At 33.4% G+C, this 50,523-nt stretch carries 37 protein-coding genes (1 of these 37 cut by a window edge); 14 read left to right on the top strand and 23 right to left on the bottom strand.

The annotated features are described in order from the left end of the window. Positions 1-229: 229 nt before the first annotated feature. Positions 230-3,658, bottom strand: coding sequence for a hypothetical protein (locus Q0912_RS04885; protein ID WP_299112628.1), 3,429 nt, complete (start codon positions 3,656-3,658; stop codon positions 230-232). Positions 3,659-3,825: 167 nt separating this feature from the next. On the opposite strand from Q0912_RS04885, the gene Q0912_RS04880 reads away from it, so the two are divergent. The 3 genes from Q0912_RS04880 (at position 3,826) to Q0912_RS04870 (ending at position 6,688) form a co-directional block, all read left to right on the top strand. Beyond that, positions 3,826-4,587, top strand: a complete 762-nt coding sequence (locus tag Q0912_RS04880; protein WP_299112627.1) for an exodeoxyribonuclease III — start codon at positions 3,826-3,828, stop codon at positions 4,585-4,587. Positions 4,588-4,597: 10 nt separating this feature from the next. Next, a complete protein-coding gene (locus Q0912_RS04875; protein ID WP_299112626.1) occupies positions 4,598-5,557 on the top strand; it encodes an OmpA family protein in 960 nt (319 codons plus the stop codon). A 93-nt stretch (positions 5,558-5,650) separates the two neighbouring features. Continuing rightward, a complete protein-coding gene (locus Q0912_RS04870) occupies positions 5,651-6,688 on the top strand; it encodes an aldo/keto reductase (protein ID WP_299112625.1) in 1,038 nt (345 codons plus the stop codon). Between the two features lie 65 nt (positions 6,689-6,753). Here the strand turns inward: Q0912_RS04870 and Q0912_RS04865 are convergent, their stop codons facing one another. Together Q0912_RS04865 and Q0912_RS04860 are read right to left on the bottom strand one after the other, a co-directional pair. Next, a complete protein-coding gene (locus tag Q0912_RS04865) occupies positions 6,754-8,298 on the bottom strand; it encodes a ribonuclease E/G (protein WP_299112624.1) in 1,545 nt (514 codons plus the stop codon). Between the two features lie 361 nt (positions 8,299-8,659). Then, positions 8,660-8,950: an HU family DNA-binding protein gene (locus Q0912_RS04860; protein ID WP_185788003.1), complete on the bottom strand. Its 291-nt coding sequence runs from the start codon at positions 8,948-8,950 to the stop codon at positions 8,660-8,662. A 134-nt stretch (positions 8,951-9,084) separates the two neighbouring features. On the opposite strand from Q0912_RS04860, the gene mutY reads away from it, so the two are divergent. The 4 genes from mutY to gldD all read left to right on the top strand — a co-directional run bounded on the left by mutY (position 9,085) and on the right by gldD (position 12,561). Continuing rightward, complete coding sequence (mutY, locus tag Q0912_RS04855) at positions 9,085-10,134, top strand: A/G-specific adenine glycosylase (RefSeq protein ID WP_299112623.1); 1,050 nt, start codon at positions 9,085-9,087, stop codon at positions 10,132-10,134. A 72-nt stretch (positions 10,135-10,206) separates the two neighbouring features. Continuing rightward, entirely contained in the window at positions 10,207-10,653 is a 447-nt protein-coding gene (gene ssb / locus Q0912_RS04850) for a single-stranded DNA-binding protein (protein WP_299112622.1), read from the top strand. 22 nt (positions 10,654-10,675) lie between these two features. Continuing rightward, complete coding sequence (locus Q0912_RS04845) at positions 10,676-11,995, top strand: gliding motility-associated protein GldE (RefSeq protein WP_299112621.1); 1,320 nt, start codon at positions 10,676-10,678, stop codon at positions 11,993-11,995. Continuing rightward, positions 11,992-12,561 carry a gliding motility lipoprotein GldD gene (gene gldD, locus Q0912_RS04840; protein WP_299112620.1) on the top strand — a complete coding sequence of 190 codons (570 nt, stop codon included), beginning with the start codon at positions 11,992-11,994 and terminating at the stop codon, positions 12,559-12,561. Before Q0912_RS04845 ends, gldD begins: the two co-directional genes overlap by 4 nt. 74 nt (positions 12,562-12,635) lie before the next feature. Here gldD and Q0912_RS04835 read toward each other — a convergent pair whose 3' ends face one another. The 9 genes from Q0912_RS04835 to uvrC form a co-directional block, all read right to left on the bottom strand. Next, the gene (locus tag Q0912_RS04835; protein WP_299112619.1) at positions 12,636-15,230 is read right to left on the bottom strand and encodes a carboxypeptidase-like regulatory domain-containing protein; all 2,595 of its coding nucleotides are present in this window, start codon (positions 15,228-15,230) and stop codon (positions 12,636-12,638) included. A gap of 163 nt (positions 15,231-15,393) precedes the next feature. Beyond that, complete coding sequence (gene pgi / locus Q0912_RS04830) at positions 15,394-17,040, bottom strand: glucose-6-phosphate isomerase (protein ID WP_299112618.1); 1,647 nt, start codon at positions 17,038-17,040, stop codon at positions 15,394-15,396. Beyond that, positions 17,040-18,359, bottom strand: coding sequence for a peptidoglycan DD-metalloendopeptidase family protein (locus Q0912_RS04825; protein WP_299112616.1), 1,320 nt, complete (start codon positions 18,357-18,359; stop codon positions 17,040-17,042). The genes pgi and Q0912_RS04825 overlap by 1 nt, the downstream gene beginning before the upstream one ends. Positions 18,360-18,371: 12 nt before the next feature. Next, a complete protein-coding gene (locus tag Q0912_RS04820) occupies positions 18,372-19,304 on the bottom strand; it encodes a tryptophan 2,3-dioxygenase family protein (protein WP_299112615.1) in 933 nt (310 codons plus the stop codon). Between the two features lie 9 nt (positions 19,305-19,313). Continuing rightward, positions 19,314-20,102, bottom strand: coding sequence for a DUF3108 domain-containing protein (locus Q0912_RS04815; protein ID WP_299112613.1), 789 nt, complete (start codon positions 20,100-20,102; stop codon positions 19,314-19,316). Positions 20,103-20,383: 281 nt separating this feature from the next. Further along, positions 20,384-21,544 carry a 4-hydroxyphenylpyruvate dioxygenase gene (hppD, locus tag Q0912_RS04810; RefSeq protein WP_299112611.1) on the bottom strand — a complete coding sequence of 387 codons (1,161 nt, stop codon included), beginning with the start codon at positions 21,542-21,544 and terminating at the stop codon, positions 20,384-20,386. A gap of 91 nt (positions 21,545-21,635) precedes the next feature. After that, the gene (locus Q0912_RS04805) at positions 21,636-22,793 is read right to left on the bottom strand and encodes a homogentisate 1,2-dioxygenase (RefSeq protein WP_299112609.1); all 1,158 of its coding nucleotides are present in this window, start codon (positions 22,791-22,793) and stop codon (positions 21,636-21,638) included. 230 nt (positions 22,794-23,023) lie between these two features. Further along, positions 23,024-25,171, bottom strand: a complete 2,148-nt coding sequence (locus tag Q0912_RS04800; protein WP_299112607.1) for a patatin-like phospholipase family protein — start codon at positions 25,169-25,171, stop codon at positions 23,024-23,026. A 121-nt stretch (positions 25,172-25,292) separates the two neighbouring features. Next, positions 25,293-27,086 (bottom strand): excinuclease ABC subunit UvrC, encoded by a 1,794-nt coding sequence (gene uvrC / locus Q0912_RS04795; protein ID WP_299112605.1) that lies wholly within the window; start codon positions 27,084-27,086, stop codon positions 25,293-25,295. Positions 27,087-27,179: 93 nt separating this feature from the next. Between uvrC and rimK the strand changes: the two genes are divergently transcribed. Genes rimK through Q0912_RS04780 form a run of 3 tightly spaced genes read left to right on the top strand, consistent with a single transcriptional unit; the run spans position 27,180 to position 29,631 of the window. Next, complete coding sequence (gene rimK, locus Q0912_RS04790) at positions 27,180-28,055, top strand: 30S ribosomal protein S6--L-glutamate ligase (RefSeq protein WP_299112603.1); 876 nt, start codon at positions 27,180-27,182, stop codon at positions 28,053-28,055. A gap of 47 nt (positions 28,056-28,102) precedes the next feature. Beyond that, positions 28,103-29,068, top strand: a complete 966-nt coding sequence (locus Q0912_RS04785) for a succinylglutamate desuccinylase/aspartoacylase family protein (protein WP_299112601.1) — start codon at positions 28,103-28,105, stop codon at positions 29,066-29,068. Then, the gene (locus Q0912_RS04780) at positions 29,068-29,631 is read left to right on the top strand and encodes a 5-formyltetrahydrofolate cyclo-ligase (protein WP_299112599.1); all 564 of its coding nucleotides are present in this window, start codon (positions 29,068-29,070) and stop codon (positions 29,629-29,631) included. Before Q0912_RS04785 ends, Q0912_RS04780 begins: the two co-directional genes overlap by 1 nt. Here the strand turns inward: Q0912_RS04780 and Q0912_RS04775 are convergent. From Q0912_RS04775 to panC, 11 genes are all read right to left on the bottom strand, one after another. After that, positions 29,585-30,250: a lipoprotein signal peptidase gene (locus Q0912_RS04775; RefSeq protein WP_299112597.1), complete on the bottom strand. Its 666-nt coding sequence runs from the start codon at positions 30,248-30,250 to the stop codon at positions 29,585-29,587. The two genes, Q0912_RS04780 and Q0912_RS04775, sit on opposite strands and share 47 nt — an antisense overlap. A 99-nt stretch (positions 30,251-30,349) precedes the next feature. Further along, positions 30,350-30,733 carry a TraR/DksA C4-type zinc finger protein gene (locus Q0912_RS04770; RefSeq protein WP_299112594.1) on the bottom strand — a complete coding sequence of 128 codons (384 nt, stop codon included), beginning with the start codon at positions 30,731-30,733 and terminating at the stop codon, positions 30,350-30,352. Positions 30,734-30,737: 4 nt separating this feature from the next. Further along, positions 30,738-34,142, bottom strand: coding sequence for an isoleucine--tRNA ligase (gene ileS / locus Q0912_RS04765; protein ID WP_299112592.1), 3,405 nt, complete (start codon positions 34,140-34,142; stop codon positions 30,738-30,740). 187 nt (positions 34,143-34,329) lie between these two features. Beyond that, a complete protein-coding gene (locus Q0912_RS04760; RefSeq protein WP_299112590.1) occupies positions 34,330-34,902 on the bottom strand; it encodes a Crp/Fnr family transcriptional regulator in 573 nt (190 codons plus the stop codon). 179 nt (positions 34,903-35,081) lie between these two features. Beyond that, complete coding sequence (locus Q0912_RS04755; protein WP_299112588.1) at positions 35,082-39,017, bottom strand: LamG-like jellyroll fold domain-containing protein; 3,936 nt, start codon at positions 39,015-39,017, stop codon at positions 35,082-35,084. 390 nt (positions 39,018-39,407) lie between these two features. Continuing rightward, positions 39,408-40,766, bottom strand: coding sequence for a DNA repair protein RadA (gene radA / locus Q0912_RS04750; RefSeq protein WP_299112587.1), 1,359 nt, complete (start codon positions 40,764-40,766; stop codon positions 39,408-39,410). A gap of 200 nt (positions 40,767-40,966) precedes the next feature. Then, the gene (locus tag Q0912_RS04745; protein ID WP_299112584.1) at positions 40,967-42,148 is read right to left on the bottom strand and encodes an alpha/beta hydrolase-fold protein; all 1,182 of its coding nucleotides are present in this window, start codon (positions 42,146-42,148) and stop codon (positions 40,967-40,969) included. Between the two features lie 78 nt (positions 42,149-42,226). Continuing rightward, on the bottom strand, positions 42,227-43,375 hold the full coding sequence (locus tag Q0912_RS04740) for an alpha/beta hydrolase-fold protein (RefSeq protein WP_299112582.1): 1,149 nt from the start codon (positions 43,373-43,375) through the stop codon (positions 42,227-42,229). 43 nt (positions 43,376-43,418) lie between these two features. After that, positions 43,419-44,378 (bottom strand): lysylphosphatidylglycerol synthase transmembrane domain-containing protein, encoded by a 960-nt coding sequence (locus Q0912_RS04735; protein ID WP_299112580.1) that lies wholly within the window; start codon positions 44,376-44,378, stop codon positions 43,419-43,421. Positions 44,379-44,382: 4 nt separating this feature from the next. Then, on the bottom strand, positions 44,383-44,733 hold the full coding sequence (panD, locus tag Q0912_RS04730) for an aspartate 1-decarboxylase (protein ID WP_299112577.1): 351 nt from the start codon (positions 44,731-44,733) through the stop codon (positions 44,383-44,385). 13 nt (positions 44,734-44,746) lie between these two features. Then, on the bottom strand, positions 44,747-45,598 hold the full coding sequence (panC, locus tag Q0912_RS04725; protein WP_299112574.1) for a pantoate--beta-alanine ligase: 852 nt from the start codon (positions 45,596-45,598) through the stop codon (positions 44,747-44,749). A 110-nt stretch (positions 45,599-45,708) separates the two neighbouring features. Between panC and Q0912_RS04720 the strand changes: the two genes are divergently transcribed. From Q0912_RS04720 to Q0912_RS04705, 4 genes are all read left to right on the top strand, one after another. After that, entirely contained in the window at positions 45,709-46,521 is an 813-nt protein-coding gene (locus tag Q0912_RS04720) for a glycogen/starch synthase (RefSeq protein ID WP_299112571.1), read from the top strand. A 7-nt stretch (positions 46,522-46,528) separates the two neighbouring features. Beyond that, positions 46,529-48,214, top strand: a complete 1,686-nt coding sequence (locus Q0912_RS04715; protein ID WP_299112569.1) for a DUF4270 domain-containing protein — start codon at positions 46,529-46,531, stop codon at positions 48,212-48,214. 11 nt (positions 48,215-48,225) lie between these two features. Then, positions 48,226-50,073: a glutamine--fructose-6-phosphate transaminase (isomerizing) gene (glmS, locus tag Q0912_RS04710; RefSeq protein WP_299112566.1), complete on the top strand. Its 1,848-nt coding sequence runs from the start codon at positions 48,226-48,228 to the stop codon at positions 50,071-50,073. Between the two features lie 172 nt (positions 50,074-50,245). After that, positions 50,246-50,523, top strand: the 5' portion of a protein-coding gene (locus Q0912_RS04705) for a TonB-dependent receptor (RefSeq protein ID WP_299112563.1). The gene runs 2,548 nt beyond the window's last position; only the first 278 of its 2,826 coding nucleotides appear in the window; the start codon lies at positions 50,246-50,248; the stop codon falls past the right edge of the window.

Genomic DNA, 50,523 nt, shown 5'->3' with positions numbered 1-50,523 from the left:
AAATAAATTATAGTATCTGTAAATTAAAGTGGTTAAGTATGGTGAAGGTGATTTGGAGTATTCACTTACTAAAGATATAAAATAATTTTTAATGTAAGAAAAATCTTTTAATAAAAATATAATTAATTGCTAAACAATTTTTTAAATCATACGATAATGTACGTAAAAACAAATAAGTATCATTATATAATGAGTTAAATACTCCTCTTTAAAATCAACTCTACAAACTCTAAAAATAAGCTTTCAACTGAATTGTACCTGTATGGATTACCTCTGAGGTTTCTGTTTTACGTCCAAAATAATTTAAATTCAAATCCAGAAACTTTGTTAGTTTCTTTTGTGCTAACAAACTCCATGTGTAGTTTTTTCCAGGTTGTAAACCTTCCAGCATTTGGTAAGCCACAGGTGTGTTGGGGTCTCCTTCATATTCGTTCTGAAAAAAATTAAACTCACCTGTCAATGCAATTTTTTGAGCATTGTTATACGTAAAGGACACTCCATAATTATTTTGGGATAAGGTTTCGAGACCAGCTATGGTATTGCGCTTTGAAGTGTATTGGTAAAACACATCGAATTGTGCATTTTCGCTAAATAAGTACGATAGTTTTGGTTGAAAGCGTTCTTCTTCAATATTAAAATTTCGATTGGTAAAGTTCTCACTAATACTTTCATCAGTGCCAAAACTAGCCAGTGCATTAGCTAACCACATCTTGGCAAACTTATGGTTAAAATTCAACTGATGATTGGTTAACTTATTCTCCTGAAATCCTATAGATAGCAAGTTTCTACTTGTATTCGTTAAAAATGTGTACGATGTGGTATAGCGTTGTTTACCTCGGTTATAAAACAACACATTTCGTACACTATTGTTTAAAGCCAACTGATTTTCCTCATCTTCCTTAAAAGGGTTAAGGCTAAAATTATTCCCCTCTCTACGCACTTTTCTATCAATTAAATATGAGGTTTGGTTATAAAAATGCGAAAAGAATTTCTTCGTTTTATTTTCAGATTTATTCCATTGAATAGGATTAATGGTCAATGTCTGGCTCAGTCTATTTTGATGTGTCCTTACAAAGATCTGATTAGGTAATAATACTCTAATGTAACTGCCTTGGTCGGCAAATTGGGCAAGTTCAAACTCATTGAGTTCTTGTATGCCATTTTCATTATAATCTATCCAGGTGTACGCTCCTTGACCCGCTTCAACCTCAACATAGGTAAAATCTTGTTGTGGTAAGGTCCCGGAATTAGTTTCAAAACTGGTATTCCACATCACAAGATTATTAAAGAATTTTTGGTTGTAATTTAATCTACTATTTAAACTTTGCTCATCCTCAGTAGACTGATCTTCGGCTTTTAAATCTCTAAAATTTACAAACAACTGCAGATTGGTATTTTTATTCTGAATCAATCGCGATTTTAAATAATATGTGTTAGAGGTATTGACGCGTTCTACTAAATTATTCCGTAAGCTATCATTAAAACGTTTGATGTATCCGACTTCAGCAAAAACTTTTGTACTGTCGCCAATACCTACAAAAGCCTCGTAAGCTGTAAACTTTTGACTTAATGGTGTTAAGGAGTCTGTGGCAATTACAGTTTGCTCGTTATCTTCTATCGCAAACTTTGCACCTGCCCATTTATTCCCTTTACCATACACAACACGATTAAATGACCTTAAAAAGGTAGAACGGTTTATGGTACTTTCACTATTTAAAAAACTAGAGTTAGAAAATATATTAAAATTACCCAAACGCAAATTTGCTGTTACGTTATGGCGATTTCCTTTAAAATTATCTGCATAGTCTAAGTATTCGAAATTATACGCTGCTGTTCCTTTTTTAGAGTGTGCCAATTGTAATCCTGAGGTCAATAACACCTGATCACCAAAATTAAAATTGCCTTGGTCATCTCTATCATCATCTAAGTTCCAGTCGCGATTAAATTCTGCTCTGTATAATCGTTGAATGGTTCTAAAATTCTTCTGAATAAAATCAGCATCAACCAAAGCCGATAAATTCCATAGGCTATCTGTTTTTATGAGTTTTTGATTTACTCTTAGTTTTCCTGCAAAGCCATCATTATCGTCATCATCTATGCCAGAAAAGAGATTAAGATCATTCTTGCTTCCTGCCAATTCAAAAAATACATCTGTTTTTTCAGTTGGTTTATAACGACCATTTAAAACCGCTATTTGCAAACGTTCTGGTGCAACCAACTGCGTAATAGGCTCGTAATTTCCTTGCGGTACACCTGCAATTGGTGGTACATATTCAAAAATATTACTCACGGCATTACTATTCATCAAAACATAGTTACCTTGATTAGCACCAACTAAAGAAAAACTTACGCTAAACAATTCATCATCGGGATTTTGAGAAAACACAAACACTTCTTCCCCATCAATAATCTCTTGTCGGTATAGAATTCTATTTTCAGAAAATGACTCTGACGTTGCAGATGGAGCAACCATCAAACTCCTATCATCTCCTGCATTAGCTAAAATTTGCGTTTGCTCTGATGATAAATTTTGTTGTAAGGGTTGGTTTTTAGCATCACTTTCAGAATACACAGAAACATTTAGACTTAGTTTTTCGGACTTATAGGAACTACCGCCAAACACAGTAAATCGCGAATAGTTACGTTCGCTAAATTGGTAATCCACTGTGATTCGCATTTCGGAAGTGATAGGATAGGTAGAATTAAAAATAATTTCACCAGCATTGTAATCGATGATGTAATCTCTGTTCTCACCACGCTCTAAAGGGATACCATTAACATAGACGGTTTCACTTCCTGAGACAATAAGCACAAAGAGTTCATTGTTAGGACCACGTAATTTATAAGGCCCTTGGTTACCTTCTTGCGCTGTAAATTGCGTGGTTGTAAATTGTCCCCTTACCAGTGCACCTGAGGCAAAAACATTAGTTTTTTCACTCAAATTGGCATTGACCAGCAGGCCTTGTACACGCTTAGAAAAGTTAGCAAAATAACTATTGGCATTTACCAAATCAACATCACCAGCACGTATATTCCAGTTCTCACTAAAAAGCTCTATAAACACCTGATCGAATTCATCCAAACGTTGCGAATATCCACTTTCTTGTAACGGAATATTAGCATCTTGTATCGATGCTCTTAGAGACACCTTATCGCTCAATTTACCAGAAATCTGTAAATCGAGTTCACTATTTAATACAGAGTTTTGATTATTACCAATCGTTACACCTCTTGAGATGCTTCCAGATGTAGTTAAGCCATCAAAAGGTGTAAAGGTATTTTGCTTTTTAGTGTTTTCGAGTTTATATAAAGCTTCCGTACCAGAACCCGATCGATCTACAATCACATTATCATCTAATTGCTTATAAATTTTAGTTAGAAATTTTGGATAGCTTAGGTATTCAACTTCAATAGTATCTAATTTAATAGAGTGATTAAAACGTAGAATAGCTTTAGAAAAGTCGATTGTATATGCGGTAGAATCTAAAACTTTACCATCTTTTGTTTTTATAACAAATTTTGAAGGATTAATACTTACAGAATCTATTTGTATAGAATCTTTAACTGCAAAACGCTTTTTTTTATAGTTACTAGAATTCTCTTGAGAAAACCCCAAAAAAGAACATAAAACTAATACCAATTGTAACGCTTGCTTCATCTAGAATAATAACTGCCTAAACCCTAAAATATTTTAAAGTTAAAACAGGCTTAAAATAATAGTGTAAAAGTAGGTTATTATTTAATTTAGCAGAACACTGAAAGTTTAATTAAAAAGAGCAGCTCACTGGCGTTTATATGAAGTGAGTTCTGTAGATTAAAAATTGTATGAAAATAACATCTTATAACGTTAACGGTATTAGAGCTGCCGTAAATAAAGGCTTTATTGATTGGTTAAAAGCTACAAATCCGGATGTAATTTGTTTACAAGAAATTAAAGCTATGAAAGAACAGCTCGACCTTAGTTTGTTTAAAGATGCAGGCTATGCCTATAATTATTGGTTTAGTGCACAGAAAAAAGGGTATAGCGGAGTTGCCATACTATCAAAGACAGAACCAAACCATATTGAATTTGGTACTGGTATCGCATCTATGGATTTTGAAGGTAGGAACATTAGAGCAGATTTTGACGATGTCTCTGTAATGAGTATGTATTTACCTTCTGGAACTAATGATGCCAGGTTAGCCCATAAGTTTGAGTATATGGATCTAATCCATAGCTATTTAAATAATCTTCAAAAGGAAAAGCCAAACTTAGTGGTTTGTGGCGATTATAATATTTGTCATGAAGCCATAGACATTCACAACCCAAAAATGAAAGGGGTTTCCGGGTTTTTACCAGAAGAGCGTGAATGGTTAGGAAACTTTATTAACAGTGGCTTTATTGATAGTTACCGTTATCTACACCCTGAAAAACAAGAGTTTTCGTGGTGGAGCTATAGAGCTAATGCCAGAGCAAATAATAAAGGCTGGCGTTTAGACTACGCGATGGCAAGTACACCTTTGCAAGAAAATATTAAACGAAGCGTTATACTCACTGAAGCAGTACACAGCGATCATTGTCCAATTTTATTAGAACTAGAATTTTAAAACATAAATCATGATTAAACGACTTTTATTAATCACCTTAACATTAAGTTTATTTACATCTTGTGTTTCAAAAAAAATCTACACAGATCTTGAAGACAAGTATGCTAACCTTAAAAAAGAAAACCGGTCCTTAACAGATGAGTTAGAGACACTTTCTAATGATAAAACAAAGCTCTCTAATGACTTAAATAGCTTACAATCTGCCTATGATAGTGCTGTAAAGGAACGAGACCAACTACGTTCGGACTATGCTGCTACTAAAACAAATCTAGATAATCTTAAGGCCTCGTACGAAGCACTAGAAAAGAATAGCTCTACCGAAATTGCAAAGAACTCTAAAAAGAACCGAGAGCTTTTAGCTAAACTTGAAGCCAAAGAACAAGCTTTAGCTACAGAAAGTGAACGCCTTAATAACCTTAAAAAAGAATTAGAAAACCGTTCTAAACGTGTTGCTGAACTCGAAAGTGTTATAGCAGCAAAAGATGCGAACATGCGTGCTTTAAAAGATGCTATTTCTAAAGCCTTGACCAATTTTGAAGGTAAAGGTTTAACTGTTGAGCAACGCAATGGAAAAGTCTATGTCTCAATGGAAAACAAATTATTATTTCAGTCTGGTAGTTGGTCTGTTGGAACCGAAGGTCGTAAAGCTGTACAGCAATTGGGAAGTGTACTGGCAGAAAATCCTGATATAGCTATTTTAATTGAAGGTCATACTGATGATGATCCATATAAAGGTAATGCGCAACTAAGCGGTAATTGGGATTTATCTACAAAACGTGCTACCGCAATTGTAAATATTTTAAGAGAGAATGCTTCTATTAATCCTGAAAACTTAACTGCTGCAGGTCGTGGTGAATATGCTCCTATAGCAAGTAATGAAACAGCAGAAGGCAAAGCAAAAAACAGACGTATAGAAGTGATTTTAACGCCTAAATTAGATGAGATTTCTAAGCTGTTGAGTGAGATATAATTTTAATGTCATTGTAAGCTGTCAAGCAGAGCAATCTCTTTAAAAAAATAAAAGTTTAATTTAATACGATTCCCTCTTTAGTGGGAAGTGAACATGAAATATACTACGCTACCACATACAGATATAAAAGTTAGCAAACTATGTCTAGGCACTATGACTTGGGGAAATCAAAACACGCAAGACGAAGGTTTTGCACAAATGGATTTAGCCATAGACAAAGGCATCAACTTCTTTGATGTTGCAGAATTATATCCAGTACCAGCTACAGCAGAGACCTATGCAGAAACCGAACGAATTATTGGTAACTGGTTTACAAAAACAGGAAACAGAGATAAGGTCGTTTTAGCGACTAAAATTGCAGGCCCAGGTGATTACACAGCACATATTAGAACCACTGGATTTAGCAAAGTGGCACTTAATGAAGCCGTTGACAATAGTCTAAAACGCTTACAGACCGATTATATTGATTTGTATCAGTTACATTGGCCAGAAAGAGAAACACTACTCTTTGGCACAAGAGACTATGTACACAATCCAAATGATAAATGGGAAGATAATTTTAATGAAATTCTTCATAACCTAGATGAAATCATTAAATCTGGTAAAATAAGACATGTTGGTATTTCTAACGAAGGAGCCTGGGGAACAATGAGATATTTAGAAGAAGCTAAATACAATAACTTGCCTCGTATGATTACCATTCAAAATGCTTATTCATTATTATGCCGTCCATTTGAAGGTGCTTTAGCAGAAATTGCTCACAGAGAAAGTATTGGTTTGTTAGCGTATTCTCCTATGGCTTTTGGTGTGTTATCTGGAAAATATATAAAAGGCACAGCCGCAGATAATGCACGTTTAAAATTATTTCCAAGGTTTGCTCGATATAGTGGAACCCAAGCTACAGAAGCCACAAAACGCTATTTAAAAATTGCAGAAGACCATAACATGGCTTTGGCACAAATGGCTTTGGCTTTTGTAAATGAACGACCGTTTTTAACTAGTAATATTATTGGAGCAACTAATTTAGAGCAATTAGAAGAAAACATTGATAGCATTAATATTTCGTTATCAGAAGAAGTGATGAAAGCTATTAATGCAGTGCATGCCGAGATTCCTAATCCTGCGCCTTAATAAGTTAAGTTTTAAAAATCAAAAAGCCCAATCGAGATTTCAATTGGGCTTTTTTCTAATAGATATTATTTGATTTTGTTACCATCTTTGTCAAAGAAATGGTATTCAAGATAAGTGTAAGCATCTCTAGGTAAAACTTTTACCCATTTTTTGTGTTCAAAGAACCACTTTGTACGTACTGACGGATACCCTTTGGTTAAAAAGGCCGCTATAAAAGGATGTGCATTTAAGGTTATCTTTTTATAGTCTTTCTTTAAAATCCTTTCGAGGTCTTGCTTAATGCGAGACACCACTTTAATTGGCGCTTCGATTTCGTCTCCTCCCACTAAATTAGGATTCTCTTCTTTAGTTTTTATATTGCGCTCTGGCCTAACGCGCTGTCTGGTAATTTGCACTAAACCAAACTTACTCGGCGGCAATATCTTGTGCTTTGCTTTGTCGTCTTTCATCTCATCTCTGAGATAGTTGTAAAGCTTTTTACGGTTTTCTGCGCGTCCCATATCGATAAAATCGACAACGATTATACCACCCATATCACGCAAGCGTAATTGGCGTGCAATCTCTGCAGCAGAAATCATATTAACTTCTAAGGCCGTATCTTCTTGGCTTTTTTCTTTGTTAGAACGGTTACCGCTATTTACATCAATAACATGCATAGCTTCTGTATGTTCTATAACCAAATACGCTCCTTTAGCCATAGAAACGGTTTTGCCAAACGATGTTTTTATTTGGCGTTCTATACCAAATTTTTCAAAAATTGGCACTCCGTTTTTGTAATACTTTACAATAGACTCTTTTTTCGGTGCAATCTGTTGCACGTAATCTTTTACTTGTAGGTACAATTCCTCATCATCTACAACAATACCAGAAAATGAATCATTAAAAATATCCCTTAAAATTGAGGATGCTTTGTTCATTTCTCCCAATACTTTAGTCGGGTGATGTGCTTTGTACAATTTTTTACACATTGCTGTCCATCTGCTCAGCAAATTCTGTAAATCACTATCGAGCTCGGCAACTTTTTTGCCTTCAGCTACTGTACGAATAATAACACCAAATCCTTTAGGTGTGATACTTTTAACAAGTCTTTTAAGGCGGTCCTTCTCTTCTTGCGATTCAATTTTTTGAGAAATTGAAATACGGTTAGAAAACGGCACCAGAACAATGTATCTTCCAGCAATAGATAATTCTGAACTAATGCGTGGTCCTTTAGTGGAAATTGGTTCTTTTACTACTTGTACTAAAATGGATTGATTAGATTTTAATGCATGTGCAATTTTGCCATGCTTATCTAAATCCTTTTCCATCGGAAAGTCTTTGAGATTATAATCTCTTAATTTTCCTGTGCTTACACGTTTAATGAATTTTAAAAGCGAAGGTAATTTTGGACCCAGATCATGATAGTGTAAAAAACCATCTTTCTCATAACCTACGTTAACAAACGCGGCATTTAGACCTGGCATAACTTTACGTATTTTGGCAATAAAAATATCACCTACTGCAAAGTTGTTATCCTCTTCGTCTTTATGTAATTCAATAAGTTTTCCATCTTTTAATAAGGCAAAATCAACAATATCTGAACTCGATCTTACGATTAATTCTTTGTTCATAATGTTAATTTATATCTAGCTCTTCATTGAGATAGATGGATTTTACTTAATGGGCATATTTAAACATTTTTCGTTTTAATAGAAAAAATATAAATGCGCCCAATTATTTGACACAGGATTTCTCGAAGTATTCGAGAATGTCCAACAAACTTAAGTGTACTCTATTAAATACGCTTAAATTCTATATCAAAGAACGTTTTTTAAAACTGAAAAAAGTAGCTGAAAAACTACTTTTAACAATTTATTTCTTTTTGTGACGATTAGCGCGTCTACGTTTTTTACGCTTATGCGTCGCTACCTTGTGTCTTTTTCTTTTTTTACCACTTGGCATAATAAATAATGCTTTTTAATTAATATTTTTTTAGTTCACTTCAACATTAGATTTTACACCTTCTAAAAATACTTTAGCTGGTTTAAAAGCTGGTATGTTGTGAGCTGGTATTTTAATCGTAGTATTTTTTGAAATGTTACGACCAGTTTTCTCAGCTCTTGTTTTAATAATGAAGCTTCCGAAACCTCTTAAATATACGTTATCACCACTTTCTAGAGATGATTTTACTTCTTCCATAAAAGTTTCTACCGTAGCTTGTACATCTCCTTTTTCTATTCCTAGTTTATCAGATATCTTAGCTACCAAATCGGCTTTTGTCATTGTTATTAGTTTTAGGGTTACTATAAATTCTAAGGGATGCAAATATATGTAATTTAATTTCAATATTTCAAGCGTAATTAATTAAAATTTAACGTAATAAAGATTTAATTTTGCTTTAATTATTTAAAAGTTAAATGGATTTTAAAAACAAACTAACTTATTGGTATTCAATTAATAAGCGAGAATTACCTTGGAGAAAGACAAAAAATCCATACTATATTTGGCTTTCAGAAATAATTTTACAGCAAACTCAGGTTAAACAAGGCTTACCTTATTATGAAGCTTTTGTTGAGCGGTATCCTACAGTTTTTGATCTGGCAAATGCTTCTGAACAAGACATTTTAAAACTATGGCAAGGTTTAGGGTATTACTCCAGAGCCAGAAACCTTCATACCACAGCAAAACATATTGCTTTTGAGTTAGATGGAGAATTTCCAGATAATTACAAAGATTTATTAAAGCTTAAAGGGGTAGGCGATTACACAGCTAGTGCCATAGCTTCTATAGCTTTTAATGAAGTTACTGCAGTAGTAGATGGTAATGTTTATAGGGTATTATCGCGTTTTTATGGTATTGACACTCCTATTAACTCAACTGTAGGGATTAAAGCTTTTAAAGCTTTGGCTACATCTTCAATTGACAAAAAAGACCCTGCGACATTTAACCAAGCTATTATGGAGTTTGGTGCTAAACAATGTAAACCCAGAAGTCCTGATTGCTCAGTATGCCCATTAAAAGATAGTTGTGTTGCGTTGCAAAAGAATTTAGTAAACGTGCTACCTGTAAAGTTGAAAAAAACTAAAGTTACCACTAAGTATTTCAATTTTTTAGTTTGTATTGATCAAAACAAAAACACCCTCTTAGAAAAACGTATAGGTAAAGGAATATGGCAAAACTTATATCAATTTCCATTAATTGAATCTGAAAAAAGCTTAAGTGCTGATGAGTTTCAACTATTAGATCTAAAAAGCACAGCATTAAGTAATCTTAAATTTGAATATTCGCTTTACAACGAAATGGATAAAGTTCATAAGCTTTCGCACCAACATCTGTACACCAAATTCTGGATTATTGAAGTTGATAAGTTGCCAAAACAGCGTATCTCTGTTGAAAGCTTGGTTGCATATCCTACTCCTGTTTTAATTAGTGATTTTATAAAGCAATTCAATTTTAACAGTATATAGAAATCACATTTTTTTATTAATTTTAAGGTTACTATCTAAAACTGTAACTTTGCAGGCTAAAACAAAATTATTATGTCAGGAACGTTAAACAAAGTAATGCTAATTGGGCATTTGGGAGATGAAGTAAAAATGCATTATTTCGATGACAAAAATTGTGTCGGTCGTTTCCCTTTGGCAACCAATGAAACTTATACCAACAAACAAACTAATGAACGTGTTTCTAATACAGAGTGGCACAATATTGTGGTAAGAAATAAAGCGGCTGAAATTTGCGAAAAATATCTTAGTAAAGGTGATAAAGTCTATATAGAAGGTCGTATTAAAACCAGAAAATGGACGGATGATAAAGGAATGGAGCGCTATTCTACCGAGATACAATGCACAGATTTTACATTCTTAACCAATAAGAACGAGCAACAGCAAGGTCAACGGCCTAACCCTGTACAACCATCACAACCTCAGCAACAACAAAATCAAAATAGTGTAGTGCCCGACGGTGATGATGATTTACCATTTTAAACTCAATTAATCTAATTTTATCTTGGACCCAGAACCCACGGTTTTAATTTCAAATTTATTAGTTACCAATACATCTTTCATTACAAGTGTTGTATTACTTTTTTTGCTTCTAGTTTGTTCTGCACTAATTTCAGGAGCTGAAGTAGCGCTATTTTCGTTAACTAAATCTAACATAGATAAAGGTTTAGAAAACAAATCTTTTGCTATGCAGGTTATCGCTACATTGTTAGAGCGCCCTAAAAAATTACTTGCCACCATTTTAGTTGCCAATAACTTTATAAACATAGCTATTGTATTGTTATTTGCTTATATCGGCGAAACACTTTTTAAAGATATTACGAGTACTATTCTTAGATTTATACTGGAAGTGGTTTCTGCGACGTTTTTAATCTTATTATTTGGTGAAATTATTCCAAAGATTTACGCAAGCAGAAATAGTGTGAAGTTTTCATCTTTTATGGCTAAGCCTTTAAGATTTTTAGATGTAGTATTTTCGCCCATCAGTCTGCCAATGCATTATGTAACGCTTAAAATTCAGGATAAGTTTGGCAAACAACAGTCTAACCTTAGTGTAGATCAATTGTCTCAAGCTTTAGAACTCACCAATAACCAAGATACGACACAAGAAGAGCAAAAGCTACTGCAGGGTATTGTTTCGTTTGGAAACACAGACACTAAGCAAGTAATGCGGCCAAGAATGGATTTATTTGCCTTAAGTATTGATACTCCATTTGAAACTATTATAGAGGATATTATTGATAATGGTTACTCTAGAATTCCAGTATATGAGGAAAGTATTGACACCATAAAAGGTATTCTCTATGTAAAGGATCTTTTGCCACACTTAAACAAGAAAAAATTTAACTGGACTAACTTATTACGAGACCCTTTCTTTGTTCCTGAGAACAAAAAGTTAGATGATTTAATGGTTGATTTTCAGGCAAAAAAAGTGCATCTAGCCGTTGTAGTCGATGAATATGGTGGCACTTCTGGTTTGGTTTCTTTAGAAGATATTATAGAGGAGATTGTTGGTGATATTAGCGATGAATACGATGATGACGATTTAATCTATACCAAGTTAGATAATAACAATTACAGTTTTGAAGGTAAAACACCTTTAAAGGACGTGTATAAAATCGTTGGTATAGAAGATGATGTAGAAGATTTTGAAAACCGTAAAGGAGAAGCTGAAACTTTAGCTGGCTTTGTATTGGAAATCTCTGGCGGTTTTCCAAGAATAGGTAGTAAAATAAATTTTAAAAATTACGTTTTTACTATAGAAGCTTTAGAGCGAAAGCGTATAAAGCAAATTAAACTAACTTTACTTAAGCCTAATTTATGAAACGTATAGTTATTCCTCTTTTAAGTTTTTTTATGTTGGGCTGTGGTGATGACGCCTTACCAAAACCAAAAGGGTATTTAAGGTTAGAATATCCTGCCGCTGTATATAAAAAAGCTATCATACCTCTTCCTTTTAGTTTTGACAAGAACAAACTTGCGGAGCCGATATCTAAAGTAAAAACATCGGGCAAATCTAAGGGTATTGATGTAAAGTATACCAGTTTAAAAGCCACAATTTACCTTACATACAAAGCGGTAAATAGTGATAATTTAGACAGCTTGCTACGCGATGCTCAAAACCTAACGCAAAAGCACACAATTAAAGCTGATGAAATTTCGCAAAACGAGTTTCAGAATAGTGAGCATAAGGTTTACGGTATGCTTTATGAAATTGGTGGTGATGCAGCTTCGCAATCGCAATTTTATGTTACAGATAGTATTAACCACTTTCTAAGTGGGTCTTTGTATTTTTATGCAAAGCCCAATTATGATTCTATTTATCCAGCCTCAGAATATTTAAAGAAAGATATTAAGCAGATTATGGAATCTATACGTTGGAAAGATTAACGGTTCTTGGATTGAGTAATAAAAAAAGCAGCCAATTGGCTGCTTTTTTTATTATATAACTTAAAGCTACTATATTAGAATTTGTAAATTAAACTTACATTATAAGTTCTACCATCGGTATTAAAGAACCCAAAACGATCTGAGTTACTTACCACTATATTATCAAAGGCATTAAAAACATTACCTCTTAAGACAAGAGAATCATTATTACCAAAGTTGTATGTGTAAGTAAGACCAAAGTCTGTTAAGCTATATGCTGCTACTTTACCAACGTTTCGTGTTTGTATAGCTGTACGATCATGCTCGTAGTTGTTACCAAAATAATTGATATTACCATCAATCGATAATGAACTTGTAATTTTAGCATTAGCGGAGAATCCAGCAGTAGTTTGTGCTATACCAGGTACTCGCACACCATCTCTATCTTCAGCCTCACTAGAACTTATTAACTCGCCTGTATCCTCATTAAATGTATCAGAAGTACTAGCTCCTTCAAACTTCCAGCTACCAGCAGATAAGAATCCGTTTAGTCTTAACCAACTTGTTGGGCGATATATAAAATCTAGCTCGGCACCTATATGCTTTTGATTAATCCCTCTTTCAAAGAAACTCACCTCTATATCATCACTCGGGTCACCAGGAGTACCATTATCAATAGTACCACCACCAGCTACATCAACTCTATTCTCCCATTGTGTATGATAGAAGTTGGCAACAGCAGTAAAGTTATCACATATTTTAAATTCGTAACCTATTTCAACACCTGTAATATCTTCATTGTCAACTTCAGGGCTTACTAATGTATTTTCTCTTCTTATGTTTTCAAATACATTATCTAAAAATGGTTGTCTAGAATAATAACCTGCGTTAATAAAGAATTTGTTAGCATCATTTATCGCATAGCTTACACCACCTTTTATGTTATAACCAACTTTATTTAAATCGTCAGAATCTCCAAGGTTATCATCTGAATAAGAAATATGTCTTCCTTCTCTTACATAGGTTTGATTAGATACTGCAGCTTGAATAAACGTAGAAAATTTATCTTTAGAATATTCTAGTTGAGTAAATAAGCCTTGGTAGGTAATTGTCTCCGAGTAATCATAATCAATTCTATCATCTTCATCAGCAAAATCAAATAAGGCAGCCCATGGGTCAGCATCGTATGTTTCAGTATAAACAACACCATCTTCTTCCCAGCCTTCTAAGCCATATAGATCAACAATTTGTCTAAAGTGATCACCTTTATAGTATCTTAAATCAGTACCTACATTAAATGATAAGTTTTCAGTAAACTCATGGTTAAAATTAGATACAATGCCGTACCAAGCATGATTATTCATAGACGCTCTTCTAATGTAACCAGGTCCATCATCACCACCCATCGAAACACCTATTGCCTCATTAGCTTGTTCAATAGCAAAATAATCTATTTGACCATCGGCTGTTCTGATTCGGCCTTCACCTCGAGGACCAGTTCCTCCACCACGTCCCCATGAGGCATATAATACAGTAGATAAACTAGACTTATCATTGATAGTCCAATCCCAGTTAAGATTCATAACAGGCTTGTGATAAAAATTACGACGTTCAGAATCTATCTCAGAAGTGTAACGTCCGTTTTCTTCACTACTAGTATAACCCCAATGTTGGTTAAACTTAGGGTCATCTTTAATTCTTTGTCTACTCTGAGACCAGCGCTGACCGTGAGCCTGAGGCGCACCAGTTAACAAGAAATTGAAATTGTGTCTTTCATTTGGCTTGTAACCCACAGAGAAAAAATAGTTTTGACCTTCACCAAATGTTCCTTCAGCCCAGCTTCTGTGCGCTTGCCAATGGTCTATTAAAAATGAAAATGCCCAGCCTTTATCATTTACACCTGTATTATACTCTGCTGTAGTTTTAAAATAGCTATCGTTACCTGCTAAAAAACGCACAGAGCCTCCTCTTTGCTTATCTGCTGCTTTGGTTACAATATTTACAGTACCACCAACAGATGAGATCGCTAATTTTGAAGCGCCTAACCCACGTTGAACCTGAATTGCGTTTGCAACATCTGCAACACCTTGCCAATTAGACCAGAATATACGACCATCTTCTTGAGAGTTTATTGGTTGACCATTTAATAGTACTGCTGTATTGGTATCATCAAAACCTCTTACAAATAATGCACTGTCACCAAAACCACCACCACCAGGAGAAACGAAGACAGATGGTGTACTTTTTAGTATCTCAGTAACTTCAACGTTACCCACACCTTTTGCTTGAATCTCTGCTTTTTTAACTGTAGCTACAGCAACTGGAGTCTTTCGGCCTTCTGCTAAATCAATAACTCCAGAACCTATAATAACAACCTCATCTAAACTATTGTCTGAGTTAAGTGCTATTGTTCCTAAATCTGCATCTCCATTAAACTGAATAGTTTTAGATTCGTATCCTACATAAGAGATTACGATCTCACCAGAATCTGATTGGGTCGTTAAAGTAAAAGTACCCTCAAAGTCTGTTGTTACACCATTTGTTGTTCCTTTTTCGAGCACATTAGCCCCAGGAAGAGGTGAGTTCATCTCTGCATCTATTACTTTACCTTTAATAGTGCTTTGAGCAAACGCTACTGTAGTGAAGAGCATCATTACAGTTGCAAATAAAAATTGGTTAAATTTTTTCATATAAAATTTAAGTTAATTGGTTTCAATATTCTCCGCAAAATTACAACTAACTATGGTTATAATATTACCTAAATGTTAAAAATTTTAACACCACTAAGTTAATTATACATTTAACAATTTTTATGCATGCATAATTAATTTTTCAGAAACTTTTTAACAAATTTTAACGATTTTTTCTATAAAAAGCTACTAAGTTTTGAGTAGAACTATCGTGTTGAGAAGAGTTTTCAGAAGAATTAAGTTCTTTTAGTATAGATTTCGCTAATTGTTTACCTAATTCTACACCAAATTGATCATAACTATAGATATTCCAAATGATACCTTGTACAAAGATTTTATGTTCGTACATAGCAATAAGCTTTCCTAAGCTTTCGGGTGTTAATTTTTGAATTAAGATTGAAGTTGTTGGTTTATTACCTTCAAATATTTTAAAAGGTAATAATTTTTCTATTTCGGCTTTTGAAAGAGATTGGTCTTTTAACTCGGATAAAACTTCCGCTTCAGTTTTACCATTCATCAAAGCTTCTGTTTGCGCAAAATAATTAGACATTAACTTATCGTGATGCTCCATATTACCATGAAGTGATTCTACAAAACCAATAAAATCTGTTGGAATCAATTTTGTACCTTGATGGATGAGCTGAAAAAAAGCATGTTGCGAGTTGGTTCCTGGCTCTCCCCAAATTAAAGTCCCTGTTTGATAATTAATTGTATTACCCGCTCTATCGACACTTTTTCCATTACTTTCCATAATACCTTGTTGCAAGTATGTAGCAAATTGGTTTAAATATTGTGTATATGGAATTATGGCTTCACTTTCGGCTTTGAAAAAATTATTATACCAAACAGTAAGTAATGCAGATACCACAGGAATATTATCTTTAAAGTCTGTAGTTTTAAAATGTTCATCCATTTTATGGGCACCCTCTAGTAAGTTTTCAAAGTTTTCGTAACCTAAGGCAAGGCTAATAGATAAACCTACTGCACTCCACAATGAAAAACGACCGCCTACCCAATCCTTCATTGGAAAAATATTGGCTTCATCAATACCAAAGGTTTTTACGCTTTCTATATTTGTAGATACCGCAACAAAATGTTTTGAAATGGCCTCTTTTGGTAAACTTTCTATGAACCAGTCTCTAATAGAATTTGCATTAGATAAGGTTTCTTGCGTAGTAAAGGTTTTGGAAACTACAACGAAAAGTGTTGTTTCCGGGTTTAAGTTTTTAATCACCTCTCTATGATGGTCACCATCTACATTGCTAACAAAATGTGTGTTAAGGTGGTTTTTGTAATATTGAAGCGAATCTACAACCATTGCTGGTCCTAGATCAGAACCACCAATACCAATATTTACAACATCAGTAATAGCTTTACCTGTAAAGCCTTTATACTCACCACTGACAACTGCTTTGGTAAATGTTTTTATTTTTTCTTTAACCTCATATACCTTAGGAATCACATTTTCCCCATCCACAAAAATGGTTTCATCTTTTGAGGTTCTAAGTGCCGTATGTAAAACTGCTCTTCCTTCAGTAGCATTAATGATATCTCCTTTAAAATATTTTGAAATAGCATCTTTTAAATCTACTTCATTAGCAAGTTGAATTAATAAATCCAAGGTTTCGGTTGTAACTCTATTTTTAGAGAAATCTACATAAAAGTCTTGCCATTTAATGGTCAAATCATTTGCTCTATTTATGTTAGAGCTAAACAATGTTTTTAGATGCTTAGACTTTATAGTCTCAAAATGTGATCGTAATTGCTCCCAAGATTTAGTTTGAGAAGGGTTTGTAGATTTTAATGCCATTATTGTATGTCGGTAATTGGGTCTTCAGTTATTGTATTTTCTGGTTCTATGTGATCCGTTTCTAAGAAAAAGATATTGTCTAATTGCTGTCTTATAGGTTTTATATATTCTAAGTATTGAGCTTTAAGACTATCTGAAATGGGCTTAGCTTCTGGTAGTTTTTGCTTAAAAGGGTCTACTTGTTTTCCGTTTTTCCAAAAACGATAACACACATGTGGACCTCCAGAATTACCAGTCATACCAACCCAACCAATAATATCCCCCTGTTTTACAAATTGTCCTTTTTTTACATTTTGTGCCTTCATATGTAAATACTGAGTAGTATAGGTATCATTATGTCTAATCTTTACATATTTACCATTTCCTCCTCGTCTGGTAGATTCAATTACTGTTCCATTTGCTGTAGCCATAATTGGAGTACCTATAGGTGCAGCAAAATCTGTCCCTTTGTGTGGTCGCACTTTATAACCATAATAAGCTATGCGTCGCTTAAGGTTGTAACGAGAAGACAAGCGTCCAAACTTTACAGGCATTTTTAAAAATGCGCGTCGTAAATTTTTTGCGTCTTCACTAAAATAGTCTACTATGTTTTTAATAGAATCTGTTTTAAACTCAAAAGCATATAATGAGTCCCCATTATGCTCAAAGTAAGCTGCTTTTACATTATGTACACCTGCATAAATACTATCGTCTATATATTTGTCTGTATAAATTACTTTAAATCTATCACCAGGTTGTAGTCTTCTAAAGTCTATAGTCCATGCATAAATATCATCAGCCATTTTATAAGCTAACACCTGACTTAAACCTTTATTCTCTAAAGTTTCGGAGATATTGTTTTCAATAATACCAGTAGCTGTTTTTTCAACATAGGTAATCGGTTTTGTTTTGGTGTAGGCCTGAATAGAATCTTTGAAATCAATTACCACATAATCTTCTAGGTTCTGTTGGTATATAAATGTAGTAGGCTTTTGAATACTATCATTTGCATCCTCTTTGGCAAAAAGAAGTGTGTAAGGCTTACCTACTTGAAGTTTTGTAGCAATATCAAAAGTATCTTTTGCTCTTTCTGCAATTTGATAGATCTTAGGGTACCCAATATTATTACGTTCTAGAATAATACCAAAAGTATCCCCTTTTTTTATAGTGTCTCTTTTAAATTCATATTGATCAAGATCAAAACCAAATTCTAGAATTTTTTCTTTTTCAACGGTTTCAGTAATTTCTTTTTTGTAAGCTTCTTCAGTTGAATTATCGTCTTTACATGCCAAAAAACAAACCGTAATTACGGTTATTGCTATTAGTCTTTTTAAGTGCATTAATGCTGCTAATTATATGTTATTTCCCCAATTTTTTAATTCTTCTTCTGTCCATAAATCCGGAAAGAAAATACGTCGCTGATACTTAGGATGCATATACTTTTTCCAATCACTACCCCCAGTAGCTTCGCCATCACCTATACCGCTCTCAATATAATGCTTTGCAGCATTATAATGTGCCATTACCCAAGTGACATTAACAGTATAATCAAAATGACGCATTGCCTTTATCAAATCTTCATCTTTTTGATCGTCTGAAGGTAATTCCTTAAAACGTGTCCAAAGATTCTTAGTATTGTATGTTTCCATAAACCTTAAGAACTCTTCCTTATATCGTTTTTCAAAATTAACTAAAAGCGTAGATTTTTTTCCTGTTTTATGATCTTTTCCAGCAGCTTGCCAATACAAGTGCTCAAAAGCATGTGTATAAGGTGTATTTCTATCTATATCTTTTCTGAATCTGTAATCTATGAGATTAATTAGTTCTGTTGATGCAAATTCAATTAGTCTATATTGAGCACTCTGAAAACCACTAGCGGGTGTTAATGTATAACGAAACTTCATATATTGCTCTACCTCCATACCTTCTCTCATAATATTAAACGAGGTCGTTAACATATCGAAATAACGACTAACGCGCATTATTTTATTTTCAAAAAAAGTAACGTCTAGGTTTTCTTTTTCTGCTACCTGGGATATTTCCCATAGTATCATTTTAAAAATAAGTTCGTTGATTTGATGATAGGCAATAAAAACCATCTCATCCGGAAGTGTAGTGCGTTGTATCTGAAGGTTTAGTAGTGCATCTGTTTGTATATAATCCCAATATGTAATCAGCTTGCTGTAAAGCAAGCCGTATAAATGGTCGTCGGTATCTTGGTCTATTTTGGTATACTTCTCTTGAAGCTGTTTTAAAATTTCGTCGTAGTTATGTTGGTCTGACATGAATTAATTTTAATGTATCGTCTTAAAAGAGTGTTTTAGTCCTTTAAAAGCTACTAAGTCTGCACGAAGCGAGCCTACGGCTAAATCAGCTTTTATTATTAGTGGTATTTTATTTTTATCGTCACTTACCCAAAGTGTTAGACTTTCTTCTTCTTTAAAAACACGTCCTGCCATAACATATGGTCTAAACTTTAAAGATTCTACTTTAACATCTGTTCCATTAATATCTACCTCAACTATTTCTTTTCCTAAATACTTAAGTTTAAATCCATAATTCTCTTCGTCAAAAAACATAGTTGTCTTTATTTCATCACCAACTTTTAGAGAAGACACATCTATACTATTTCTTAAATAATAATACATAGATACCATATCTTGTACATCTTGCTCTGTAGTATACGTTTTTACTTTTTTATGTTTCTTATTATTGACAATAGCTTTTTTCTCTTCATGATTAAAATCTATTTCTATATCTTTTGTATGACCTCCCTCGTCTATTTTTCTTATAAACTTATACGGCATACCAGTTTCTTTATCGAAATAGCTTTCGTAACGATCTTTAACTTTAAAGAACCACTTAATAGCACCTGTAGTCCAACCTTTTCCAACTACATGATAAACGGACTTTCCTTTTAAATTTGCTTCTTTTACAGTAAGTGTTGCATTACCTGCTTTTAGAAATTTACTGTAACTCATTTTAAATTTAAACCACTCACCTTCTTGAAAAGCTGATTCTTTTTGAGAATTTGGCGCTTTAAGTCCTACAAGGAAAACTAATATGGTAAATAAATATTTCATAATTTCTAGTTTGTAAATTTAAATAATGTAACGCAATTATTTTGTTACAACTATCTTAAATACAATTACTATTCCAAATCTATTAAAACATTGAAATACAAGCAAAAAACATTGTTCATTTTAAAAAAATTTCGATAAATGCTCACATTTTAATAGTTCTACGATATTATAATAGAGTAAACCAAAAGCACATAAATTCTAAGTTTGTTATTTGTGTGTAGAATTTTAGAGTTGGTTTTTATAAGCGCATTTATCAGTAGGGAGTTAAATGCGCTTCTCTTTTATAAAGTACCACGTTTTGCCTGCTCTCGTTCAATACTTTCAAACAATGCCTTAAAATTTCCTGCTCCAAAACCTTGGGCACCCATTCTTTGTATTATCTCAAAAAATAATGTTGGCCTGTCCTCAACGGGTTTAGTAAAAATTTGGAGTAAATACCCTTCTTCATCAGCATCTACTAAAATTGATAGTTTTTGAAGCTCTTTTATATCTTCTTTCATCATATCCATATGCACTCCTAATCGCTCAGGAATCATATCATAGTACGATTGCGGTGGTGGTGGCAAAAATTCGACACCTCTGGCTTTTAATTGCGCAACAGTTTTAATAATATCATCCGTAGCAACTGCTATATGCTGCACACCAGAATCTTCATAAAAATCTAAATATTCTTCAATTTGTGATTTTTTGGCTGCTTTTGCTGGTTCATTAATTGGAAATTTAATACGTCCATTACCATTACTCATTACTTTACTCATTAGCGCAGAATATTCGGTATGGATTTGTTTATCGTCAAAAGATAAAAAGTTTACAAAGCCCATAACATCCTCGTACCATTTTACCCATGTATTCATTTGTCCCCAACCGACATTACCAACCATATGGTCTATATATTTTAAACCTACTGGTTCGGGATTGTAGTCACTTTTCCATTCTACAAAATCTGGCATAAAAACTCCGTTATAGTTTTTTCGTTCTACAAACATATGTACAGTTTCACCATAGGTGTAAATTCCTGCTCTTACAACCTCTCCATGCTCATCTTTTTCAACTACAGGTTCCATATATGATTTTGCTCCTCGTTTTGTCGTTTCTTCATAAGATTTTCGTGCATCATCAACCCAAAGCGCTATCACTTTTACTCCATCTCCATGTTTAACAATATGATTATTAATTGGAGATTTACTATTTAAAGGTGTTGTAAGTACTAAACGTATTTTATCTTGCTTTAACACATAACTTACACTGTCCTTTGAGCCTGTTTCTAAGCCTTTGTAGGCATATGATTGAAATCCAAATGCGGTTTTGTAAAAGTGAGCGGATTGTTTTGCATTACCTACATAAAATTCTACATGGTCAGTTCCCAGAAGTGGAAGAAAGTCTTGTGCTCCATCGAATATTTTTTCTAAACCGTAGTTAACAGATTTTACTTCTTTTGCCATATTTTATTATTTTAACATTCTTGCAAAGGCAAGAATCAAATTTTGAATTATTTTTTTATTAAAAGATTCTAATTTTTCTAGGGATAACTAATTATTCTAACCAAGACTTATAGTAATCTTCATCAGCAATTTTTAAGGCTTCCTCAGTAACTTTTAAGGGTTTAAATGTATCTACCATTACAGCCAATTCATCTGTCTTCACTTTACCAATACTACGCTCCATAGCTCCTGGATGTGGGCCATGTGGAATACCAGCTGGGTGTAAAGAGATGTGTCCTGCATCAATATCATTTCTACTCATAAAATCACCATCTACATAATACAATACCTCATCACTGTCTATATTACTGTGGTTATAAGGTGCTGGTACTGCTAATGGATGATAATCATACAATCTCGGGACAAAACTACAAACCACAAAAGCATCTGTTTCAAAGGTTTGATGTACTGGTGGTGGTTGATGTACACGACCTGTAATCGGTTCAAAATCGTGAATTGAAAATGCATATGGGTAGTTGTAGCCATCATAGCCAATCACATCAAAAGGATGTGAAGCATAAACCATTTCTATGATCTCATCTTGTTTTTTTATTTTAATCAAAAAATCGCCCGATTCATTATACGTTTCTAATTCTTGCGGTTGACGTAAATCGCGTTCACAAAATGGTGAATGTTCTAATAGTTGTCCAAACCAATTTCTATATCGCTTTGGTGTGTAAATTGGCCTGTAAGACTCTACTATAAAAAGTCGGTTATCTTCTGTATCAAAATCGAGTTTATAAATAATGCCTCTTGGCACTAAAAGATAATCTCCATATTTAAAATCAAGATTACCAAGCATGGTTCTCAATTTCCCTGTGCCTTTATGAATAAAAATCAATTCATCGGCATCCGTATTTTTACAAAAGTAATCTCTGGTAGATTGTTTTGGTGCTGCTAAAATAATATTACAATCACTGTTAGTAAGCACTACTTTTCTACTATCTAGATAATCATTTTCTGGTTTAACTTTAAAACCATGCAAGCGATAGGATTGCATATTGTTAGCCTTAGCAATTTTTGGTGCTACGCTATATTGATTTCTTATTTCTTTTACTTGAGTTGGTCTTTGCTCATGATAGCTATTTGTTGACATTCCATCGAAACCTATAGTCCCGAATAATTGCTCGTAGTAAAAGCTACCGTCCGCTTTTTTAAATTGCGTATGGCGTTTTGGTGGAATTTTTCCTAATTTATGATAAAATGGCATTTTTCTTTGATTGTTTAAACGTTGATTTGTTTATACATATTAATGTATAAATAACACTCATTAAAGGTACAAAAAATGCAGTTCTATTCTGGGTTCCTTTTAATAAGAAAGTGAAGGTATAGTTTTATATTAGCCCAAAATGGTTTCATAGAGTTACAAATATCTAAAAAATTAGCAAATTTTAAAATGAGATACTGAAATAAATTTAGCTTAATAACAATGGTATATTATTAAAACCAAAATCCAAGATTAAAAAACCATTGACTTTCTTTTAGTTCTGGTGAGTAAGTATATTTGGCTTCTAATGGTCCTAAAAACGTTTCTAACGAATACCCTACAGCATAGCCACTATATTCTGGGGAAGAGAGAAAATCACCAGTTTCAAAAAGTCCATCTTCTATATTGGCGTAATTAGCTGCTAAAAGAATATGATGCTTTTTAAAAATCTCATAATCTAAAGTAAAAGTAGCTTTTACAAAGCTATCTCCAGATAGGGCTAAATAGTCATAGCCATAAAAGGATTTAAAATTATTAATAAAATTATTAGCATAGCCACCCAAACCAAAACCTAATGCCGTAGTAGAATTATCACCAATTTTAAAACCACCTGATGCCTCTGTCTTTAATGCGACTTTATTATTAAAACTAAATGCATATCCCATATCCGCCTTAGCGATTGAAAATTCTTCAAAGTCCCGATTTAAACCTGAAGCATTAAAATACAAATGAAAATCCCCATTAAAATAAAACCCACGTTTTGGAAATAGTGAGTTATCGTAATCATCAAAAATTAAATTACCAAAAGCACTGAAATAGTTTGAGTTTTCGAATGTAATTCTATCTTCTTGATCGTCATCAATTATAGTTTCGGATGTAATTTTAAGACGCTTATATTCTGCGCCAGCACGTAACGCAAAATCCTTTCTAAAAATAGTTTGTAAATAGACTTGGTTTGTAAAATCTGACAGCTTAGCATCAATTCTATTTAAGTCTTCTAATAAAGGTGAGCCTTCTTCTAACACTAAAAGTGGGTTTACATTTTTATTAAATTGATTGTATCTCGACTTAATCCCTATACTGATATAAAACCCTTTGTCGATGAAGTATTCAAAATTATATCTTGAGTTGTCACCTAACATAACATCTAATGAAGCAATATCGTTATTAAACAACAAACGTTTTTTAGTAAGGTTTGCTAATACAGCACTTTTATATAAGTCATCGTAATGTACACCTAGCTTTAAAAACGTGGTAGTTTCAGATTCTTTTAACTCTCCCATTAGATTGTAACTATCACCATTAGCACTAGGTTCTAAACAATACCTAAAGGTGTCAAAATTATTAGTCGCTATAAGACTGTTTATACCTTTTTTAAAGTCGGCATAACTGATACTCGCATCATTTCTAAATTTTAGTTTTCCAATGATATAAGATCTTGTATAGCGCTCGTTACCTCGTATGTTTATTGAGTTAATCTTTATACTATCTATAGGTTCTATTTTAGGTCTTTCATAGTCAGAACTTTGCTGGTCTTTTACCTTCTGTAACTGAGCTATATTAGCTCTTGCAGCAGCTTCACCATTGGCGATAATATCGTCACCTTCACTAAAAGATATAACAGAAAAATTTGTTATATCTGGTTTAATATAAATATCTGTCAGAGGCACTTTACTCTTCATTGCATTTATAGTTCGAAAATTATTAATCTGCATTAAAATGTCTGGCGCCGATTTTAAAGACTCTCTGTCTTTTAAGGCATCTTGTACATCAACACCTATAATAATATCCATGCCTTTGGCCCTTAGTTCTTCAACAGGAAAGTTATTTGTAACCCCTCCATCTATCAATATATCACCATTAATAACAACTGGCTGAAACAACGATGGTAATGCTCCACTAGCAGTAACAGCTTCTGCCAAATGCCCTTTATCCATAACAATAGATTCACCGGTTTCTATATTAGTTGCTATACAGAAAAAAGGAATAGGTAGTTTTTCAAAGTCTCTTATTTCATTAACAGGAAGCATTAACTTATAAAGCAAATTATATACATTTTGTCCTCTTGATAAGGCAGATGGCAAATTGATTTTAAACTTATCGAAAGGTAAACTGATTGCATATTTTTCTGAGTTTTCACGTTCATAAAAAGACTTTGAAGACCTCGGAAATTCGTCATTTATCAGTTCATTAAAATCTTGATTATTGAACATTTCTTCTAATTGCTCACCTGAATAACCCGTAGCATACAATGATCCTATAATGGCTCCCATACTCGTGCCAGCAACATAATCTATTTTTATACCGAGGCTATCAATGATTTTTAATGCTCCTATATGCGCAAATCCTTTAGCACCACCACCACTTAATACTAAACCCACCTTTGGCTCTTGAGTTTTTTGTGCCTGTACTGTGTTATAACACAGTAATAAAAAAACTAGTGTTATGACTGCATATTTGCATCTAAATAGCTGATAATATGTTTGGAACAATCTCAATGGTTTATTCTTTATGATAATAGTTATAAATTTTACTTGCTCTAGAGGTACCAACAACAGCCTCTAATTCATCTAGTTTAGCATTTGCGATACGTTTAACCGTTTTAAATTGTTTCATCAGGTCAATAATGGTTTGCTCCCCTACTCCAGAAATATTTTCAAGCTCTGTGGTTAAGGCACTTTTACTACGTCTGTTTCTGTGATGTTCAATACCAAAACGATGAGCTTCATTTCGTAATTGTTGAATAATTTTTAACGTTTCGCTTTTCTTGTCTAAATATAATGGAATTGGATCATCTGGGTAAAATAATTCTTCTAAACGTTTTGCAATTCCGATAATTGCTATTTTTCCTCTCAAGTCTAAAACGTCAAGGCTTTTTAATGCTGATGACAATTGCCCTTTACCTCCATCTATTATAATAAGCTGTGGCAAGGGTTGATTTTCTTCTACCAGGCGTTTATAGCGCCTATAAACTACTTCTTCCATCGATGCAAAATCATCTGGTCCTTCTACGGTTTTAATATTAAAATGGCGATAATCTTTTTTACTTGGTTTTCCATTTTTAAACACTACACAAGCTGCCACTGGGTTAGTACCTTGAATGTTTGAATTATCAAAACACTCAATATGTCGAGGTTCTTCTGATAATCGCAAATCTGCTTTCATCTGAGCCATAATTCTATTGGCATGTCGATCTGGATCTACAATTTTTATTTGTTTCAATTTATCCATGCGATAATACATCGCATTACGTTTAGATAAATCAACAATACTTTTCTTATCTCCAAGCTTAGGCACTGTAACTTTAATCGCTTCACCTAAATTGACCTTAAAAGGCACATAAATTTCTTTAGAATTTGAATTAAACCGTTGACGAATTTCGGTAATTGCTAATTCTAGTAATTCCTTATCCGATTCCTGTAATTTTTTCTTTATTTCTAGAGTATGAGATCTAATAATTGAACCATAACTTAGTTGCAAAAAATTGATATATGCATAGGTTTCATCACTTACTATTGAAAACACATCTACATTACTAATCTTAGGGTTTACGATAGTTGATTTAGCCTGATAATTTTCTAAAATTTCAAGTTTGTCTTTTATTTTCTGAGCATCTTCGAATTGCGTAGCTTCAGCATACTGCTTCATTTGAATTCTAAACTGTTGTAAAGAATCTTTAAAATTCCCTTTTAAGATTTCTCGTATAGCTTTAACATTTCTATGATATTCTGCTTCAGTTTCCCTTCCTTCGCAAGCACCTTTGCAATTGCCCAAATGAAACTCCAGACAAACTTTGTACTTACCTGCATTTATTTTTGTTTCGGACAAATCATAATTACAAGTACGTAATTGATATAAGCCCTTTATTAAGCCTAAGAGCGTTTTTACAGTTTTCATACTTGTATATGGTCCAAAATATTCCGACCCATCTTTAAACACGCGTCGCGTAGAAAATACTCTGGGGAAACGTTCCTTTTTAATACAAATCCAAGGATAAGATTTATCATCCTTAAGCATTACATTATACTTGGGCTGATATTTTTTTATAAGATTATTTTCGAGTAAAAGTGCATCATTCTCAGTTTCTACAACTATATGTTTTACTGAAGCTATATTCTTAACCAGAACACGTGTCTTGCCATAGTCATGATGTTTAGTAAAATAACTACTTACCCGTTTTTTAATATTCTTTGCCTTACCAACATAAATCAACTTGTCATCAGCATCAAAATATTGATAAACACCAGGTTGGTGTGGTAAGGTTTTTATTTGTATTTCTAGAGCTGTTTTTGGCATTAAATCAAAGGTAGTTTAAAAGCTAGTATTGTAAAAATCAGAATTCCTTTTTTAGTATATTGCCAGTATTAAGTTATTATTAGCATCTGCAAAATGAATATTGTCATCCTCTCCAGAAACGAAAACCTGTATTCTACAAGACGTCTTATTGAAGAAGGTGAAAACAGAGGTCATGATATTGAAGTGATCGATCCACTTAAGTGTGATATTATTATTGAACAAGAAAAACCTACAATTTATTACAGAGATCGTTATCTCAATTATGTTGATGCCATTATTCCAAGAATTGGTGCTTCTGTAACTTTTTTTGGTTGTGCTGTGGTAAGACAGTTTGAAATGATGAACATCTTTACTACTGTTACCTCTGACGCAATTATTAGGAGTAGAGATAAATTACGAAGTTTTCAACGGCTGTCTAAAGCTGGTATCGGTATGCCAAAAACGGTTTTTACCAATTACTCACGTGATGTCGAGGAAGTATTGAATCATGTTGGTGGGCCACCAGTAATCATAAAATTACTTGAAGGTACACAAGGGCTTGGAGTCGTTTTGGCAGAATCTAAAAATGCAGCAGAATCTGTACTAGAAGCTTTTAATGGATTGCAGGCGAGAGCGCTTGTCCAAGAATATATAGCTGAAGCTAAAGGTGCTGATCTAAGAGCATTATTAGTAGATGGACAAGTTGTAGGAGCTATGAAACGCCAAGGTAGAGAAGGTGAATTTCGTTCTAATTTGCATAGAGGCGGAAGTGCTAATCTCGTTAGACTTTCTGAAGATGAGTTAAAGTTGGCCATTAAAGCTGCCAGAGCATTAAAGTTACCTGTTTGTGGCGTAGATATGCTACAATCAGCCAGAGGACCATTAATTATGGAGGTCAATTCTACACCAGGATTAGAGGGTATTGAAGGTGCTACACAAAAAAATATTGCCAGAGCAATTATTACGTTTATAGAACGTAATAGGAAATAGAAATAGGTTTAAATTAAAAGATATTCCTGCTTTCGCAGGAAGGAAGCATGAGTGAAAAAGAAGTATTACATATACTAGGTAAAAAGGTAGCATTAGGAGAAAGCACCAAGGTAAGTTTTAATGTTGCTAAACTCCATACCCAAAATACTATTGATGTTCCTGTAATTATAGAACGTTCTAAAAAGCCTGGACCTACTGTATTGATAACAGCAGGAATCCATGGCGACGAGGTCAACGGTGTAGAAATTGTGCGTCAAATCATCGCCAAAGGCATCAATAAACCCAAAAGAGGAACTATAATATGTATTCCTGTTATTAATGTTTTTGGGTTTATTCATATGGATAGAGAATTTCCAGATGGTAGAGACTTAAATCGTGTTTTCCCTGGTGGAAAAGGAGGGTCTCTTGCTAGTAGAGTTGCCCATAAATTAATGACAGAAATTGTACCTCATGCTGATTTAATTTTAGATTTTCATACTGGTGGTGCCGATCGTTTTAATGCTGCACAAATTAGAATAGTAAAGAACGAAATAGTTTTAGATGAGCTGGCTCTGGTTTTTGGGGCACCAATCATTTACTATTCTAAAAACCTCAATAAATCATTCAGAAATTCTTGTTATAAATTGGGTATACCAATGCTTTTGTTCGAAGGAGGAAAGTCATTTAATATTGATAGTACTATAACCAATACAGGCGTCAATGGTACTAAACGTGTACTTTCGCATTTAGAGATGCTTAACAGCAAATTTAAAGTATCTAAACCAAAAAAGAATTGCATTAAAATTGTAGATAGCAAATGGATTAGAGCCAGCCATTCCGGAATGTTTAAACCAAATGTTTCTGTAAATTCTCAAGTCAAAAAAGGTGATGTTCTTGGTCATATCACTGACCCTTATGGTAGTTTTAATCATTTTGTAAAAGCAACAAATAACGGTTACATTTTTAATGTAAATGAATCACCCATTATTTATCAAGGTGATGCTATTTTTCATATTTCTACAAAGCTTGACTAATGACTAAATCTGAGCTTCGAAAAAAATATAAAATCTTACGAAAAGAACTCTCTTTAGAACAAATTGAAGATTACAGTCTCTCCATTGCTAATCAATTATTACAATTAGATATTTGGGATAAATCATTCTATCATATGTTCTTAACTATTGAAGAGCAAAAAGAAATCAATACCGAATATATCTTGAATATTTTAGCAGGAAAGGATAAAAACATAGTCATCTCTAAAAGCAATTTTGAAGATTATTCGATGACGCATTATCTACTGACTGATAGTACAAGGATTAAAAAGAATAACTATAATATCCCTGAACCTATTGATGGTATAGAAATTCAATCGCCACAATTAGAAATTGTTTTTATTCCGCTTTTAGCTTTCGATAAAACAGGAAACAGAGTAGGTTATGGTAAAGGATTTTACGACCGCTTTTTAACTAATTGTAAACCTGAAACCCTTAAAATAGGCTTATCCTTTTTTGAAATAGAAGACAAGATTATAGATGCCTCTGAAAATGATATTAAGCTTGATTATTGTGTAACTCCTGATGAGGTATTTCAGTTTTAGAGCCATCCTTAAAAGCCTTCTTATTAAACACAATTAAAATTCCGATACCAGTACTTATAGCAACATCAGCCACATTAAAAACTGGATCAAAAAACGAAAAATATTTCCCCCCAATAATTGGCAACCATTCTGGTAATACTCCACTCCAAATAGGGAAATACAGCATGTCTACAACTTTACCATAAAATATATCTGCATAACCTCCTCCTTCTGGTAGAAATGTAGCGATCTGCATATTACTTTCACCAAACAATAGGCCGTAAAACACAGAATCTAAAATATTTCCTAAAGCACCTGCAAAAATTATAGCAATGGCAAAAATCAACGTTTTAGATTTCTTCTTTTTGGTTACATCTATCAACCAAAACCCAATACATGTTACAGCAACTATCCTAAATAAGGTTAAAATGAGTTTGGCCGATTTGTCTGAAATGAATGTAAAAAAATCACTCAGTTTTGTTCCCCAAGCCATACCATCATTTTCTATAAAATGAATTTTAAACCACGTAAATACCTTGATAGTTTCAGACAGTTGAAAATGTGTTTTAATATATATTTTACTGATTTGATCTACCAGTAAAATGAGAATTATAATAATTGAGGCCTTTTTTAACGACATACTAAAAAAAGCTTTGAAATTTTATATTCAAAGCTTTGTTATCTTTTATTAATTTAACGCAATCTCTGTTTAATGAGATTCCTTTTTTTCAAAGGAATTCTACTTCTGCATATTCTTAGCTTCAATACTTAATGTGGCATGAGGTACTAATTTTAGACGCTCAGGATTTATTAATTTACCCGTAACTCGGCAAACCCCATAGGTCTTATTCTCAATTCTAATCATAGCATTCTTCAAATCACGTATAAACTTTTCTTGACGAATTGCCAATGCTGAATTAGCTTCTTTACTCATTGTGGCACTTCCTTCTTCAAAAGCTTTGAATGTTGGTGAGGTATCATCTGTACCGTTGTTATGATCATTCATGTAAGCACTCTTTATTAATTCTAAATCGTGCTCAGCTTTATCAATTTTATCTTGAATTAAAATTCTAAATGCTTCTAAATCTTTATCTGAATATCTATTTGTTGTATCTGTTGCCATATGTTTAATGTTTTTGTATAAATAATTTGGTATTGACTTCATCAAAAGCAATTTCTATACCGTTCTTTATTGTGTCTTTAATTTCTAATTCTTCTGTTAAGGTTTCTGATTTAATATAGTTCTCATTTGAAGCAATTGCTGCTGCAACTAATGTGTCGTTTTGAAGCTGAACATCAATTCTATCTGTAACTTCAAATCCTGAGTCCTTACGCAAATTTTGAATACGGTTTACAAGCTCACGTGCAATACCTTCATTCCGCAATTCTTCATTTATAGTTACATCTAAAGCTACAGTTAACGCACCTTCGTTTGCAACAAGCCATCCTTCAATATCTTGTGATGTAATCTCTACATCATCTAATCCTAAAGTAATAATTTTTCCGTTAATTTCAACGTCTAAACTGCTGTTTTGCTCGATTTTTTTAATATCATTAGCAGAAAACGCATTTATTGCACTGGAAATCAACCTCATATCTTTACCAAATTTAGGGCCTAAAATTTTAAAATTTGGTTTAATCTGCTTTACTAATATATCTGATGCATCCTCTAAAAGTTCCACTTCTTTTATATTGACTTCGTGTTTTATTAGATCTGAAACAGCAGAAATCTCTTCCTTTTGTTGTTGACTATCTACAGGAATCATTATTTTTTGAAGTGGTTGGCGCACTTTGATCTTCTCCTTAGCTCTCAACGATAAAACTAATGAGGATATTGTTTGCGCATTTTCCATTTTTCGTTCCAGAACTTTATCAATCGCCGATTTATCGACTTTAGGGAATTCTGCTAAATGTACACTTTCAAAATTTTCTCTTTTGGTTACAGCGTTTAAATCTAAATACAAACGATCCATAAAGAACGGAGCAATTGGTGCACCAAGCTTAGCAATCGTTTTCATAGAGGTATAAAGTGTCTGGTACGCAGAGATTTTATCAGCTTGATAATCACCTTTCCAGAAACGTCTTCTACTTAAACGTACGTACCAATTACTTAGATAATCTTGAGTAAAACTAGAAATCGCTCTTGCTGCTTTAGTTGGTTCGTAGTCTGAGTAGAATTTATCCACATCTTTAATCAACGTATTTAACTCAGACAAAATCCAACGATCTATTTCTGGTCGTTCGCTTAATGGAATATCGGCTTCGCTGTAATTAAACCCATCGATATTTGTATAAAGTGTAAAAAAGGAATAGGTATTATATAGTGTTCCGAAAAATTTACGACTTACTTCTGTGATACCATCGCTATCAAATTTTAAATTATCCCATGGATTAGCATTCATTATCATGTACCAACGTGTAGCGTCTGCTCCATATGTAGATAAGGTTTCGAAAGGGTCTGTTGCATTACCCAAACGCTTAGACATCTTTTGCCCGTTCTTATCTAAAACCAATCCGTTTGAGACTACATTCTTATACGCTACAGAATCAAAAACCATGGTTGCTATAGCATGTAATGTATAAAACCAACCACGTGTCTGATCAACACCTTCAGCAATAAAATCTGCAGGAAAAGCTTCCTTGTTATCTATTAGTTTTTTGTTTTCAAAAGGATAATGCCATTGTGCATAAGGCATAGAACCAGAATCAAACCAAACATCGATTAAATCGCTTTCGCGTTTCATAGGTTGTTCGGATTCTGAAATCAATACGATTTTATCAACTATATTTTTATGTAAATCAACTGTTTCATAGTTAGCTTCTGACATATTACCAACTTCAAAATCTGCGAATATATCTTCAGACATTACTCCAGCATCAACAGCTTTGGTCATTTCGGACTTAAGTTCTTCAATAGACCCAATACACAATTGTTCTTTTCCATCTTCTGTTCTCCATATTGGTAATGGAATTCCCCAGAACCGCGAACGTGATAAATTCCAATCATTAGCATTAGCTAACCAATTACCAAAACGTCCTTCACCTGTTGATTTTGGTTTCCAGTTAATCGTATTATTTAGCTCCTGCATTCTAACCCCAACATCAGTAACTTTGATAAACCAAGAATCTAAAGGATAATATAGAATTGGTTTATCAGTTCTCCAGCAATTAGGGTATGTATGTTTATATTTTTCAACCTTAAAGGCTTTGTTTTCTGTTTTTAACTTAATCGCAAGTTCAACGTCTACTGAACGCTCGGGAGCTTCTCCGTCATTGTAGTACTCATTCTTTACATATTTACCAGCAAACTCACCCATTTCTGGTCTAAATCTCCCTTGTAAATCTACTAAAGGTACTAAGTTATCATTATCATCTTTCACCAACATTGGTGGCACTTCTGGTTTGGCTTGTTTGGCAACCAAGGCGTCATCAGCACCAAAAGTTGGCGCTGTATGCACAATACCTGTTCCATCTTCAGTCGTTACAAAATCACCTGAGATGACTCTAAAAGCATTTTCTGGATTATCATTTGGCTGTGCATAATCTAAAAGTTGCTCGTAGGTGATACCTACTAAATCTTTCCCTTTAAATTCTTTAACTACATAGAACGGAATTTTTTTATCACCTTCATTGTAGTCTAATAATGTGGATTTGTCTTCTACTTGCTTATACTTTCCATCAAATTGCTTTCCAACTAAGTTTTTAGCTAAAATCACATTTATGGGTTTGAAAGTATATTGATTATAGGTTTCCACTAAAACATAATCAATCTTTGGCCCCACAGTTAAAGCGGTGTTACTTGGCAATGTCCAGGGTGTTGTCGTCCAGGCAATAAAATAGATATCACCTTCATTTTGAAGAAAATCTGGTAAGGTATTTTGATTTGCTTTAAACTGAGCTACAACCGTTGTATCCGTAACATCTTGATAAGTTCCTGGTTGGTTTAATTCGTTATTACTTAAACCTGTACCAGCCTTTGGCGAATATGGCTGAATGGTATAACCTTTATAAATTAAATCTTTGTCGTATATCTGTTTTAATAACCACCAAACAGATTCCATGTACTTAGATTTGTAAGTGATATATGGATTATCCATATCTACCCAGTAACCCATTTTTTGAGTGAGGTCATTCCAAATATCAGTATAACGCATTACTGCTTTTTTACAAGCTTCGTTATACGCTTCTACAGTAATCTTAGTGCCGATATCCTCCTTAGTAATCCCAAGTTCTTTCTCAACACCAAGTTCTACAGGTAAGCCATGGGTATCCCAGCCTGCTTTACGTTTTACCTGAAAGCCTTTCATGGTTTTGTAGCGCGGAAAAATATCTTTTATGGCACGTGCCAATACATGGTGAACACCAGGTAATCCATTAGCAGAAGGTGGGCCTTCAAAAAACACATAAGGCGTTGCACCTTCTCTTGTGCTTACGCTCTTTTCAAAGATATTGTTAGCTTGCCAATAGTCGCTTATTTCGTTTGCAACTTTGGGCAAGTTAAGTCCTTTATATTCAGGGAACTTTGTACTCATGACATCAAAATTCTTATCGAATCGCGAAATTAAGAATTTCTTGTTAAAGGACGGTTTATATCATAAAAAAAAGCAAACGACTTTCGTTTGCTTCTTCTTGTTAGGGCTATTAACTAATTTCTATTTGTAAATAAAATAATTATACTACAAAATTAATACGAATTCACCGAGTATTAATTAACATATGTTAATATATTTTTTTTCTTATTCGGCTTAATTGAACTGGCGAAATATTTAAATATGATGCTATTTGATACTGAGGTATTAAATTATCAATATTAGGAATCTGCTTTTTTAGAGACAGGTATCTTTGTGTACCGTCTAGAGCCATTGTTTCTAGTTGCTTCTTTTCGTACATAACAAATACATATTCTAAGATTCTATTATAGAAATTACTTACTTCTATATTCGTTTTGGATATTTCGATAAATTGATTAAAATCCACCTCAAAAACAACCGAATCTACTAAAGCCTCATAACAAAGAAGTGATGGCTTGTCTTTTATTAAAGATGAAAACGCTCCAACAAAATTTATTGGTGTAAATATGTTTTTGGTGATTTGTTTTCCTGATTCTAAAGTGCTGTAAGCTCGCATTAATCCAGTAACCAAAAAAGCGATTTTCTTGCTTTTACCACCTTGTTTAACTATATTTTCACCTGCTCTCAATTTTCGTTTTGATGCAAGGTTTTGAAGGATTATATAAACCTCCTTAGAAATATGGAATTTTGATTTTAAGAAATCAAAGTTAGGGTCTACCATGATTGAATTATTTCTAATAAGCTCTCAAATTCTTAAATTCTTTTTATTATTCCTAATATTCTCTTTTAACATCCTAATAAAAAGGCTAACATAATACATTAGGATTATAATTCTTTATAACAAACAAAGGCTACTTAGAATAATTTCTAAGCAGCCTTTATCACTAACTAACTAAAATATTACTTTATGATAATTTTCTTGGTCAACTGACCATTCTCTAATGTATTTAACTTAATAATATAAGTTCCTGTGCTTAAATCACCTACTTCGTACTCATTGTAAGCACCTTCATAACCCTGGGTTTTGTATACGGATTGACCGACAATATTATAAAGTTCAACTGTTCTAACCTCAATATTATTAGGATTCAGTATTACAATCTTGTTTCTTCCCATTGCATAGTAAAATTTTAAATTCTCTATTGTAGGATCATTGATAGATAAACTCTGAGATTGCTCCTGAAACACTACTTCAAACCTGTTTGTAAACTCACCTGCTTCAGAAGAAAATTCAAATGGTTGTTCACTTCTTAGATTGTAATATTCACCCGTAAGATTATCCTTTATAAACATATCCTGATCTTCTGGTATGTTTTCTGTTTCTGTGAGTTTTATAGTATAGTTATACGCTCCTGAGGCTTTTAAGGACAATGGCACCACTTTATCTTCTGTTATTACACTATAAGCTTGTATCGTCATTAATTTGTCTTCTAAAATCAGGTTTAAATCATCATCGTATATCTCCACATTCTTAGCATCATACCCATAATCAAATTCATCTGATGTGATTTCACTAAAACCAAGTAATAACTCTCTTCTAGTTGATGGCCCATCTACCGAATTAAATTCTAAACGTAGCTTTTGCATTAAATTTTCTGTTGTAGCCTCAGTACGCAAACCTGTTGCATCTCTAAAGAATACTGAGCCATTGTTATAAGATCCGTTAGCATCTGATTCTTTAATAAAAACGCGTTGGCTATTTTTAAATACTATATCACCACTATTAACTATTTCCGTCATAAAACCCTGCCCAACAGGCAAATATCTTGTGGGTTTTTTTGTGCCATCCTGACTACCATTGGTAGCTCCTTCTATTCCTACAAATTGATAGGCTCTTGTCGCTCCGGTTTTGTTAACCTGAGCATAACCACCATTATATTCATTTAATATATGTGATGAACCACTCCATTGTTGCCAAAGTTGTATTGTACCATCAATAACACCTGCATTGTCATCTATAAACGCATGCAGGTCTATAGCAGATGCATAAGGGTTTCCTAATAGGTAATCTGTTTTTGTAACTGCTGGTACAGAACCATTACCTCCTGTATCAATAACTGGGACTACTATGGTTCCATTATTAGGTTTTCCTTCAAACACATACTGCTGCTCCGAACCTGTACCTTTAGAGGTATAACCTACTCCTGGCTGTAAAGTTGTGTCTGTACCAAGGAATGCATAATCGTAGTAAGTTACACCGTTTACAAAAGTGTATAACCAATATGTGCTTATTTTTCCTTCTTCATGATACGCATTGGTAAATTCAAAATTACTGCCGTCTGGCTTTTTTAACATATCTAAACTGTAACTAGAATTATTATCGTTGTTACTACTTTTGTTATCATCTGACAATGTTACTGCTCCTAAACTACCTACTGGAGATGCCCAATAGTTATACCAATATACACTTAAGTTACCTTCTTGACGTCTTAAAATTTTTCCAGTCGAGGATGTTACTAAATCACTATTTTCAGTTTGTATTAATTGAGAATCACCTTCGAGATCTAATGTTCCGTTTAACTCTAAATACCAATTATTCTCTACCTTTTGATCACCATTGATTGTTAATTTTTTATTAGTATCTATGACTAATCCAAGGTTAGTATGAGAATTAGATGATGTAATGTTATGCTTTATTTCAACTATACTGCAATCTTGATTAACTGAGGCATCTTCAATATCCCATACGTCACCATGCAACCAAGTGCTTTGACTATTCCAATCTCCATCCGAACTTGTCTGATATGGCATTGGAGCTGTTTGCTCTTGCACGGTTGAAATATTATTGAGTTTCAAGGTTTGATTATGGTTTGAATAATCTGAGGTAGTGCTATTTTTAATATCTGTCATTGGATAGTACACCAATAAGTTTGACCAAGATACTGTTTGTAATGTCCCCGTATCTTTTATTGGTTTTGGTATCGTTTTTCCCTGCACAAGTCCTCCATTGTTTTCTATTTCCTGATAGACCATTTGTTGGATTTGCTCATCGGTTAATGTGATATTAAAAACCCTTACCTCATCAATTTCTCCATTAAAGTATTGCTGATTTGGTGTGTTTCTTGAAAAACGACCAACCTCAAAATTACCATTCCATCCAGATGTTGTAGTGATGCTATGCCCTATTCTATCTGTAGAAATATTAGAAGCCACTAATTCACCATCAATATAGAGTAATTGCTTTCCTTCTGAACCTGAAAACACACCAGTGATATGATGCCATTCATCGTAAGCAATTCTATCGCCTGTAGTAAGAATAGTTGGTTCTGAACTACCTGTTTTGGTAGCGAAAATAATTTTATTACCACTCTGCACATACAATCTACATGATGAATCTTCACTCAATATGGTGTTATAAGATGTTCCACTATTTGATGGATCTATTTTTATCCATGCCATCAATGTTACTTCTCCTAAACCATTTATAATACTGTTTCCTGATAAATAATCATCCGCACCATCAAAATCTATGGTTGCATTAACAGGTGGATTTGTATTGAATATATCTCTATAATCAAGATCACCTCCTGTATTGGCATCTCCATCTGCATCACCAAAAACATTTACTAAATCAGTAAGTGTGCCTGAAGAAATCTCATCATTAGTATCAAAAGAAGAATTATTGCTATCAAAGTTATTGTCTAATCCATCTGCATCAGTATCTAAATTTGAAACGGTATCCAACTGTCCATTTTCTTGAATATCAGGAATACCATCATTATCGCTATCTGAATCTAAGTAATCTGGAATACCATCTCCGTCTGTATCTACTGGAGTCATCCCAGTACCATAATTATCCCAAAGCCCCATGTAGGCTCCTGATGTATTTACCGTACCACTGGGTGCAATATATCCTAATGTGCTTTGAACCTCTATATTATCGGGTATACCATCATCATCCGAATCGATATCGATCGGAGGCAAACAAACAAAGCTATAAGCAAATGTGTCTAGACCGTGAGGCTCGTGAGTGTTTATAGCCATCTGACCAGATACAACAATATGCTTAATTGAAACTTTACTAATACCAGTATCTGCAGTTATACCAAAATTGTTCTCAATATTTTGACCAGAATTTACAGCTCCTTTATAAACACCATCAGCATCGTAGAGGTTAATATTTCCTGTACCATCATCACCTAAAAATGTATTTCTATAATACCCTACTAAATTATTATCAACATATACTTCATATTGACTAATAACACCACTATCGTAATTTGTATCAAATATGTCTACAAGATCAAAACTAAAAGAACGTACTGGTGTTGTGAAATTTATATTTACGGTATAATAATCGTTAGTTTGCGCACCAGTTTCAGGATAAATATATACAGCATGGCCAGAATTACCAGATTTAAAATTACCAGATGTGGTTGTTCTTAAAAGTGCAATCCTAGGAGAGCTCGTTCTTCGATAATAGTTAGATTCGAAATCAATAGTTCCGTTTGCAAAAGTACCAACACTCGTATTAGCAGAACCTGCTGTCCATGAACTACTCGGAAAACTGTAATCGCTAGAACCGTTTAATACCGTTAAGGTTTCTCCTTTAGAGTATACCTCTTGTTGAAAGCCCGATTCTTGATACCCTAATGCATTAGTATTATTAGCGATTGAAAATATCTTAAGGCCATTTTTTGTCCAGCTAATAGCATCACCTTGCGGAGAAGCTCCTCCAGATATCGCTGCACAAACTGATGTATCAATTACACCATCATTGTTATTGTCAACATCGTAAGCATCTAATACACCATCATTATCTACATCTTGTGAAAAAGCAGAATTAAATGTAAGTACTGCAAGTAATACAATTAACGATTTGTAGTTTAAGTTCATAATTAAGTTTTTTATAGTTTGGGACTATAGCTAATTATGTACTTAATAAAGTTTTTAATACAATGGATTATAAACTGTGAGGGGAGTTGTAATAATTTGGTTCATTATTACAAGACAATGATACTGATTCGTAAGAAAAAAGCCAAGGAAAATGTTATATTTTTTAGATAAAGTGATTAATAAATCCGATAAAGTGCTTTTTTAAGAATATCAAATTCAAAAAAAAACGTTTAAAAACACTTCATTTTCAGCGATTTACTATTAGATCTATTGTTAAATCATTGAAAAAACTTAAATAATATTTACAATTCTTTCAATTATATGATTTGTAAAAGCTTTAAAAAATGGAAAGCTCTAATAAAATTTCACAAATTATTTATTCACAAGAAATCAAATCAATAGTTGGATTAGGTCTTCTATTTTAGAAATCAATTGTACTTTGATTTGGGTATTTCTTAGAGAAATTTTATTGTATTTAGACACAAAAATAGTAGAAAACCCTAGTTTTTCTGCTTCTAAAATACGTTGCTCGACACGTTGTACTGGTCTTATCTCACCCGACAAGCCTAACTCAGCAGCAAAACAATATTCACTAGGTAATGCCACATCTTCATTGGAAGACAATATAGAAGCAACTACCGCTAAGTCAATAGCAGGATCATCCACACTAATCCCTCCTGTAATATTTAAAAAGACATCTTTTGCACCTAAACGAAAGCCAGCACGTTTTTCTAACACAGCCAGCAACATATTTAAGCGTTTAGCATTGAAACCCGTTGCAGAACGCTGCGGAGTACCATAAACAGCAGTACTCACCAAAGCCTGTACCTCTATCATCAATGGTCGTAATCCTTCTATTGTCGCTGCAATGGCATTGCCTGAGAGTTCATCATCTTTTTGGGAAATTAAAATTTCTGAAGGATTAGAAACTTCTCTCAAACCAGAACCTTGCATTTCATAGATACCTAATTCATTAGTAGAACCAAAGCGATTTTTATGAGCTCTTAAGATTCTAAATACATGATTACGGTCTCCTTCAAACTGTAAAACCGTATCCACCATATGCTCTAATATTTTTGGACCAGCAATATGACCATCTTTAGTAATATGTCCAATTAGTAAAACAGGTGTAGATGTTTCTTTAGCAAATTTTATCAATTCAGTAGTACATTCTTTTATCTGAGAAATGCTCCCGGCAGAAGACTCTATATAATCACTATGCAAAGTTTGAATAGAATCAATTATTACCAAATCCGGGGCTAAGGTTTCTATCTGTTTAAATATATTCTGTGTTTTAGTTTCTGTAAGGATATAACAATTATTACTGCTTGGATTTATACGTTCAGCACGCATTTTTATCTGTTTTTGGCTTTCTTCTCCAGAAACATAAAGCGTTTTGTATTGAAGATGTAATGCTATTTGTAGTAATAGCGTACTCTTTCCGATACCGGGTTCACCTCCTAAAAGCGTTAATGAACCTTGCACCATACCTCCTCCTAGTACACGATTAAACTCTGCATCTTGCATATTAAGTCGTGTTTCTTGGGAGTTATCAATCTCATTAACCTTTAAAGGTTTAGATACACGTTTAGCAGTTGGGGCTGAAGATTTCCAACCACTTTTTTGAGGTTTTTGTATAATCTCTTCAGCAATTGTGTTCCATGCTTTACACGAGGTACATTGCCCCTGCCATTTGGCATATTGACTACCACAATTCTGACAAAAAAATGTTGTTTTTACCTTAGCCATCTTTAGTTTTCGATTCCATCGAAAATCTTTAAAATTTTTCGATAGCTAAATTAAGATAATTTTAGTTGATGTCTCTAAACCAATTTACTATTGCCAGAACTTTTATTGTTGCAAGTTTTGGCACCAAATTAGATAATAAATAGCTTCTGGTTTTTTTAAACAGAGTTTCGAAAAAATAATCTGTTGATAATGATACTTTTTTAATTTTCTTCATTGTCTTCCTCCTCTCCTTCTTCATCAGTATCTACAATAGTGAGCTCATCAATTTTAGAAAAAATAAAGTCTCTGTTGATATGGCTTACATCATTTAATGTAAGTGCAGATTCATATAATTTTTTAGCTTTTTTAGTTTTTCCAACTTTCTCAGAATATTGTGCTAAGTAATAGGTACCTAATAAAGATTCTGGATTTAGCTTTTTTGCTAATTTTCCTATTTTTTCTAAAGACTCCAAATCGTTACGTTGTTCTGCGACTTTAACCACTTTTTCAAATTCTTCTTCTGTTATTGGCTTCTTTATACCAAATAAATCTTCTATTCTATCGTATCTATCTACTAAGTATTTATCTAAGGTACCTTCATAGGGCAATACCTTCTCTTCTAATTCCTTTTCGCGAAGCGGTTTATATAATTCAAAAATCTTGTCAAATGACTTGGCTATCGCACTATTTACTAATGTATAATGCGTGTCATTTTTAAAATCGTCAAAATAGTATGTTAAATATTGATTCTTTACTTGTGAAATTTGAGAATTTGCTTTTAGAACAGCCTCTCTTATATAAGGCAAATCCTTATCTGAAGTTGCCATATAATAAAAAATGTCATCCTTAAAAAACTCTAATCGTTTACCTAAATAATCTCTTACGGTACCTGATAAATCTGGGCTAATACATACATAAGCGTTAAAAAGAGGATCTTCTTTAAATAAATAAGAATTGATAAAATTACCCATTAAATCATGGCCCACAGCAACTCTAAACTTACTGGTATTATATTTATCATCTAAATATGGTATTAACTCATCTGCTACAAAATCGTGAAATCGCAAACCAGATTCTTTTGGTAAGCCTGTGACTTCGTCACAATAACCATCATAACGCCTCTCATTACTTTGTACCACACCAACAATTATAGAACTTGGCATATCATCAAAATAGGTTTGAAAGTCGACTTGACCAGCTATAGGTTCAAATAAATAGTCTCCATCGAAAACGATGATTAAAGGATATTTTAGCTCTGAAGAGGGGTCGTAATTTTTTGGAAGTTTTATTTTTAGCTGACGAACCGAATTTAGCTTAGCAGAATTAATTTCGTCGTAACTAATCTGAGCGAATAATGGCAAACATATAATGAAAGCCAAAACTATTAAAATAGTCTTTCTCATTTGTAGGTAGGTTTAGTTTTGGGTAACCAAACATACTAAAATATCGTCAAGTTGCGAATTTTTTTCGATGAACTGCAATTAGTCTTTCATCATGTCTTGAACCTCATACATTTTCTCGAGCATAATCTCTTTGTCTATATATTGAGATGGTTCTAGTAATAAACCCGATTTATAGCGTAATAATGCCTTTTTAAGATTACCTTCCTGCTCATGAAACATACCCATATAATAAGCACCAAGCATAGATTTTGGAAATTCTTTTTTCACCAATTTCGCTAAGTTCTCTAATGATTCTAAATCATCTCTCTTTTTAGATGCAGAGGCAATAGCTCTAATATCGTTTTCAATATATTGCTTCTCAAAACCGTAAAAGCGGGCTATATCTTCATATTTTTTTATAAGGTAATCGTATGGTGAGCCTTCAAAGGTTAGTATTTTTTCTTTGTATTCTTTGGCATTGATTGGCCTGTAAAGCGCAAAAATGGCATTTAATGCTTTTGGAATTCCTCTTCCTACTAACGAATAGTGACTTGCCTCTTCAAAATTATCAAATTTATAACTCAGTTTTTCATTATCAATTGTTTTAAGTTTTGCATCACATTCTTTAATAGAATTTCTTAACACTTTAATGTCTGCATCTGCAGTTGCCATATAATAAAATGTTTCTTGTTCTATAATAGATAAACGATCGTATAGTCTATCAGTCATTTCTGGTGCTAGATCAGGACTTAAACTAATGTAGGCTCTATACATGGGCTGATCTTTAAATAGATAGTAGTTGATAAAATTGGCACTTAAATCATGACCTATAATAACCCTGTAATCAGAGACATTATAATTGTCCTCTACATAAGGTATAAGTTCTGCACCTATAAACTCATAAAAATGCGCCCCTTCATCTACTGGTAAATATGTATCTTCTGCATAATTGAAATCATATTCTCTAGTACTATCTTGCTTTACACCAACAACTATACAGTCTGGTATATCTTCCCAATAGGCTTGATAGTCTATATTACCTGCTACAGGCTCGAATAAATAATCCCCATCTAAAACAATGACTAAAGGATAAGTTCGCTTAGCTTCAGCATCGTAATTTCTTGGTAACTGAATCTTTAATTCACGTTCTCCACCAAGTTTGTAGGATTCTATAGTTTTGTATATAGCTTGTGCTTGAAGATTCAATGCAATTAAGCATACAATAATAAGCGTGTAAAATTTCTTCATGTTGTCTATGGACTTAAAAGTTAAAGCAAGGTAAAAAATATTTCTATATGCTGTTTTTCTTTCTATTATAGATTGGTAAGTAGGTAAGAGATAAGCCTCCTAAAACAATAATTACTATAGTTTGCGAAGACCACATTATCCAACCAAAGGCTCTACTTGGATCCTCTGACATGCTAAATACTGTAAACGCTATGACAATAGCTTCTGGAAATGAGCCAATACCTCCATTAGTAGCTGCTATACTAAAGCTGGCCATAATAAAACCTATTAAAACTGCAGCTAAAGATATATTGCTTAATTCTGGCAATGCTAATGTAGTGACATAAAACATGGCTAAATACATGACCCAAATAAATACTGTATGAAAAATAAATGCCCATTTTTTCTTCATTTTAAAAATGCTCAATGCACCCTCAATAAGCCCTTTAATAAAGCTTTTGACTTTTAAAGCAAACTTTGAAGAGCTTCTTTTTATAAAAAAATATAACCCGAAAATCAGCATTAATAAAGCTGCTATACCAATAAACAGTGTTGATGGATTGAACTTTTCTATAAAGAAATCATATATAATCTTAAACTTTAAAATTAGTGCTACTCCTATTATTATAAGTAACATTATGGTGTCTGCCACACGCTCTGCTACAATAGATCCAAAACCTTTATCAAAAGGAACATCTTCATAATTAGCCAGAATAGAAGCTCTAGCGATTTCACCAGCACGAGGAATTGTAAAATTGATTAAATATGCTGAGTATACAGCCATAAAACTATTAGCAAATTTTGGTTTATACCCCAAAGGTTCGGCCATAAATAACCATCTGTAAGCTCTGGATGCATGACTTAACACCCCTAAACTTACACCAAGTATAATCCAAAAATAGTTCGCATCTTTAAAGTACTGGACTAATGTAGAAATCGATATTTGAGACAAAGAATACCATACCAAAGCAACCCCTAAGAGTAAAGGCAGAACAACTTTTAGGAAGGATTTTGTTTTGCTCAAAATTTTATTTTAGAAGATTGTTAGCTTCGTTGGGAAACACTAACGAGGGCTTAAATACTTTAGCCTCTTCGATATCTATAAATGCATAAGTGATTAAAATTAAAATATCACCAACGGCTACTTTTCTGGCAGCCGCTCCATTTAAAGTAATTTCTCCACTATTACGAGGCCCAGGTATACAATAGGTTTCCAGGCGCTCGCCATTATTGTTATTTACAATCTGAACTTTCTCACCTTGAATAATATTAGCAGCATCCATTAAATCTTCATCAATAGTAATACTACCAATGTAGTTAAGGTCGGCGCCTGTACATTTAACGCGATGTATCTTAGATTTTACAACTTGAATTTGCATGCCACAAAGATAATTAATTTAAGGCGATATTATCTATAAGTCTTATATCACCTGCATATACAGCTATAAAGGCTCTATATGTCTTTTTTGTTGATTTTCGCTTTATCGGTTTTAAGGTTTCTATATCGGCAATAATAAAATACTCTAACTCTAATAGTGGTTGCTTTTTAAATTGCTTCTCAACCCATTCCGATACGTCTTTAGCACTTTTTGTGCCAAACTTTATTTTGGCAGTCTTTAAAGTTTTGTAAATAAATGGTGCCACTGCTCTGTGCTCTGAAGTGAGTCTTGTATTTCTTGAACTCATTGCCAAGCCATCTTCTGCTCTATAAATAGGGCATCCTATAACTTCTAAAGGCATCTTATAAAGTTCCACCATTTTTTTTATAATTTGTAATTGCTGAAAATCCTTTTCACCAAAGTAGGCTTTGCCTGGTCTTACGATTTCAAATAAACGCTTAACAATTGTGCCAACACCATCAAAATGACCGTCTCTAAAAGCCCCTTCCATTTCGTGTTCCAGACCACCAAAAGTAAAGGCCTGTGAGGTAATATTATCGTTGTAAATATCCTCAACAGTTGGGGCATAAACTAAAATTGTGGTATCACCAATGGTTTTTAAAAGTGACACATCTGCATCTAGCGTTCTTGGGTATTTAATCAAGTCATCTTGATTATCAAATTGGGTAGGGTTTACAAAAATGCTAACAACTACGATACTGTTTTCACTCAATCCTTTTTCTACCAAAGACAAATGTCCATTATGGAGTGCTCCCATAGTTGGCACAAAACCAACTGAACCCCCTTTGGCTTTTAGAGCCTCAACATGTTGAGACAATTTGGATTTATTATAAAATATTTTCAATGCTCTAACAAAAAATTAACGCGTGCAAACATAATATTTTACTGGCAATCTGCACAAATTTTTGTAATTTTGCATGTTTTTTACTCTTAATTTTCAAAAGCAGCAGATTTATGAAAGATAAACGAATATTGTATGTGTCCTCGGAAGTAGTTCCATATTTACCAGAAACGGAAATTTCTTCAATGTCATTTGAAGCTCCAAGAATGGTAAACAAACAAGGAGGTCAGATACGCATTTTTATGCCGCGCTTTGGCAATATTAATGAGAGAAGACATCAGCTACATGAAGTGATAAGGCTTTCTGGTATCAATTTAATAATTAATGACCTAGACATGCCTTTAATTATTAAAGTTGCATCGATTCCTAAAGAACGTATTCAAGTTTATTTTATTGACAACGAAGAGTATTTTAAGCGTAAAGCTACTTTAACTGATGAAGATGGTAAGCTTTTCTCAGATAATGACGAACGTGCCATATTCTTTGCTAAAGGTGTAATTGAAACCGTTAAAAAATTAAATTGGGCACCAGATATTATACATGTTAATGGCTGGTTAGCTTCATTACTACCTTTATATTTAAAAGAGTTTTACAAAACTGAACCTTTATTTACCGAAAGTAAAATTATAACCTCAGTATACAATCAAACCTTCGATGGTTCGTTAAATAAAAACATGATTGAAAAAGTAAAATTCGACGGTTTAGCTCATGACGCCATAAAACCATTGGAGAAGCCAGATTATATAAACCTAATGAAAATAGCAATAGATAACTCTGACGCTATCATTAGAGGGTCTGAAGCATTACCTAAAGAATTAGACACTTATATAAACGATTTAACTAAACCTGTATTAGATTTTCATCCTATAGAAGAATTTGCGGACCCATATACAGAATTTTACAAAGACACTGTTCTTAACAGTTAGTACACTTATGAAAAAAAATAAATTTGTCCTTAATATTTTAGTGCTTAGCTTAATTCTATCTAGCTTTATAGCTTGCGATAAAGATTTTGCTACTCTAGATTCAGATATCATAAATGATGATATTGCTACAAGTTTCGATATACTAAATGATACTTACGACATCATATCCTACACTAAACCTTTAGGACCCGTTCAAACAAACAGCCTCGGGATCAATACATTAGGAATTTACAATGACTCTTATGGCAAAGTAACATCTAGTTTTGTAGTTCAACCTGTATTATCAGTTTTCGAACCCGAATTTGGAGAGGAGATAGAAGTAGATTCAGTAGTATTGACATTACCTTACCAATTTAGTGTTACAGATATTGATGATGAAGGAAATATTACATACGATATTGATTCTGTAATAGGTAGAGAGCCTATTAAGCTTAGTATCTTTGAGAGTAATTATTTTATTAGAGATTTTGATCCCAATGACGAGTTTGGGACAAGTCAAGCCTACTTTTCTAACAAATCAGCTTCAGCAACAGAAACTATATCTGAAGCTTCGTTAGAGGGAGAAGAACTTGTAATTTTACAGAACCCTCTAGAAGTTAACCATATAACTCTTGATGATGAAGGAAATGTCACCATTAATGAAGAAGGTTTTATTTTATTAGGTGAAGAACCCGAAGATGAAGATGAAGAACAGGTAATTACAAGACAAGCACCAGGCATAAGGCTTAAATTGGATACAGCATATTGGGAAGATAAAATTATAAGTCAAGAAGGAGAGACTGTTTTAAGCAGTATTAATAATTTCTCGGAATATTTTAGAGGACTCTATTTTAAAGCCGAAGCCAATGATTTAGATGATGGCAGTTTCTTAATTATCAACGCTGGCAATACAACTCCAAACATTGTAATTTACTATTCTAGACTCATATCTGATGAAGGTGAAGATCCTGTAAGAGAAAATACGTCGTTTGCTATTAACCTTATTGGCAATGGTATAAATTTCTTAAACAATGATTTTACATCACCTATTGCTGAAGGCGACCCTGATACTGGTGATAGCAGATTGTATTTAAAAGGTGGTGAAGGATCTATTGCTAATATTAAATTGTTTAACGGAGATGACATTGATAATGACGATGACGACACCTTTGATGATTGGAAAAATACTTTTGTAGAAACAACCAGCGATGGTAAATTCATAAGATCTAAGCGTCTGGTAAATGAAGCCAATTTAGTGTTTTATGTAGATCAAGACATGGTCCAAGGAGGAGAACCAGATCGTATATATCTGTATGATGTAGATAATAAAGTACCGTTAATAGATTATTTTTTAGATGGCGTAAACAATAGTTTACCTTTATCCTCAGTTTCAAATCATCTTGGACCGTTACAACGTGTTGATGATGAACCCGATGGAGATGGTATTAAATATAAATTGAGAATTACTCAACACATTAACAATTTACTGATAAGAGATTCTACCAATGTCGAATTGGGATTAGCCGTTTCATTGAATGTTAATATTGAGGGATCGGGCATACAAAGACAAGTACAATCGATGGAAGACATAGATTTTACGGTTCCATCAAGTTCTGTATTAACACCTAGAGGTACTGTATTACATGGCAACAATACAGAAGACGAAAGTAAAAGAGTATATTTAGAAATATATTACACAGAACCAAACGACTAAAAAATTAACCTATGTGCGGAATTGTTGGATATATAGGCCATCGCGAGGCTTATCCTATTGTAATTAAAGGCCTTCAAAGATTAGAATATCGTGGTTATGACAGTGCAGGTATTGCGTTGTATGATGGTAACGATATCAAACTTTCTAAGACCAAAGGGAAAGTCTCAGACTTAAAAGAGCGTTTAGAAAATGAAATTTCAATCGACGGAACTCTAGGTATTGGTCATACAAGATGGGCAACTCACGGTGTTCCAAATGATGTAAACTCTCACCCTCACTATTCTAATTCTGGAGATTTAGTTATTATTCACAACGGAATCATTGAAAACTACGACGCCTTAAAAAAGGAGCTCATTAAACGTGGTTATACTTTTAAATCAGATACAGACACAGAGGTATTAGTTAACCTAATTGAAGACGTAAAGAAAAACGAAAACACTAAACTGGGCAAAGCAGTACAAATCGCTTTAAATCAAGTTGTTGGAGCTTATGCCATTGCGGTTTTTGATAAAAACAAACCTAATGAAATTGTCGTTGCAAAACTCGGCAGTCCATTGGCTATAGGTATTGGTGAGGATGAATTCTTTATTGCTAGTGATGCTTCCCCTTTTATAGAGTTTACCAAAAATGCTATTTATCTCGAAGATGAGGAAATGGCAATTATTAGACGTAATAAAGGGGTTAAGGTAAGAAAGATTAAGAATGATGCTTTAGTAGACCCATATGTTCAAGAACTTCAGCTTAATCTAGAACAAATTGAAAAAGGTGGTTACGACCACTTTATGCTTAAAGAAATCCATGAGCAACCAGAAGCTATATTTGACACCTTTAGAGGGCGCTTATTAAGTAATGAAGCTATGATAAAACTTGCAGGTGTCGAGGACAATATGAAGAAATTTCTCGCAGCAGATCGTATTATAGTAGTTGCTTGCGGTACATCATGGCATGCAGGTTTAGTTTCAGAATACATTTTCGAAGATTTAGCACGTATACCTGTTGAAGTAGAATATGCTTCAGAGTTTAGGTATAGAAACCCAGTTATTACCGAAAAAGATATTATAATCGCTATCTCCCAATCTGGTGAAACAGCAGACACACTAGCAGCTATTAAACTAGCAAAATCAAAAGGTGCATTTGTTTTTGGTGTATGTAACGTCGTAGGATCTTCTATCGCTAGAGAAACAGATGCTGGAGCTTACACACATGCTGGACCAGAAATTGGTGTTGCATCCACAAAAGCATTTACAACTCAAATTACAGTTTTAACTTTAATCGCTTTACGTTTAGCAAGAGCTAAAGGAACCATATCAAGTTCTGAGTTTAGACATCATTTAATTGAGTTAGAAACTATCCCTAGTAAAGTTGAAGAAGCATTAAAATCTGATGCTTACGTTCAGACTGTAGCAGACATATACAAAGATGCCACAAACTTTTTATACTTAGGTAGAGGGTTTAATTTCCCAGTTGCTCTTGAAGGCGCATTGAAACTAAAAGAAATTTCATATATACATGCTGAAGGTTACCCTGCTGCTGAAATGAAGCATGGCCCTATTGCTTTGATTGATGAACAAATGCCAGTAGTTGTTATCGCTACTAAAAAAGGACATTACGAAAAGGTAGTAAGTAATATTCAAGAAATAAAATCCAGAAAAGGTAAAATCATTGGCATTGTTACTAAAGGAGATATAAGCGTAAAAGAATTAGCAGATCATGTTATAGAAGTACCTGAGACTTTAGAATGTCTTACTCCTTTGTTAACTACAATTCCTCTACAATTATTATCTTATCACATTGCAGTAATGTTAGATAAAAATGTAGATCAACCTAGAAATTTAGCTAAATCCGTTACCGTAGAGTAATTTAACAGCAAAATATCATATACACAAAAGCCCCTATATTGATAAATTCTCAATATAGGGGCTTTTCTTATCTTAAAAATTCCTATGCATGCATAATTTTATGCGAATTTGTTATCAACTTTTCATATATTTATTTAAATTGCTCATCTAATAAATTAACTAATTCTCTAAAATGAAGACAATCTTAAAGCTTTTTACATTGCTTTTTTGCGTGGTGTCGTTTGCTCAAACCACAATAAAAGGTAAAATTACAGACAATACTGGGTTACCCTTACCTGGTGCAAACATTGTAGTGGTAGGCACTAGTTCTGGTACAGTATCAGATTTTGATGGCAACTATACCATAACGATAGATCAAGAACCCCCTTTATCTATTCGTGTAACCTACACAGGGTTTCAAGAGCAGGTCATTGAGATTACAACAAATAATCAAACTGTTGATGTTACTAT

Origin of the sequence: uncultured Winogradskyella sp. (genome assembly GCF_947498345.1) — a bacterium.
In the GTDB taxonomy this organism is placed as follows: Bacteria; Bacteroidota; Bacteroidia; order Flavobacteriales; family Flavobacteriaceae; genus Winogradskyella.
This window is presented reverse-complemented; position numbering and strand designations above follow the sequence as displayed.

Coding starts and splice junctions, on each gene's coding strand:
- Q0912_RS04885 (WP_299112628.1), bottom strand. CDS start 3,658: ATGAAGCAAGCGTTACAATTGGTATTAGTTTTATGTTCTTTTTTGGGG.
- Q0912_RS04880 (WP_299112627.1), top strand. CDS start 3,826: ATGAAAATAACATCTTATAACGTTAACGGTATTAGAGCTGCCGTAAAT.
- Q0912_RS04875 (WP_299112626.1), top strand. CDS start 4,598: ATGATTAAACGACTTTTATTAATCACCTTAACATTAAGTTTATTTACA.
- Q0912_RS04870 (WP_299112625.1), top strand. CDS start 5,651: ATGAAATATACTACGCTACCACATACAGATATAAAAGTTAGCAAACTA.
- Q0912_RS04865 (WP_299112624.1), bottom strand. CDS start 8,298: ATGAACAAAGAATTAATCGTAAGATCGAGTTCAGATATTGTTGATTTT.
- Q0912_RS04860 (WP_185788003.1), bottom strand. CDS start 8,950: ATGACAAAAGCCGATTTGGTAGCTAAGATATCTGATAAACTAGGAATA.
- mutY (WP_299112623.1), top strand. CDS start 9,085: ATGGATTTTAAAAACAAACTAACTTATTGGTATTCAATTAATAAGCGA.
- ssb (WP_299112622.1), top strand. CDS start 10,207: ATGTCAGGAACGTTAAACAAAGTAATGCTAATTGGGCATTTGGGAGAT.
- gldD (WP_299112620.1), top strand. CDS start 11,992: ATGAAACGTATAGTTATTCCTCTTTTAAGTTTTTTTATGTTGGGCTGT.
- Q0912_RS04835 (WP_299112619.1), bottom strand. CDS start 15,230: ATGAAAAAATTTAACCAATTTTTATTTGCAACTGTAATGATGCTCTTC.
- pgi (WP_299112618.1), bottom strand. CDS start 17,040: ATGGCATTAAAATCTACAAACCCTTCTCAAACTAAATCTTGGGAGCAA.
- Q0912_RS04825 (WP_299112616.1), bottom strand. CDS start 18,359: ATGCACTTAAAAAGACTAATAGCAATAACCGTAATTACGGTTTGTTTT.
- Q0912_RS04820 (WP_299112615.1), bottom strand. CDS start 19,304: ATGTCAGACCAACATAACTACGACGAAATTTTAAAACAGCTTCAAGAG.
- Q0912_RS04815 (WP_299112613.1), bottom strand. CDS start 20,102: ATGAAATATTTATTTACCATATTAGTTTTCCTTGTAGGACTTAAAGCG.
- hppD (WP_299112611.1), bottom strand. CDS start 21,544: ATGGCAAAAGAAGTAAAATCTGTTAACTACGGTTTAGAAAAAATATTC.
- Q0912_RS04805 (WP_299112609.1), bottom strand. CDS start 22,793: ATGCCATTTTATCATAAATTAGGAAAAATTCCACCAAAACGCCATACG.
- uvrC (WP_299112605.1), bottom strand. CDS start 27,086: ATGCCAAAAACAGCTCTAGAAATACAAATAAAAACCTTACCACACCAA.
- rimK (WP_299112603.1), top strand. CDS start 27,180: ATGAATATTGTCATCCTCTCCAGAAACGAAAACCTGTATTCTACAAGA.
- Q0912_RS04785 (WP_299112601.1), top strand. CDS start 28,103: ATGAGTGAAAAAGAAGTATTACATATACTAGGTAAAAAGGTAGCATTA.
- Q0912_RS04780 (WP_299112599.1), top strand. CDS start 29,068: ATGACTAAATCTGAGCTTCGAAAAAAATATAAAATCTTACGAAAAGAA.
- Q0912_RS04775 (WP_299112597.1), bottom strand. CDS start 30,250: ATGTCGTTAAAAAAGGCCTCAATTATTATAATTCTCATTTTACTGGTA.
- Q0912_RS04770 (WP_299112594.1), bottom strand. CDS start 30,733: ATGGCAACAGATACAACAAATAGATATTCAGATAAAGATTTAGAAGCA.
- ileS (WP_299112592.1), bottom strand. CDS start 34,142: ATGAGTACAAAGTTCCCTGAATATAAAGGACTTAACTTGCCCAAAGTT.
- Q0912_RS04760 (WP_299112590.1), bottom strand. CDS start 34,902: ATGGTAGACCCTAACTTTGATTTCTTAAAATCAAAATTCCATATTTCT.
- Q0912_RS04755 (WP_299112588.1), bottom strand. CDS start 39,017: ATGAACTTAAACTACAAATCGTTAATTGTATTACTTGCAGTACTTACA.
- radA (WP_299112587.1), bottom strand. CDS start 40,766: ATGGCTAAGGTAAAAACAACATTTTTTTGTCAGAATTGTGGTAGTCAA.
- Q0912_RS04745 (WP_299112584.1), bottom strand. CDS start 42,148: ATGAGAAAGACTATTTTAATAGTTTTGGCTTTCATTATATGTTTGCCA.
- Q0912_RS04740 (WP_299112582.1), bottom strand. CDS start 43,375: ATGAAGAAATTTTACACGCTTATTATTGTATGCTTAATTGCATTGAAT.
- panD (WP_299112577.1), bottom strand. CDS start 44,733: ATGCAAATTCAAGTTGTAAAATCTAAGATACATCGCGTTAAATGTACA.
- Q0912_RS04720 (WP_299112571.1), top strand. CDS start 45,709: ATGAAAGATAAACGAATATTGTATGTGTCCTCGGAAGTAGTTCCATAT.
- Q0912_RS04715 (WP_299112569.1), top strand. CDS start 46,529: ATGAAAAAAAATAAATTTGTCCTTAATATTTTAGTGCTTAGCTTAATT.
- glmS (WP_299112566.1), top strand. CDS start 48,226: ATGTGCGGAATTGTTGGATATATAGGCCATCGCGAGGCTTATCCTATT.